Below are 57671 nucleotides of genomic sequence, written 5' to 3' on the forward strand. Positions count from 1 at the left end.
CCGGTGCGACCAATGCGGAGATCGCGGAAAACCTGTTTATCGCGGAGACCACTGTGAAAACGCACGTGAAGAGCTTGCTGGCCAAGCTCGGGGCGCGCGACCGTGTCGCACTGGTGCTCCTTGCGCAACGCGCCGGGCTGGGTAGCTGAAAGATCCTCCCGCGGGAGGATCTCACGGCCGCTGTGGCGCAGAAGAATAAGGTGCATGAACGAATCCCACCTTGCCTGCTCCGACGTGTCCGTGACTTTCGGCGACCACCATGCGTTGAAAGGGGTGTCGCTGACCACCGTTCCCGGGCGCGTGCACGCGCTTCTGGGGCCCAACGGTGCCGGGAAATCGACTCTGATGTCCGTGCTCTTGGGGCTCATTGAGCCCGATGCCGGGACTGTCACGCTGATGGGCCAGCCGTTCGAGCGGTCCCAGCTGCGGTTCGTCGGCGCCTCGATCAACGACCCAGCGTTCTACGGCCACCTCAGCGCTCGCGATAACCTTCGAGTGCACACCACATTGCTGGGCTTGCCGGACTCTGAAGCCGACCGCGTGATCGAGCTCGTCGGTCTGGGTGCCGCGGGGAAGAAGAAAGCGTCGAATTTCTCCACGGGAATGAAAGGGCGCTTGGCGCTCGCGCAGGCGCTGCTGGGCGAGCCGCCAGTGCTGGTGCTCGACGAACCGCAGAACGGTCTCGACCCGGAAGGCATTGCGCACTTGCGCGAGTACTTGAAGGACTACGCCCGCGCCGGTCGCACGGTTCTGGTCAGCTCGCACCAGCTCGGCGAGGTTCTGCACCTGGCCGACGATGCCACGGTGATCGCCGGCGGCACCGTCCGATTCGCAGGCGAGCTGCGCGAGCTCGGCCCGAACCTGGAGGAGTCCTTCTTCCAGCTCACCCGCGGCACCGCTGCGACGGGGGAGGTGCGCTAGAAGCAATGCGGGAACTACGTGCTGAATGGATCCGCGCGAAGGGGTCTGTGTTGTGGTGTCTCGCTGGCGCGGGTGCACTGCTGGGGTTGGTGCTCTCCGTCATGTCCCTTTCCGGCGCGGTGGAGGATGCCACCGGCATGCTCAGCTGGCAGGCATTGCTGGTCACCGGCATGCTCGCTCCGATTGCTGCGCTCTACGCGGGGCTTGCGGAGCAGCGTGAGCAGCAGTCGCGCGCCGGCGGGACGCTGTGGCGGCCGGTATCGAGGAAAGCGACTCACGCTGCCCGGCTGCTTGTTGTCTGGGCGGCGCTCGGACTGTTCTTCCTGCTGGATTTCGGCGCGACGTGGGCACTTGCCTTGCTCTTCGGGCTAGATAATGCACCGCGTGTGCTTCTCATCGGTGTTTTCACCTGGATCGGCTCGCTCGGAGTGGCTGGTCTCGCCGCCGCGGTAAGCCGCCGTTACGGTCTGCTCGCGGCACTCGCCGGTGCGTTCGTGTGGCAGTTTCTCCTCGGCTTCTTCGTGGAACGCGACTGGTGGTGGCTCAATCCAGGTGCCTGGCCGTTGCGCTTGATCTTGCCGGCGATGGGCCTGCACGACAACGCCACTCCGCTTGAACCGGATTCGCCGCTGTTGAGCGAGTCGCCGTGGCCGGCATTCGCCCTGTGCGTGCTGCTGGCCGCCGCGGGGATGGCTGCCGCAGTTCTCGTGCCGCCCCGGACCACTCCCGTTCGGCGACGTCGCAGGACTGTCCACGCGGTCACAGCTCCTGTGGCGGGCGCTGCCGCACGTCCCGCGGTGAACCGCCCGGACGCGGCGCCGAGGCTTAGCGCTTTGCGCGGCATTCACCGGGCTGCGATGAATCCGGCGGTGATCGCCTGCGTCATTCTCTCCGCGCTGGTCATGCTTTTTGCCATGCGATACGACCCGTCCGTGCGCACTGCGTTGTTCACCTACCTCATCCTTTCGGTCGGCGCGGGGCTTCTCCCAGTCTTGGTCTGGCCGCAACTGCGCCCGGCATGGTCGCTCATGCAGATTGAGCACCCCCGCGTCCGCACTGCACTGCTCGGATGGCTCCTCATCGTGGTCGCCCTCGTTGCGCTCATTGCCGCAGCCACCAGCGGGGCCTCGCTTATCGACGCCGCCCGCCGCCTCATCCTCACCCTCCTCACCGGCGGAGCAATGGTGTTCTTCTCACTCGCCATCACTGCCCGCTGGGGTGTGGGCTGGGCTCTAGCTCTGACGCTGTTCACGGCCATCTTCTCCGTCACCATCGGCGGTGATGTCCTCGCCGAAGGGCCGCTGTGGGCCATTGCGCCGACCGCCTGGCCGGAGACCGCCGCGACCCCGGCCCGGTTCGCTATCGCCGCAATCGCAGGTGCGATTCTGTTCGCCGGGAGCGCTGTCTTGGCCGACCGGCAGATGCGGGGGCCGCAGGCACGTCGTTGACGGCCTTAGTAATAGAACGGGAACTCGTCCCAGTTCGGCGGGCGCTTCTCCAGGAAGGAGTCGCGGCCTTCCACGGCTTCGTCGGTCATGTAGGCCAAGCGGGTGGCTTCGCCGGCGAAGACTTGTTGGCCCATGAGGCCGTCGTCAAGCAAATTGAATGCGAACTTGAGCATGCGCTGGGCGGTGGGGGACTTGCCGTTGATCTCGCGGGCGACCTGGATTGCCTCGTTTTCGAGCTCGGCGTGGTCGGCGACGATGTTCACGGCGCCCATGCGGTGCATGTCTTCGGCGGAGTAGGTGCGGCCGAGGAAGAAAATCTCGCGCGCGAACTTTTGGCCGACTTGTTTGGCCAGGTAGGCGGAGCCGTAGCCGCCGTCGAAGGAGCCGACGTCGGCGTCGGTCTGCTTGAAGCGGGCCTCTTCGCGGGAGGCGATGGTCATGTCGCAGACGACGTGGAGGGAATGCCCGCCGCCCGCCGCCCAGCCGTTGACCACGGCGATGACCACTTTGGGCATGGTGCGGATGAGGCGCTGAACCTCGAGGATGTGCAGGCGCCCGCCCTCGGCTTTCACGCGGGCCTCGTCGACGTGATCGGCGGTGGCGGCTTCGACATTACCGTCGTGGCTCGTCGCGTACTGGTAGCCGGAACGGCCGCGGATGCGCTGGTCGCCACCCGAGCAGAATGCCCAGCCGCCGTCCTTCGGTGAGGGCCCGTTGCCGGTGATCAGCACGACGCCGACGGACGGGTCGCGGCGCGCGTGGTCGAGCGCGCGGTACAGCTCGTCGACCGTGTGCGGGCGGAACGCGTTGCGCACTTCCGGGCGGTCGAAGGCGATGCGCACGATCCCGTTCGCGCGGCCCTCGCCCGCATGGCGGTGGTAGGTGATGTCGGTGAAGTCGAAGCCCTCGACGGCCTTCCACTGGGACGCGTCGAATGGCTGGGCGGTGGAATAAGACATGGCTGCGATATTACGTTTTAGCACGGCAATGAGGGTGGTTCGCTGGGGGTGATATGCTTAGTCCACCTAGTCGGACTAACTTGAGGTAGGTGTTTGAGGTGGAAAACATCAACGTCCATGATGCTAAGACGAACTTCTCCCGACTCCTTCGGAGAGTGGAGGCAGGGGAGGAATTAGTGATTGCCCGCGGAGGGAAGCCAGTGGCCAGAATGGTTCCCTTGGAGGTCGACATTGCTCGACCGTTAGGGTTCGTCGACTACACGCTTCCGGATAGCTTCTTCGATGAACTACCTGATGAAGAGCTGGGGGCGTGGAATAGTGGGGAATAAAAGCTTTCTCCTGGATACTCACGCATTCATCTGGGGGCTTACTGACCCCTCCCGATTGGGGGAGAAGGCCCTCTCAATAATGGAAACGCGGGCTAATGATTTATGGGTGTCTGCGGCCTCGGCATGGGAGATTGCCACGAAAGTCAGAATCGGAAAACTGCCTGGTGCTGAGTTCATTGTGCACAATTTTGAGACCTATGCGTCCGAATTGGGTGCTCGAACGTTAAGCATCGAAGCTTCTCATGCACTGCTCGGAGGGAGCATGGCTTGGGAGCACCGAGACCCGTTTGACCGTGTGCTCGCTGCGCAAGCTTTGATTGAAGGTCATCATCTTGTTTCGATGGACGCTGCGTTCAGTGAGGTGGAGGGCTTGAGGGTTCGATGGAACTGATCCACCGATTAACCGCAGACGATATTCTCGACCGCGCCCATGTTGTCGCCCTCCCGATGGCGGTTCCGTTCCGCGGGATCACCACGAGAGAGGCGCTGCTGATCGACGGCCCTGCGGGCTGGGGTGAGTTCGCGCCGTTCGTGGAGTACGGCGACGAGGAAGCGGCGACGTGGCTCGCGGCCGCGCTTGAGGCGGCGTACGGCGGGTACGACGACCTGGATGTCGGGGACGGCTGGGTCGAGGTCAACGGCACCGTGCCCGCGGTGCCCGCCGGGGACGTCGCGGGCGTGCTCGAACGCTACCCGTCGGTGAGGACGTTCAAGATCAAGGTCGCAGAAAAGGGGCAGACGCTTATCGACGACGCTGCGCGCGTCGCCGCCGTCCGCTCCCTCCGCCCCGACGCGGTGCTGCGCGTGGACGCCAACGGCGGCTGGACTGTCGAAGAGGCCGTCCGCGCTGCGGAGACGCTGGGGAAGTTGGAATACATCGAGCAGCCCTGCGCCACGGTGGAGGAACTCGCGGAGGTGCGTCGGCGCGTGTTCACTCCGATCGCGGCGGACGAGTCCATCCGGAAGGTGGCTGANTCGCGGGCGTGCTCGAACGCTACCCGTCGGTGAGGACGTTCAAGATCAAGGTCGCAGAAAAGGGGCAGACGCTTATCGACGACGCTGCGCGCGTCGCCGCCGTCCGCTCCCTCCGCCCCGACGCGGTGCTGCGCGTGGACGCCAACGGCGGCTGGACTGTCGAAGAGGCCGTCCGCGCTGCGGAGACGCTGGGGAAGTTGGAATACATCGAGCAGCCCTGCGCCACGGTGGAGGAACTCGCGGAGGTGCGTCGGCGCGTGTTCACTCCGATCGCGGCGGACGAGTCCATCCGGAAGGTGGCTGACCCGTACCGCGTGGCTGAGCTCGGCGCCGCCGATGTCGCTGTGGCTAAGGTGGCTCCGCTAGGCGGGGTACGGCGGCTCATGAAGATCAGCTCGGACCTCGGCCTGAAGCTGACTGTGGCATCGGCGCTGGACACCGCGGTGGGGATACGCGCCGGACTGATCGCCGCGAAAGCGACCCGATCGCAGGCGGCGGGACTGGCCACCCAGCGGTTGTTCATCGAGGACGTGGCCGATTCCTTCGACTTCGTTGACGGCCGGATGCGCATCGCCGACATCACCCCCGACCCGGACCGTCTTTCCGGTCTCGCCGCACCAGGCGAGAGGAAAGACTGGTGGTTTGAGCGTCTCACGCGCTGCCTGCCGTATCTGGGGGGCTGAAGCGGACACCCGAGGGTCGCCGCTTGGGGTGTTTCGGGGGTGATTTTTTCGTCCGCTGTGTGCGTGTGTCTTAAGTTGTGCGTAGGAAACGTCTAGCTCCTACACAGGAAGAGGCTCCCCATGAGTTCAGGCTATTCAACATCTGTGACACAGCACGCGACGGAACTTTCCGACGGCGACCTCGCCACCGCCCCTGAAAAAGGCGAATGGCGCCGGCAACTGATCGGCCTTGTCCTGGGTGTCGTCGCTGCCGCCATCGTCTACTTCATCTTCCCGTCGGGGGCCGAGGACGTTGTCCGCGACTCCGCCGGAGCGAAGGCTGATGTGGAGTACACCTCGCAGAACATGCGCGTCGTCGCTGCCGTCGCTGTGTGGATGGCCGTCTGGTGGATGACCGAGGCGATCCCGCTCGCCGCCACGGCGCTCATCCCGCTGGCAGTATTCCCTCTGGCCAACGTCGCCGAGTTCAAAGAGGTCAGCGCCCCTTACGCGTCCTCCACCATTTTCTTGTTCATGGGTGGGTTCCTCCTTGCCTTAGGCATTCAGCGCTGGAACCTGCACCGGCGACTGGCGCTGTGGGTGGTCATGATCATCGGCACCAGCCCGCGCCGCATCATTCTCGGCTTCATGGTGGCCACTGGCTTCCTGTCCATGTGGGTCTCCAATACCGCGACCGCTGTGGTGATGCTGCCCATCGGTGTCTCGGTGCTCACTTTGACTGCGGAGCACGTCGGCGGCATGGACAAGCAGAAGAAGTTCGCCACCGCTCTCATGCTGGCCATCGCTTACGCTGCATCCATCGGTTCGCTGGGCACCCTCATCGGTACCCCACCGAATGCACTGTTGGCCGGGTACATGAAGGAATCCCACGGCATTGAGATCGGCTTCGGCCAGTGGATGCTCGTCGGTGTCCCGATCGCTGTGGTGTTCACCCTCATTTCCTGGCTGGTGCTCATCAACGTGTTCAAGCCCGAGGTGGACCAGATTCCGGGCGGTAAAGAGCTCATCCGCGAGGAGCTGGACAAGCTCGGTGGTTGGACCACCGGCCAGATTCTGTCCGCGATCATCTTCGTTGCCGCGGCACTGTGCTGGGTCTTCGTCCCGCTGGGCATCGACTACTTCGGCTGGGAGATCGGTTACGACGATGCTGCTGTGGGCATCATCGCCGGTCTGCTCATGTTCACCATCCCGGGTAAAGCCAACGGCACCCGCCTTCTCGACTGGGAGACCGCCAAGGACATTCCGTGGGATGTCCTGCTGCTCTTCGGCGGCGGCCTGTCTTTGTCCGCGATGTTCTCCCAATCGGGCCTGTCGCTGTGGATCGGTGAGGCATCCAAGAACCTTGCAGGTCTGCCGGTGATCCTGCTCATCGCCGCTGTCGGCGGCCTCATCCTCCTGCTGACCGAGCTGACCTCCAATACCGCGACGGCAGCGACCTTCCTCCCGATCATGGGTGGTGTCGCAGTTGGTATCGGTCTCACCGCTGCCGGGGACATCAACGTGCTGCTGCTCACCATTCCGGTCGCGCTGTCCGCGACATGCGCGTTCATGCTGCCGGTGGCGACGCCGCCGAACGCGATCGCGTACAGCTCCGGACACGTCACCATGGGCGAAATGATCAAGGGCGGCATCTGGCTCAACGTCGTCGGTCTGGTGCTGGTCACAGCTGCCACGTATCTCATCGCTGTCCCGGTCTTCGGCCTGACGCTTCCTTAACACTGTCAACAGTGCCAAAGCTTCAGTAACAGGGCGTGGTCGCGCACGGGGTCTAGAATGACCCCCATGGATAATGAGACCCGACAGTTTGGGCGCCACGGTGACGATGTCTCTGATGCGAGCACCCGTTACCTGTCCCCGTCCCAGTCCCCCTCCCAGGGTTCGCGCCAGCCTGGCCCGCGGCAGTACATGCCGGGGGAGGGGGATTCGCGTTACGCGTCCCAGGCCAGTTACCCGGAAACCCAGTACGGCGGTGGAAGCGGCTACACCTCTGGAGGGTACGAACCGTATGAGGAGCCGTACCGCCCTGAGCAGCCTGCCCCCAGCAGCAACGGGAATAGCTCGGGTTCCATCGTGTTGGCCGTCGTGGCTTTGCTGCTCGGTCTCGCCGCTATCGCCCTGTTCTTCTTATGGCGTGGCGCGGAGTCTCGGGCGAATAAGCCTGAGCCTGCACCGGTAACCATTACCCAGACGGAGACTGTGACCACCACGCCGTCGGGCATCCTGGACGATTTGTTCAAGCGTGAACGCCAGCGGGGTAACCAGCAGCCGGGGCAGGAGGAATCCGCGCCCGCCCTGCCGGAGAACTTGCCGACCGAATTGCCGGAAGACATTCCGGAGGAGTACCGCCGGGGCGCCGAGGATCTTTTGAACCAGCTCGATGGGTTCCTCAATGCCGGCTAACAGTTCCCTCGCACCTCAGCTCGCCGAGTACGTGGTGGACCAACTGGCGCAGCATGTCACGGATGTCGTGTTGTCCCCGGGCTCACGCAACTCACCGCTTGCATATGCGTTGCTCGCCCGCCGCGACATCAAGGTGCACGTGCGTATCGACGAACGCGTGGCCGCCTTCACCGCGTTGGGCCTCGCTCGTGTGCAGCGCCGCCACGTGGGTGTTGTCATGACCTCAGGCACTGCCGTGGCTAACACCTACCCGGCGGTCATTGAAGCCCATATGTCCCACACGCCGCTGGCCATTGTCAGTGCCGACCGTCCGGAGCGGCTCGTGGGCACCGGTGCCTCCCAGACGATCTGGCAGCAAGGCATCTTCGGACGCTACGCCGAGACCCAACAGGTGACCCAGATCGGGGATGCGGTCAGCTTCGACACCGACCAGGTGCACATCAATGTCGCCTTCGACACACCGCTTGTCCCGTCCGCGCTGCCGGAACCAGTGGGTGCCCCGCGCCGGGTGGGGCCGGGGCGCCTGCGTCCGTCGGAAAGCCGGGGTGCCGCAGACACCGGCCCGGCGGGATCCGTCGACCACGGTGTCGTCGACGTTGACCTGACCAAGAACACGCTCGTGATCGCCGGCGATGAGGCATGGGAGGTCCCTGGGCTAGAACACGTCCCCACTATCGCGGAGCCCACGGCACCGACCCCGTTCCAGCAGGTCCATCCACTGGCGGCGAGGTTCTTCACCCAGGACGAAGTAGCCATCAGCCATGACGGCGGTGACTTCGCGGCGTCCACCAAACCGGAACAGGTCATTGTCGTCGGCCATCCGACTCTCCACCGCGACGTGATGGCGCTCCTAGCGGACAGCACGATCGAGGTCATCGGTATCACTCGAACCGGAACCGTGACCGGTCACCCAGACCGCGTAGGCAGCCGGGTCAATGTCACCGGCCAACCGACGGACTCCTGGCTGAAGATCTGCGATGCCGCAGGCGACGTCGGCGCTCAGACAGTACGCGATGCTCTGGAGGACTCCGAATTCGGCTTCACTGGTTTGCACGCCGCAGCCGCCGTGTGCGACACGCTGGCGGTGGGGGACACGCTCGTCCTCGGGTCGTCTAATCCGGTGCGGGACGCCAGCTTGGTGGGCATGCCGTTCGACGGCGTGAGCACCTACTCGGCCCGCGGTGCTGCCGGGATCGACGGGACTCTCTCCCAGGCGATCGGAGTGGCGCTGGCGACGCAAGCCCTGCACCCGGACGAGATCCGTGCACCACGCACCGTCGCGCTCGTCGGCGACCTGACGTTCTTGCACGACGTCGGCGCTCTCCTGATCGGCCCTGACCAGCCCGCTCCAGGCAACCTCACCATCGTGGTGGCCAATGACAACGGCGGCGGGATTTTCGAGTCCCTCGAAGTTGGTGCGCCCGAGGTCCGCGGCAATTTCGAGCAGGCCTTCGGCACGCCTCATGACGCAGATATTGAGTCTATTGCTGCGGGATACGGCGTCGCCTACCGCAGAGCGGAGACTCTCGGGGAGTTGACGGAGGCGCTGCTGGATGGCGTCGATAAGCCAGCCCCCGTGACTGTGATTGAGGCCGTGACCACACGCGCCACACGCAGGGCACTGTCGGAACGGCTGAAGAAATAGCCGTGTTCGGTGTAGCTACGGCGCGCAGGCGCCTACACCAGCTCATCATCGTGCTGTATTTGTGCGCGATGTTGGGCAGCGTGGCCATGGTCGCGGGGCCGGCGTACAACGATTACACGATCTCCCGGGACCCCGGCCGTGGAATCGCCACCGTGACGGGGGTGGGGATGACACACACGTCCGTCGATTACCAGGACGAGGAAGGCAGGTTCCACTCTCCTCAGCGCGGCCTGCTGTACCCGTCGGGGCTTGGCGACGGGCAGCAGGTGTGGGTGACATATGCGAAGAGCAACCCCGACATCGTGAAGGTCGAGGGCCGCGGCTGGAGGCTGGCAATCATCCCCGCATTGTCCGTCGGGGTTGTCTCCACCGTCATTGCGGCGGCCGCATGGTTGGGGGTGAACGCCTTAGGTAAGCGTCGACGGACACAGGTACGAAAATTCACCTCGCGTTCCCGTGAAAGCAAACCCTAATTAGCACGTGGGGTGAATAATGCCCGCATGCGTGTTGCCATCGTCGCCGAGTCATTCCTGCCCAACGTCAACGGAGTAACCAACTCTGTGCTGCGCGTCTTGGAGCACCTTGAACGAACGGGGCACGAAGCAATCGTGATCGCACCCGGCGCCCGCGCGAACCAGGAGGAAATCTCCGAATACGCGGGTTTTCCCATCGTCCGCGTGCCCACTGTCATGGTTCCGCTGGTGGATTCTCTGCCCATTGGCGTGCCGGACGCAACGATCACTCGCACCCTGCGCGAATTCAAACCGGATGTGGTGCATTTGGCTAGCCCTTTCGTTCTCGGTGGAGCGGGAGCTGTGGCGGCGAAGCGGCTGCACTTGCCCACGATTGCGTTGTTCCAGACTGATGTCGCCGGGTACACCGCGCGCTACCACGTCGGCTTTCTCGAGTCCGCTGCGTGGGTGTGGGCGCGCAAGCTGCACAACATGACGCAGATGACACTCGCGCCGTCGTCGGTGACCATCAGCGAGTTGGAGTCCCACGGAATCAAGAACATCCGCCGCTGGGGCCGGGGCGTGGATTCGGAATTATTCCGCCCGGACCGCTACTCCAAGAAATTGCGGAAGAAGTGGGATCCGACGGGAACCAAGAAGATCGTCGGCTTCGTCGGCCGCCTCGCGTCTGAAAAGGGCGTGGAGCGCCTCGTGGCGCTGCACGGGGATCCAAATATCCAGCTGGTCATTGTGGGCGACGGTCCGCTGCGCCGTGACTTGGGCAAGCGCATGCCTACCGCCATCTTCACCGGTCAGCTTGGCGGGAAGAAGTTGGCGGCCGCCTACGCCACGTTGGATCTGTTTGTGCACACCGGTGAGTTTGAGACCTTCGGCCAAACTATCCAGGAAGCGCAGGCCTCCGGTACCCCGACGATCGGGCCGCGCGCCGGCGGACCGATTGACCTCATCCAGGTCGGCTACAACGGTGACCTCCTCGACGTGGAGACCTTCGAGCGCGACTTGCCTGCTGCCGCAGCGGCGATTTTGCAACCCGGCACCCTGGAAGAAATGAGCGACAATGCACGCGCCTCTGTCGCGGACAAGACGTGGCCCGCGCTGTGCGACCAGCTGCTTGGGTACTACAGGGAAGTCATCGACGGATACCCCAAGAAGAAGCGTCTTGTGCGGACGCGATAGGCAACCCAAGCGCCACCTAGCTGAATGGCTGGCCCAGTGGGGTCGACGGGCCCCGTTGGCATAGACTCAGTTGCTATGGCCAAGGCGAACCTGGAGAAGAACCCGCTGGATGTCGCGGGGATGTTCGATGAAGTAGGGAAGAACTACGACATCACCAACACCATGATGACAGGTGGCCTGGACCGCTATTGGCGCAAACGCACCCGCGAGCGCCTGGACCTCAAGCCGGGTGAGAAGGTCCTCGACCTTGCGGCGGGAACGGCGGTATCAACAGTCGAGCTGACAAAGTCGGGCGCATGGTGTGTGGCCTGCGACTTCTCCCAGGGGATGCTTGCGGCCGGCAAGCACCGGGACGTGCCCAAAGTGGTGGGTGACGCAATGCATCTGCCTTTCGCCGACGAGTCCTTCGACGCGGTGACCATCTCCTACGGCCTGCGCAACGTCCACGACTTTGAGGCAGGTCTGCGCGAGATGGCCCGGGTGACCAAGCCCGGCGGCCGCCTGGTGGTCAACGAGTTCTCCACACCTGTCGTGCCGGTGTTCTCCACCGTGTACCGGGAGTACCTGCCGCGGGTGATTCCTTTGTTGGGCAAGGTGTTCTCCTCCAATGCGGAGGCCTACGAGTATCTGGCGGAATCTATCCGCGCGTGGCCGGACCAGGAAGACCTGGCGTCCGCGATCAACGCCAACGGGTGGAAAGACTGCGGCTGGCAGAACTTGGCGCTGGGCATCGTCGCCTTGCACGGAGCAGTCAAGCGCTAACTGGGGCTAGTTCCCGCAGCTACACCGGATCCCACAACGGGGTATCTGCGCGCATGCGGGAGACAGATGAACCGGCGGCGTGCCAAACCCGAGCCACCAGATCTCGGTCTTCCTCGGTGACTAAATTTCCCATGAGCCGGGCTGCAGCTGGCATGAGGTAACGGCCGCCGAGACCGCGCAGTGCCATCGGTCCAGCCAGGGGAAGGAACTGCGGGTAGGTGAGCACGCGCGCCAGAGTGCGGGCGAGGACAAAAGCTTCCCCGTAGCGACGCCGCAGTTCATGCGGCCAGACCAAGGTGAGATCGGGGTGCCTGCCCGACGCGTCCGCGATGAGGTCGACGGCCATGATGGCGGTTTCCAGCCCGTAGTCGATGCCCTCGCCATTGAGGGGGTTGACGCAGGCGGCAGCATCGCCGACGAGCATCCAGTTGGGGCCGGCGACATTCGACACAGCACCTCCCATCGGCAGCAAAGCGGAGGTGACGTGCTCCGGCTGCCCCAGCTGCCATTCGTCGCGCACCTGGTCGGCGTAGTGGCCCAGAAGCTTCTTCGTGTTCACCTTCGCTGGGCGGGCATCAGTGGACAGGGCGCCGCAGCCAAGATTCACGGTGCCGTCACCGAGGGGGAAGATCCAGCCGTAACCGGGTTGGATCACGCCTTCATCGTCGCGGAGCTCCACGTGGGAGTGCATCCACGGCTCGTCGGAAAACGGGGTGGCGCAGTAGGAGCGCGCGGCAATGCCGTACACCTCGCCTCGGTGCCACGTGCGGCCGAGCTGTTTGCCGAAGGGGGAGCGCACCCCGTCGGCGACGATGACCCATCTAGCCCCCAGGACGCCCCGCGGAGTGATCACACCAGTGATCCGGCCGTCCGCACCGAATTCGGCTCCCGTCGCCGGGCACTCGTAGAAGACCTCGGCGCCGGAGGAGGAGGCGAGGGAGGCAAGGGTGCCGTCGAAAAGCGAGCGGGGGGACGCGGAACCCTCCGTGCCGTAATGCCCGCTGGGCCACGCGGCGATGACGGAACCGCCGTAACCGTGCAGCTTCAAACCCTTGTTGCGGTAGGCGGGCAGAGCGGCATCGAGCTGCAATTCTTTCAACGCGTGCACCGCGCGCGGAGTCAGGCCATCGCCGCATGTCTTGTCGCGGCCGGCAGGGGCGGTGTCCACGACAGCGACCTCGAGTCCTGCCCGGCGAGCGGCGATTGCGGCAGCGGAACCCGCGGGTCCCGCGCCGACGACGACGCAATCAAACGATTTCACCGCACATATTGTGCCAGACGTCTCATGGGTGGACTACGGTTAAGGGGACGCACGCCCACACGACCCCGCAAGGACGATAGATGACCAACGGCACCCCCACGTCGCCCGCCGTCGACAACCAGCTTGAGCTCGGTGATGAGGCACTGGCTCAGCGCGTCACCGAAGGGTTGAATCGGGTGGAAGAGCTCATGTTCGAGCGCCTCTCCGGTGGTGAAGATTTTCTAAGTGAGCAGGTGACGCACCTGGCCAAGGCTGGCGGAAAGCGCTTCCGCCCGCTCATGGCCGTGTTGGCCAGCGAATTCGGCCCGCAACCGCAGGCTGACAATGTGATTCGCGGCGCGACGATCGTGGAGCTGGTTCACCTGGCCACCCTCTATCACGACGACGTGATGGATGAAGCCGCAAAGCGGCGCGGTGTGGAATCCGCGAATTCGCGTTGGACGAACACGGTGGCCATTCTCTCGGGCGATTACTTGCTGGCGGAGGCGTCCCGCCTCATGAGTGAGATCGACACCGCTACCGTCCGCCACTTCGCTGAGACGTTCAGTGATTTGGTCACAGGCCAGATGCGTGAAACCGTCGGTGCGCGCGGCGGGGACGCAGTGGAGCATTACTTGGAAGTCATCCGCGAGAAGACCGGTGTCCTGATCGCGTCGGCCGCGTACCTCGGCGCCACGCACTCGGGTGCGGATGAAGCGACGGTGCGCACCGTCAAGGAGCTCGGCGAGGCTATCGGCATGGTGTTCCAGATTGTCGACGACATCATCGACATCTTCTCCGATTCCGCCCAGTCCGGGAAGACTCCGGGTACAGACCTGCGCGAGGGCGTGTTCACCCTCCCCGTCCTCTACGCCCTCCAGGACGAAGGAGAAGCGGGCGACGAGCTCCGCGGGCTCCTCACGGGCCCGCTCACCGAGGACGTGGACGTGGAGCGTGCCCTTACGCTCATCGGGCAAACGGACGGCAGGAAGCGCGCGCTTGACGACGTCCACCGGTACCTCTCCATCGTCGACTCCCACCTCGACACCCTTCCTGACATTCCTGCGAATGCGGCGATGCGCCAAATCGCGCGTTACACCGTCGACCGCGTCGGTTAAGCCCTTCTAAAATCTGCTCTAAACTGCTGGTTTGCTATTTTTGCGACCGGCTGCTGTAGAGTAGTCCAAGCACGCCAGGTTGCCCGAGCGGCCAAAGGGAGCGGACTGTAAATCCGCCGGCATTGCCTTCAGAAGTTCGAATCTTCTACCTGGCACCACACACGCGCTCCGCGTTTTTCGCGGGGCGCGTTTTTCTATGCCCTGCAGCCGCAACCAAGCTCGCTCCAGCGGCCGGTCTTGAAAGCTGTCTCCAATGCGGCGTTGGATGGCGGTATAGCTGCGTTATAAACACCGCAATAATACTGTGTGGCCAGGCGATTTGTATGTGAAGCATGTGTCGGGTTAATCTTTCAAAGGCTTCAAACGAGCGGGTAAACGCTTAAGAGGCTTAAGCCCCCTTAGCTCAGTCGGCAGAGCGTCTCCATGGTAAGGAGAAGGTCAACAGTTCGATTCTGTTAGGGGGCTCTGTTGTTTGCTGGCAACGGCAAGCACATGGCGGTGTAGCTCAGTGGTAGAGCAAGCGACTCATAATCGCTGTGTCGAGAGTTCAATTCTCTCCATCGCTACTCATCACTCCGGTCTCGGTCGGGGAGATGTGCTCACCCTCTCCGGGATCGTTCCGGTGCCGTGGTAGGGTTGGCGTACTGTCGCCGAACCGCTCGAGTGATCGGGCTCCGGCGAAAATGACAGTGCACCTAGGGGCGTGGCGCAATTGGTAGCGCAACGGTCTCCAAAACCGTAGGTTGCAGGTTCGAGTCCTGTCGCCCCTGCCAAATAGACCAAGTCGAGGAGAGCTGTGACTGATAACCAGCCTGGACGGAACACCGCTAAGCCGACCGGCAAGCGCCAGCGCAGTGGTGCTAGCTCCGTCACCTCCGACTCTTACCAGGAGAAGCGCGTCGAAAAGGCTGCTCCCGAAGATCAGGACAACACCGGCAACGGTGTCGCCGCATTCCCCGGTGAAGTTGTCAGCGAGATGCGCAAGGTCGTCTGGCCCACCGGCCGCCAGATGGTCAACTACACGCTGATCGTCTTCGGCTTCCTCATCGTTCTCACGGCCCTTGTCTGGGGCGTGGACCAGGGCGCTGCCTGGGTAGTTGAAAAGGTCCTGGTCCCTTAAGCTATACTTCCGCAGTAGAGAAAAACATCCCGCCTCCCAGCCACTGGGTAAGGCGGGATCAGTTTTTCGCCCGGCGGGTAAGCTGGGCACCACTCACAGGACTGAAACACTTACCCATCGTGACCGCAGCTGCGGCGCGAACCTTAACTCAAGGAGCGGACATGGCAGACGATAACCAGTACAGCAAGGAAGCCAACGAAGCCGAGATGGTTGCCGAGGGCGGCGCAGTGCAGGAGTCCACTGACCCCGAACCCACTGATGACGACAACGCTGAAAGCGAGTCCGATTCGGACTCTGACTCTGCCTCAGCCTCCGACGAATCCAGCGCCTCCGAGGATGACACGGAGCTCCAGAGCGAGGAAATGGTTGCCGAGGGTGATGTTCCGGAGCAGCCGATCCAGGAAGCTGACGCGGAAGGCGTGACCGATGCAGAAGCAGCTCTCGGCGCAGAACCGGAGGAGAACGCCGACGCCGAGTACAAGCGCCGCCTGCGCGAGTACACCCGCGAGCTGAAGAAGCTGCCGGGCCAGTGGTACATCATCCAGTCCTACTCGGGCTACGAGAACAAGGTGAAGACCAACCTGGACATGCGTATCCAGACGCTCGAGGTGGAGGACTCCATCTACGACGTGGTCGTGCCCATCGAGCAGGCAGTGGAGCTCAAGGACGGCAAGAAGAAGATCGTCAAACGCAAGCTTCTTCCGGGCTATGTTCTCGTCCGCATGGACATCAATGACGCCGCGTGGTCCGTGGTCCGCGAGACCCCGGGTGTGACCTCCTTCGTGGGCAACGAGGGCAACGCCACCCCGGTCAAGCACCGCGACGTGGCTAAGTTCCTCATGCCTAAGGAGCCGAAGGTCGACGACGACCTGTCCAAGACCGACGCGAACGCAGAGGGCGAGACCGTCATCGCCATGCCGGAGGAAGAAGCCAAGCCGAAGGTCGCCCACGACTTCCAGGTTGGCGAGGCTGTCACCATTCTGTCCGGTGCGCTCGCCAGCGTCTCGGCCACGATCAACGAGATCGACCCGGAGACCGGCAAGATCCAGGCGCTCGTGTCCATCTTCGGCCGCGAGACCCCGGTCGAGCTCACCGCCGACCAGATCGAACGCATCATGTAGCTCAGAGCATCGCTTTGCGACGGACCCGGCTAGAAAGCCGGGTCTTTTGCGATTTGGGCTGGTGGCGCGCGGCGGATACACTGACTCCTTGTGCTTTGGCAGCGCTGACCTGATCAGAGGCTCCGAAGTGCGAAAGAAACGTGAACGTCCCCGGTGGCTGCGTCGATAAGCGAAATGCGTTGGTGCGGCATCCGGAAGGCCCAGTTATTCATCGTGGCTGCGGCCTGTACCTAGGAAAGAGGTAATCCGATGGCAAAGAAGAAGGTCACCGGCCTGATCAAACTGCAGATCGAGGCTGGTATGGCAAACCCGGCTCCGCCGGTCGGCCCGGCTCTCGGTGCTCACGGTGTCAACATCGTCGAGTTCACCAAGGCCTACAACGCTGCGACCGAGTCCATGCGCGGCAACATCGTCCCGGTGGAGATCACGGTCTACGAAGACCGCTCCTTCGACTTCATTCTGAAGTCCCCGCCGGCCGCGAAGCTGCTGCTCAAGGCTGCCGGCCTGCAGAAGGGCTCCGGCGTTCCCCACACTGACAAGGTCGGTTCCGTGACCTGGGAGCAGTGCAAGGAGATCGCTGAGACCAAGAAGAACGACCTCAACGCCCGCGACATCGAGGCAGGTGCCGCCATCATCGCCGGCACCGCCCGCTCCATGGGCATCACGGTGGAGAAGTAAACCGCTCCACTTCGTTTCGGCTACGTCCCTCGCTGGGGCCTAGCCGGTGGGAGGGTCTGGTCTGACCCGCACCACACTTCCAACTACTGACATGTCACTATCTGACAAGTAAGGAACTCAACATGGCCAAGAAGCACTCCAAGGCTTACGCCGAGCAGCTGGCAAAGGTTGACCGCGAGAACCTGTACTCCCCGCTCGAGGCAGTCAAGCTCGCCAAGGAAACCTCTTCCGAGAAGTACGACGCGACCATCGACGTTGCAATGCGTCTGTCCGTCGACCCGCGCAAGGCTGATCAGCTGGTCCGCGGCACCGTCAACCTGCCGAACGGCACCGGTAAGACCGTCCGCGTCGCAGTCTTCGCCGAGGGCGAGAACGCCACTAAGGCACAGGAAGCTGGCGCAGACATCGTCGGCTCCGACGAGCTGATCGAGCAGATCAACGCCGGCAACATCGACTTCGACGTCGCTATTGCCACCCCGGACCAGATGGCGAAGGTCGGCCGCGTTGCCCGCGTCCTCGGCCCGCGTGGTCTCATGCCGAACCCGAAGACCGGCACCGTCACCCCGGACGTGGCTAAGGCTGTTTCCGAGTCCAAGGGCGGCAAGATCGCCTTCCGCGTGGACAAGGCTTCCAACCTCCACGCCCTGATCGGCAAGGCATCCTTCACCCCGGAGCAGCTCGCCGAGAACTACGGCGCGCTCCTGGACGAGGTCATCCGCCTGAAGCCGGCCTCCGCTAAGGGCATCTACCTGAAGAAGATCACCGTCTCTGCCACCCAGGGTCCCGGCGTTCCGGTCGACCCGTCTGTGCAGAAGAACTACACCGAGGCGTAAATGGTGTGAGGCGCTAGCGCCTCCTCATCGTCTCGTGCATCTGACCCCGCTTCGGCGGGGTCTTTTGCTTTGGTGACCGGTGCCCTAAGTTCTTGGGATCCTTGCAATGCTGGCTGGAAGGCTGGAGCCTGCGGGGCCGAAATCGGAACGGAACCGATTACGTCTCCGCGCCGTCTAACTATGCAGACGGGAGGGGGCGTTTTGGCCGCGAGTTATATTCCTCGACCGAAGAAGAGCTTTGTCAACAGTTTGGAAAGAGTACGCGGGCGCGGGGCGCCTCGTTGGAGGGATCGGAAAGCCAGACGTATTTTTGAGTATGACCCCTTGCATGGGCACATTGAGGGCTATAACCTGCGGGGAAAGCATGTTGGAGTGTTCGACGTGATCTCAGGCGAGCTAATTGGCCCGGCAGTGAAAGGGAGGAGGATCGATGTTTAAGACGTATGTGGACGCGTGCCTCGACGGGGATGCGCGCCCGGAAGATGTCGACGACTGGGTCGATGCATGGCACGACGATGCACCGGGAAGCGAGAACCTTTCACTCGATGCCTTCCTTGGTTTCACGTCAGAGGAATACGGCCGATGGGCGAGGGACGGGTCTGCCCTGCAGGAGATCCTCGACCACCGCCGGTCCCAGCGGCAGACCGTGTGATGTCTAGAAAGTCTGCGTGACTGTGTCAATGCCTCGGGCAATTGCTCGGGGCATTCTGGCGTTAAGCAGCGCGAGTATGTCAGCTTGGCGTAGTGCTTTTTTGGGGGGAGTTGCCACGGATGAACCACTGCTCATGAGCCGAACCTCATCAATCGGGGCGGCAGCTAGTTGCCTTCAGGCGCAATCACCGCGTGATCCTGCCCTGCGGCATGTTGTACTTCCACTCGACTCATCCAAGGAAGTTCATGGCGCGATGCCGAAGAACCCCCTAGGCGCCCATGTTCAGCAACCTCCCCGGAGCTTATTGAAAACAGTTACCACCAAATGTGGGTAGCCTGCCTAAGTAAGATGAAAACCGTTATCAATTGCCGTAATCTAGCGCGCGATCATTTCGCACAAAAATGAAAAGAGGTGCCACGGAGTGTCGCGCGTTGGAACAGCGGCGGGGCGGATTCCCCGCGGAAGCGGAAGCGAAGGTGTGCTGGAGCGTGCAGGCATGGCCGTGTTCAAGACTGTTGTCGTGCTGGTCAGCGGGATTCTCGCCCTGGCCACTGGTGCGGGATACGCGCACGCAGCGGACCTGACGTTGGATCGCGGTCACGCGGATGTCTTCCACGTCTCTGCCGACGGCGGAGAACTCACGCTCGACCTGCGGGAGGACGTGACCGGCCAGCACACGACTCACGATCCTGCGGACGTTCTGCTCGAGGTAGGGGAGAACACCAAGACCGATGTGACTGCCGATGTCGCTGAGATCGGCGAGAGCGGTTACCTCCTGCCGCAGACGCAGGAGCCCGACAAGCTGTGGCCCGGCTGGGACACGAACGACGTGAAGTCGGGTGGATTCGATGCCGTTGACATCACATTCGAGGAGGTTGACGGCCCGGGCGAGGTGTACCTGTTCCAGCAGAAGGGTTTCGGTGACGTCGCCTCCGTGCTCGCCGACGGCGAGCTGGTGCTGTCCCCGGGCAGCGTCATCGAGCAGAAAGAGCCGTCGCACGTCCACACCAACTGGCTGTTCACCAAGCCGGGCACGTACACGATGACGGTGAAGGCCAGCGCGAACGGCGAGGAATCGAATGAGGCGACCTACACCTGGCAGGTCGGCGGTGAAGGATCCGGCGACGACGCCGACACCGACTCTGGCACGGACACTGGGAAGGGCAAGGACCGTTCGGCGACAGCGCTGAGCGGCGGCACCTCCGGCAAATCGACGCAGAAGTCCGCACCTAAGAGCGGCGGCAAGACTGAATCGTCCACCAACAAATCGACCACAAACACCAGCGCCACCGCCGGCGGAAACAGCAACGGCACCGCAGCTGCCGGGCAGCAGGCGCAGACCGGTTCCAGTGGAGGAGACGGCGATGCGGGAGAAAACGGCGAGAAATGCACCGCTGCCCTGGTCCCGCGTGTGAAGGACGACCGTACCTCGCCGGCGGCGTGGAAGGACCCGGCGGGGCTGACCTTCGGCCTGGGCAACGAGGCGAAAGCGCAGCTGCCGCAGGCTGTCGGACCGGTTCCGGCGGGAAATGTGTGGATGATCGGTTCCGTGCAGCAGGCAGGCGTGCCGTGGCTGGGAGCGAACACCCAGCACGAGTCGCTGATCCAGAACACCACCGGCGAGGTGACGTGGGAGCTCACTGGCGTCGACGGTCCAGGCCCGATGGCGGTGTTCACCCAGGGCGGCCTCGGCCAGGTCGTGGGCGAGGAATGGTTCACCGCTAGCAACGGCAAGGCGCAAGGCAGCCACACTATTCCGGGCAACACGCACGTGCACCCGTCGTGGGTCTTCGGCAAAGAGGGCACCTACAAGGTGACGGTGAAGCAGTCGGCGAAGACGAAGAGCGGCGAGACCGTGAGCGGAACTGCGACGCTGACCTTCGTCGTCGGTGGGAAGGGCAACGCGGACAGCGGGCACTTCGATTTCGGATCGATCTATGACGCGGAGGGCAGCTGCTCGTCCGGCGGCGGCGCTGCAGGCGGAGCCGGTGGAAGCGGGGGCAGCACCGACGCAGCGTCTGGAACCGCGGGCGGCAGTCTCGCGGACACTGGCATGTCCATCATGACCCTGCCATTCGCCATTCTGGGCCTCGGCGTGCTGGTCTTCGGCGCTGGCATGAGCCGGATTTCCCGGAAGCTGGCCGAATGAGGCGACACAGCAGAGCGCGCGTAGCAGCGGCGCTCGGGCTGGTGGCGGCTCTGTCGGCGTGCAGCGGACCGTCGACGGCGGCGGAGGATGCCGACGGCAAAGCGAAGGTCGTGGCCACGACCTCGATCCTGGCGGACATCGTCTCCCACGTCGCTGGCGATGCCGCGGACGTGACGGAGCTGATCCCGGCGGGAGCGGACGCGCACAGCTACGAGCTCGGGCTGCGGGCCGTGCGCGACATCGCCTACGCCGATGCGGTGTTCACCAACGGGTTGCTGCTGGAGCCCCGGCAGCTGCAGCGCACCGTCGAGACCACGGCGCCGGAGGATGCGCCCGTCGTTCCTGTCGCCGAACAGGCGCAGCGACACGGTTTCCAGCCGCGGCTCCTCGTGGAGGATGCCGGTTTGGACGCGCCCTGGTTGGGGCTTCGCGTGGCTGTCCCGGAAGAAGACAACGCAGCTGTGCCAAAAACAGCGGTTGCTGATCTGACGCTGACCGACGTCCAGGGGCCGGGGGACGCGGCCGCGTACATTGTGGGCACCTTCGGCACCCCGGAGCTGCTGTTCAACTCCGCAGATGGCCTGAACGGGGATGATTCGACGACGCTTCCGGTGGATGCGCACACGCATGTCAGTTGGGCGTTCAGTAAGCCGGGGGTGTACACGCTCACTGTCGGTGCGCACGCACGCGCGGACGTGGGCGCGGCGCCGACGCCGCTGAAAGAGCAGACGTTCACCGTCGCGGTCGGGGTCGACCCGCACACGGCAGTGCCGGGCGCCGACGTGCTCGACCACGGCCACGTGGACATCGCGGCGGAATTCGGGCGCGACTACACCGGCAGGATTTCGCTGCTCGGAGACGCGCCGAAAGACGACCAACGAGGGGTCACGCAGTCCACGCGCCACGAACACGATCCGGCGACAACGGTCATCGCCGTGCCCAGCGCGACGCTCCAGGAGGTGCCGGCAGGGCGCGAGTACCGCTTCCTCGGCAACCCGGGCGATGAGACGTACCTGCTCCCGCAGGCAGTGCTGGGCAAGCATGTGCACGGCGAGTACGACCCGCACTTCTGGCACGACGCCCAAGCCGTGAAAGCGGTGGTCAAGGTCGTGCGCGACGAGCTGAGCGCGACGGATCCGCAGCACAGCGCGGACTACAGCACCAACGCCGAGAACTACCTCGCCGAGCTGGACGCGCTCGATGAGGAGATGAAGCAGACCCTGGGGGACATCCCGCAGGGCAACCGCAACCTGGTCACCACGCACGACGGATACGGGTACCTCGCCGACGCGTACGGGCTCACTCTCGCCGGGTACGTCAGCCCGAACCCGTCGGTGGAGCCCAGCCCGCGCGATGTCATCGCGTTGACGCGCACATTGGAGAACCTCCACGTCCCGGCGGTCTTCCTTGAGCCCGCGGCGCAGAGCCGCCCGGCGGAGCTCACGCAAGTGGCGGGACGGCTCGGCATCCGCGTGTGCACGATCTGGGGCGACGCGCTCGACCCGCCCGGAAAAGGGCCTGCACGCAGCTATATCGACCTCATGCGCGCCAACGCCAACTCACTCGCCACTTGTTTGGCACCCACGAATCCCGCCCCAGAAAGGAACGACACATGAACATCCGCACCAGCATCGCAGCATCCGTCCTCACGGCAGGACTTCTCGGAGCAACGCTTATCGACGCCCCGTTAGCCCTCTCCCAAGCCCCCGGCGGCGATCCGGCCAGCGACCCAGCTCTGCAGCAGACGGTGCAGGACGACGAGAAAATCGCGCCGCTGGGGGAGAAAGTGGTGCTCTCCGCCGGGCACGCAGACCTCGGTCCGCTGTACGTGGACGGGGAATTGACCTTCATGGTGCGCGATGATTCGCGGGTGCCGCCGGTGTGGCGCCATTTGGAGGACGTGGTCTTCGATGTCTCCGACGCGGCCAAGCAGACTCTGCCGGAGGGGGAGGATTTCGACTTCACCGGTGCGAAGGGCGGGGACGAGGTGTGGGTGGTCCCGCAGAACGAGGTCCCCGGCGTTCCGTGGCTGGGGTGGAACACCCAGTCGCCGAAGGTGGTGGACACCACCGACCGCGGTGTCAGCCTCGAATTCGGCGGCCACGAGGGCGAGGGCGATTTCTCCCTGTTCCTCCAGGCAGGCGGCTTCAGCGAACCTCAGCAGCTGTGGAATTCGCGTCTGAAGGGCTACCAGCCGATGTGGGTGGAGTTGAACACGCACACCCACGCCAACTGGGTGTTCACGAAGCCGGGCGTCCACCTTGTCGGCGTTCGTGCGGTGGTCAAAGACACAGACGGCACGGAGCACACCTCCGAGCAGGCCGTGCGCTTCGCAGTCGGCGACGGCACCGATGCGCAGCAGGCGGCCGCGGCGGAATTCGCGGGTCCCTGGCGCACAGCAGACGGCGACGGCAGCAGTGCCGCTCAGGGAAACGGGGAAAAGGGGGAACAGGGTGACGTCGATAAGCAAGATGGCGCGATGTCTCCCGTCCTGTGGGTGCTCGGCGGACTCGCTGTCGCAGCTCTCGCCGTGGGCGCGTTGAGCGTCGTCTTCATGCGGCGTGCGCGCGCGACGCGCGATGAGGCGGCGGCGTCGATCGGCAGGGAGGGCTAATGGGGCGTTGCCTGCAGGAACCCGTCGTCACGGCGGAAGGCGTCGGTGTCGATTACGGCGCGGCGCGGATTTTCGAGGACGTCGATTTCTCGGTTAACGCCGGTGAATTCGTCGGCCTGCTCGGGCCGAATGGCGCGGGAAAGACGACGCTGATGCGTGCGCTGCTCGGCCTCGTGCCGGTGCGCGCCGGGTCGGTGGCTGTCGCGGGGCGCACGGGGAAGGCAGCGCGCCGTGCGGTGGGGTACGTCCCGCAGCGGCACTCTGTGGCCTGGGATTTTCCCATCGATGTCTACTCGATGGTGCTCGGCGGGCGGCTGAGTCTGCGCCCGTGGTGGCGCCCGGCGGGACGAGCGGACCACATCGCGGCGGCGAAAGCTGTCGAGCAAGTCGGGCTGTGGGAGCTGCGCGCCCGTCCCGTGGGCAAGCTCTCGGGTGGCCAGCGGCAACGCGTTCTCGTGGCGCGTGCGTTGGCGCGCAACCCGGAGCTTTTGCTTCTCGACGAACCGTTCACCGGCCTCGACATTCCCACCACTGAGCAGCTCCTGGCGCTCTTCCGGGAGCTGGTGGACGCCGGTGTCGCTGTGGTGATGTCCACCCACAACATCGCGGAGGCCGTGTATTCCTGCGACCGGCTGGTGCTGTTCAACCGCGGCATCATCGCCGACGGCGCCCCGGACGCGCTCGCCGACCCGGAACCGTGGTCGACGACCTTCGGGGTGGATCCGCACTCGCGGTGGCTCGCCGGGATTGGGCTGGATTTCGCGCATTCTGCCGGCGACCGAGGAGGTGCCCGTGCCTGAGATCAGTTTCTGGCAATTCTTGGTCGACCTGACCAACCCGCAACTGGGCTTCTTGCCGCGCGCACTGATCGTCGCGGTGATCGCGTCGGTGGTGTGCGCGGTGGTGGGCTGCTACGTGGTGCTGCGCGGTATGGCGTTCATTGGCGACGCCGTCGCGCACGCCGTGTTCCCGGGGCTCGCGGTGGCGTTCGCCCTGCAGGTCTCGGTGCTGCTCGGCGGCGCTGTCGCGGGCATGGTCGTGGCAGTGCTCATCGCGGTGTTCTCGCAGCGTGAGAGAGTGAAAGAAGACACCGTGATCGGCATCTTCTTCGCCGCCGCCTTCGCACTCGGCCTGGTGGTCATCTCCCGGGTGGAGGGCTACACCGCCTCACTGACGTCGTTCTTGTTCGGCTCGCTGACCGGCGTGTCCACCAGCGACATGTGGGTCTCCCTGGGCGCCGGAACAGTCGTGGTGGCGCTGATCCTCGGGCTGCAGCCGTGGCTGACGGCGGTGAGCCTCGACCGGGAGACCGCCCGCTCCATGAACCTTCCCGTGCTGGCGCTCGACTTGCTGCTGTACCTGGCGGTGACGACGGCGGTGGTGATCTCGGTGCGCACGATCGGCAACATTCTCGTCGTCGCGCTGCTGGTCACCCCGGCTGCGATCGCCCGGATGTACACGGACAAGCTCGGCGTCATGATGGCGCTCGCCGCCGGTGCCGGTGTCACCGGTTCAGTGCTCGGCGTGTGGCTGTCCTGGGCGTACGACACCCCCACCGGCGCCACCGTCGTGCTGTGCCTGACCGCGATCTTTGTTCTCAGCTGGCTGTTTTCTCCCCAGCAAGGCCTTGTCACCGAGCGCATCCGTAACCGCGCATCGAAAGAAAGGATGACCGTTGATGCAGGTTCCCGTTGATACCTCGACTCTGACTCTCCGCCGCACGGTCGCGGTGGCGGCCGCCGGATTCTTCGCCGTGAGCAGCGGGGCGTTTGCAGGCCCCGCGGCGCACGCGGCCGACAACGCCGATAAGCCGGCCGCCACGAGCGGCAGCCACGTTCCCGGCGACGCCGGCTACGGCGTGGACCTTCCCGCGGACACGACGATGACCGCGCAGGACGGCAAAGAGGTCGAGCACCCCTGCGCAGGCAGGAAGCTCGCGTACCACTCCCACGTCGACGGGCTGTACGGCACGCGCGACGCGGACAAGAAGCTCGCTGTCATGGCTGTCGACGGCCAGTCCGTCGTGCCGATGGACGACCTCTGCTTCCGTCTCGCCCCCGATGCGGATCCCGACGGCAAGGAGCTGAGCCGCATCGTCGTTCCGGACTCGAAGGACTTGTCTTTCCTCGGCGAGCCCGGGTCACTTGTCTGGTCGGCTCCGCAGTCGGTGAGCTTCGTCGATAACTGGCGCCCGATCTGGGCGGGCCTGGGCGCATTCGACCCGAACCACGAGATCGGCGGGAAGGTTCCCGACAACTTCACAGACGACACGATGCACTTCGACCTGAAGGACTTCTCCGGCCCGGGGGAGATGAACGTCTTCTTCGGCGGCGAGGGCGACCTCGAGCACGTGTTCAACAGCGCCGACGACAGCAAGCACACGATCGATTACGAGGTGGGCGCGCACGGCCACTTCAACTGGACATTCTCCAAGCCGGGCATTTACGCCATCACGTGGCAGGGTCGCGCGGACCTCAAGGACGGCTCACAGGAGCTGACTGAGCCCGTCACCCAGTACTGGCTCGTCGGCTTCGACGAGGAAGTCGGCCTGCCGGAGGGCACCACGAAGGAACTCCGCCCCATCACCACGCCCGCCGGTGAGGACGCTGCGCCTCCGGCGGACGAAGGAACACCCGCACCCGAGGAACCGAAGCCCGGCACCCCGAAGCCGGATACGCCGGGCACGCCCGCCCCGCCGCGCGGCGACGCGAAATGCCATGCGGCACGGGCGTTCGCGGGCAAACCGGACACCTTCATCTCCCAGGGCCACCTCGACATCGCGCTCGCCGGCGGCGGGGAGGAGCCACTGTCGTTCACGCTTCGCGACGGATCGACCCCCGGAAAGACCGTTTCCCGTGAAAGCGGCTCCTTCGCCCTCGAAGTCCCCGACACCGCGAAGGCGAACCCGAAGGGCGCCATCCGCGACGCACTGCCCGGTAAACCCGAGACCCTGTGGACGCTGCCCCAGTCTCAGAAGAAAGGTCTTCCGTGGCCCGGCTTTTCCACTGAGCACCTCGCGCCGGGCACCCTCGATGCGGGCAGCACGGTGGAGGTGTCCATCAACGACTTCACCGGTCCGGGACGCATGCTGGCCTGGCATGAGTCCCTGTCGGACATCAAGGTCGAGCTGGACTCCGGCGACCGCAGTAAGAAACTGACCTACCCGGTGAACTCCCACGACCACCTGGCCTACGGATTCGACGCGCCTGGCTACTACACGGTGCAGTACCGCGTGACTGGCACGACTGCCGACGGCGCCGACATCGACGAGACCATCGATGTGCCCTTCCTCGTGGGCGACGACACTATCGCCGCCGCACACTCAGCCAAGGATGCCGGTTACGCCGACCTCGGCGGTGCCGACGAACTCTGCGCCGCAGCGGAGCCCGGCGGCTCCGGTGCCGACGATTCCACCGACACCGGCGACGGCACCGGCACCGGCACCGGCAACAGCAACAGCAATCCGTGGACCACCAAGGACATCGGGGCGGTCGAAGCCAGCGTGAAGAAATTCGGCAAGCAGCTCGACGCGAGCCTGCGCGCCATCGCCGAAGCCAACGAGCAGGCCAAGGCCGACGAGAAGACCGCCACCGGCGGCGCAAAGAAAGCGCCACGAACAGCCGACGAGAAAAAACAGGCCAAAAACCAGTCCAAGAAATCGGCTAAAGAATCGACTACCGGAAGCAACGCAGACAAGAGCGCCAGCACCGTCAGCGGCTCGAACACCTCAACCGGCAACAGCGCGGACACATCGGCGGCGCTGAACACAGTGACCACGTCTGCCGCGACCGACGCCGTCGGCGTGCCCGCATCGACGAACCTCGCCGCGTCCTCGAGCACCGGCAGCACCACCTCGCACAACGACGTCGCGCAGCCCGCGGCAGCCACCGGCAGTGACGCCAGCGCAGACACCCAGGACTCCGCAGAAACTGAGGGCACAGACAACGGAACAACGGACAGCACCGAACCAGAAGGGGAGGAGTCGTCGCCGATCCGCTCGTCGATCGACGGGGACAACCTCGAGTACATGGACGAGGAAGGTGAAGGTGGACCGGAAGAGAAACCGGCGAGCCTCGACGGGGCAGGGGCGCTCGCCTCACTCACGGCCGGCGGTTTCTGGTCCGGATTGGCGCTGGGCATCGGCGTGATGGCGCTCGTGGGCGGCATCGTGCTCTTCGACGCCGCACGGCGCATGATCAAGGATTTGGAGAAATCCAGAAGGCCACGTTAAAGTAACCAACCGAAGTTTGAACGGGAGAAATCCCGAGCTCAAGTTTCACCGAAGACCGTCGGTCACTCGACCGGAGCCACTCCGGAAGAGTCGAAGGAATCCCCCTAGGGATCGGCCCACGCAGGAGAAACGTGGCATTCCTCCGCGCTTTGACGCGCTTGTGCCTCGTGCTTCTGCACGGGGCAATTTTCATTGCTCCGGGCGGACAAGACATGAAGTAATGGGAAGGAGGCGTGTGTCATGGCAAACCCGAAGAACACGGCTGAGCTCGCTGCCTTGAAGGAGAAGTTCAAGGACGCTAGCTCTGTCTTCCTCACCGAGTACCGCGGCCTGACTGTGAGTCAGCTGCAGGAGCTGCGCGGTGAGCTCGGATTTGACGTTGAACTGCACGTCGCCAAGAACACCCTCGTGAAGATCGCTGCCAATGAGCACGGTATCGAGGGTCTCGATGATCTCCTGACCGGCCCGACCGCTGTTGCCTTTGTCAAGGGTGACGCAACGGTTGACGCCGCCAAGACGATGAAGAAGTTCGCCAAGGATAACGACCTGTTCGTTATCAAGGGCGGCTACATGGACGGTAACGCTCTCGACGCAGCTCAGGTGGCTGCTGTCGCAGAGATGGACAACCGCGAGACCACTCTGTCCAAGCTCGCCGGCGCATTCCAGGGTTCTCTGGCGAAGGCTGCTGGCCTGTTCCAGGCTCCGGCATCCAAGACGGCACGACTCGTTGCCGCACTGCAGGACAAGCAGGAAGCCGCGTAAGGCGACTTCCATCACAAGTACGCACACCAAACATCTGGCCGCATAAGGCCACAACAGAAAGGAAGCCACCATGGCTAAGCTCTCCAAGGATGAGCTCATTGAGCAGTTCAAGGAAATGACCCTTATTGAACTTTCCGAGTTCCTGAAGGAATTCGAGGAGGTCTTCGACGTGACCGCTGCCGCTCCGGTCGCTGCTGTTGCAGCTGCTCCGGGCGCTGCTGGCGATGCCCCGGCTGAGGAGGAGAAGGACGAGTTCGACGTCGTTCTCGAGGCTGCTGGCGACAAGAAGATCGGTGTCATTAAGGCTGTCCGCGAGATCGTCTCCGGCCTGGGCCTGAAGGACGCTAAGGAGATGGTTGAGGGCGCACCGAAGGCCATCCTCGAGGGCGCTAACAAGGACGACGCTGAGGCTGCTAAGGCCAAGCTGGAAGAGGCTGGCGCAACCGTCACCCTCAAGTAAGCTCCTCGAAGCTTCAACGAGCATCATGCCCTCGTCGCTTAGCGACGGGGGCTTTTGCCGTATCTGCCCACCTGCCCCGCACCGTCACGAGCGTTGAACCTTTGGTTTTCGTCCGCGTTCGGGTGCCCTTGTAGACTCGCTCGCATGCTTCCTAAGTCCCGTATCACCTCAGCCCTGTTCGTCGGACTGGGTTTGGCGCTCATTGTCGCGGGACTCGCGGCCCCGAAATTCCTCAACGGGGATGCCCGCTTTCCGTTGGATCTTGAAAATACGACGTGGACGCTCCAGGACCCGGACGGGACAGTGGGGGAGGAGAAGGAAGACGGGAAAGTGACCGATGCAAAGGTGCCGCTGACCCGCCAGCTGCACATGACGGTGCAGAATCCGGCGAATGACGAAGTAGCTGCACTCCGTATCGGCGATTCCCTGAGGCGTGGGGATAAAGGATCCGATTTTGAGAATCTGCTCACTGCTTCAACGTGGTCGTTGCAGATGGACCGCAAGAGCGGCGAGTTCGTCGCTCCGGCGAAGTTGAGCACTGTGATGGCGTTGCCGGAGGCGGAGGTTCCTGTCGACGGGGTGTGGCTGAAATTCCCGTCGAGCGTGGAGCAGCAGGATTACCAGGTGTTCGATACGACTCTGCGCACCTCGGCGCCCGCCCGCTTCACCGGAGAGACGGAGCAGTACGGCCGCACGCTGTACACCTTCGAACAGGAGGTCCCGGCGACCAATGTGGCGTCGTTGTACGCCGATGCGCAGAACACTTTGACCGTGCCGGCTCCCGGGCCTGACGGGGGACAGCAGCAGGTGTTCCGGCACCACACCGCCAAGCGCGAGTTCACCGTCGACCAGATCACCGGCCTTGTGGTGGGGATGAACGAGCGGGTCGACGACTATTACGCGGACCGCTCGGGGAAGAGGGTACGGACGATCGTCTCCTACGATGCCGAGATGGATGAGGGTCAGACCCGCGCGCTCGCCGAACAGCTTCCCGCTGTGACCCAGCGTGTGTCGCGTGGTGTCACGTACACCGTCATGGGCCTCGGTGCACTCACGGCGCTCGCTGGTCTGGCAGGGGCGTTCCGGCCACCGGCGCCGCGGCACCGGCAGCGCGGACAATTGCAACGGTCCATGACGGAAAGCGCCTAAGCTGCGTCGGTTGCAGCAGGAACGCCGGTAGGTGGTAGAGTTCCCCGCGAATCCAACGGTGCACGAACCAGTCGGCGGCAGCGGCGGCCCCGGGATTCGGCGGCGAACGTCCACCAGTTTTTTCGCTGCGCGGGCGCTTTACAAAGAGATAGCGGGGGTATAAGCTGTCTCCTTGCGCTGGAAGCCGTCGCCAGTGTGTATGAAGAAACCTTGGGTCAATGCGAAAACATTGATTTGACAAGGTGATTTTGTGCATTCTGGACTATCGGGGGTTTCCACAGCTGTCGCAGCTAACAATAAACGCTAATTATCCAGCGGGTGACCAGTGCATATGCGCCGTGTACGGGCCCCGCGTGAGGTGCTGGAAGGACCCATCTTGGCAGTCTCCCGCCAGACCAAGTCAGTGGCCACAATTCCCGGAGCTCCGGAACGGTACTCGTTTGCGAAGATCGCCGAGCCGATTTCCCTGCCCGGGCTTCTCGATGTTCAGTTAGAATCCTTCGCTTGGCTCGTCGGCACGCCCGAATGGCGTGAGCGCCAGGCTGAAGAGCGCGGCGCCGATGCCCGCATCACGTCCGGTCTCGAGGACATTCTGGAGGAGATCTCCCCGATCCAGGATTATTCGGGCAACATGAGCCTGTCTCTTTCTGAGCCGCGCTTCGAAGATGTCAAGTACACCATCGACGAGTGCAAAGACAAGGACATCAACTACTCCGCGCCGCTGTACGTGACGGCCGAGTTCATCAACAACGACACCCAGGAGATCAAGTCTCAGACTGTCTTCATCGGCGACTTCCCGCTGATGACGGATAAGGGCACGTTCATTGTCAACGGCACCGAGCGTGTCATCGTGTCCCAGCTGGTGCGTTCCCCGGGTGTCTACTTCGACGAGACGATTGACAAGTCCACCGAGCGTCCGCTCCACTCCGTCAAGGTCATCCCGTCCCGCGGTGCATGGCTGGAGTTCGACGTGGACAAGCGCGACACCGTCGGTGTCCGCATCGACCGTAAGCGCCGCCAGCCGGTGACCGTTCTGCTGAAGGCCCTGGGCTGGACCGAGCAGCAGATCAAGGATCGCTTCGGTTTCTCCGAGATCATGATGTCCACGCTGGAAAACGACGGTGTGGCAAATACCGACGAGGCTCTGCTGGAGATCTACCGCAAGCAGCGTCCGGGCGAGCAGCCGACGCGCGACCTCGCGCAGTCTCTGCTTGAGAACGCTTTCTTCCGTGCAAAGCGCTACGACCTCGCTCGCGTCGGCCGCTACAAGGTCAACCGCAAGCTGGGCCTCGGCGGCGACCACGACGGTGAGATGACTCTGACCGAAGAGGACATTGCCACCACGCTCGAGTACCTCGTGCGCCTGCACGCAGGCGAGCGCGAGATGACCTCCCCGGAGGGCGTTGTCATCCCGATCAACACCGACGACATCGACCACTTCGGTAACCGTCGCCTCCGCACCGTCGGCGAGCTGGTGCAGAACCAGGTCCGCGTCGGCCTGTCCCGCATGGAGCGCGTCGTCCGCGAGCGCATGACCACCCAGGACGCGGAGTCCATCACTCCGACGTCCCTGATCAACGTGCGCCCGGTTTCCGCAGCGATCCGCGAGTTCTTCGGCACCTCCCAGCTGTCGCAGTTCATGGACCAGAACAACTCCCTGTCCGGCCTGACGCACAAGCGCCGCCTGTCTGCGCTGGGCCCGGGCGGTCTGTCCCGCGAGCGCGCCGGCATCGAGGTCCGCGACGTGCACCCGTCGCACTACGGCCGCATGTGCCCGATCGAGACCCCTGAGGGTCCGAACATCGGCCTGATCGGCGCACTCGCTTCTTACGCGCGCGTCAACCCGTTCGGCTTCATTGAGACGCCGTACCAGAAGGTCGTCGACGGCAAGATCACGGACGAGATCGATTACCTGACCGCCGACGAGGAGGACCGCTTCGCTATCGCCGAGGCGGCCACCCCACACGACAAGGACATGAACATCACAGCGGACCGCATCGAGGTCCGCCTCAAGGACGGCGACATCGGTGTCGTGGGTGCCAAGGATGTTGACTATGTGGACATCTCCCCGCGCCAGATGGTCTCCGTGGCTACCGCGATGATTCCGTTCCTCGAGCACGACGACGCTAACCGCGCGCTCATGGGTGCGAACATGCAGAAGCAGGCTGTGCCGCTGCTGCGTTCGGAGGCCGCGTACGTGGCCACCGGAACCGAGCTGCGCGCCGCCTATGACGCCGGCGACATCGTCATTGCCAAGAACGCGGGTGTTGTCGAGGACGTCACCGGCGACGTCATCACCATCATGGACGACGAGGGCCAGCGCGAGTCCTACCTGCTGCGCACCTTCGAGCGCACCAACCAGGGCACCTGCTACAACCAGACCCCGATCGTCTCCGCCGGCGAGCGTGTGGAGGCGGGCCAGGTCATCGCTGACGGCCCGGGCACCAAGAACGGCGAGATGGCGCTGGGCACCAACCTGCTCGTCGCGTTCATGCCGTGGGAAGGTCACAACTACGAGGACGCCATCATCCTCAACCAGCGCGTGGTAGAGCAGGACATCCTGACCTCCGTGCACATTGAGGAGCACGAGATTGATGCCCGCGACACTAAGCTGGGTGCAGAGGAAATCACCCGCGAGATCCCGAACGTGTCCGAGGACGTGCTGAAGGACCTCGACGAGCGCGGCATCATCCGCATCGGTGCGGACGTGCGCGACGGCGACATCCTCGTGGGTAAGGTCACCCCGAAGGGTGAGACCGAGCTGACCCCGGAGGAGCGCCTGCTGCGCGCCATCTTCGGCGAGAAGGCACGCGAGGTCCGCGACACCTCCCTGAAGGTGCCGCACGGTGAGACCGGCAAGGTCATCGCTGTCCGCCGCTTCTCCCGCGAGGACGACGACGATCTGTCGCCGGGTGTGAATGAGATGATCCGCGTCTACGTGGCTCAGAAGCGCAAGATCCAGGACGGCGACAAGATGGCCGGCCGCCACGGCAACAAGGGCGTTGTGGGCAAGATCCTCCCCGAGGAGGACATGCCGTTCATGGCTGACGGCACCCCGGTGGACATCATCCTGAACACCCACGGTGTGCCCCGTCGTATGAACATCGGCCAGGTCCTCGAGGTTCACCTCGGCTGGCTGGCTAAGGCCGGCTGGACCGTCAACCCGGACGATCCGGCGAACGCCAAGCTGCTGGAGACCCTGCCGGAGCACCTGTACGACGTTCCGCCCGAGTCGCTCACCGCGACCCCGGTGTTCGACGGCGCGACCAACGACGAGATTGCGGGCCTGCTGGCAAATACCAAGCCGAACCGCGACGGCGATGTCATGGTCGACGGCGACGGCAAGACCGTGCTTTTCGACGGTCGCTCCGGCGAGCCGTTCAAGTACCCGATTTCTGTCGGCTACATGTACATGCTCAAGCTGCACCACCTGGTGGACGAGAAGATTCACGCCCGTTCCACCGGTCCGTACTCCATGATTACCCAGCAGCCGCTGGGTGGTAAGGCACAGTTCGGTGGCCAGCGCTTCGGTGAGATGGAGGTGTGGGCGATGCAGGCGTACGGCGCCGCCTACACCCTGCAGGAGCTCCTGACCATCAAATCCGATGACGTGGTGGGCCGCGTGAAGGTGTACGAGGCGATTGTCAAGGGCGACAACATTCCGGATCCGGGCATCCCGGAGTCCTTCAAGGTGTTGCTCAAGGAGCTGCAGTCGCTCTGCCTGAACGTCGAGGTGCTCTCCACCGACGGCACCCCGATGGAGCTGTCCGGCGACGACGACGAATACGACCAGGCTGGATCCTCGCTGGGCATCAACCTGTCCCGCGACGAGGGTTCCGCAGCCGACACGGCATAGGCGCGTCCAGCGCGCTTATGCCGTGCGTCGGCAAGCAAAAGACTTTAGAGACGAAGAATTAATTCAACTTCAATCCTCCCGCTTTCTGGGAGGTGAAAGGGCATTTACGTGTTTGACGTAAACCTCTTCGACGAGCTCCGCATCGGCCTGGCCACCGCCGATGACATCCGCCGCTGGTCGCACGGCGAGGTGAAGAAGCCGGAGACGATTAACTACCGCACCCTCAAGCCGGAGAAGGACGGTCTGTTCTGCGAGCGCATTTTCGGTCCGACCCGCGACTGGGAGTGCTCCTGTGGTAAGTACAAGCGCGTCCGCTACAAGGGCATCATCTGTGAGCGCTGCGGCGTCGAGGTGACCAAGTCCAAGGTCCGCCGTGAGCGCATGGGCCACATTGAGCTCGCCGCTCCGGTCACGCACATCTGGTACTTCAAGGGTGTTCCGTCCCGTCTGGGCTACCTGCTGGACCTGGCGCCGAAGGACCTTGAGCGCATCATTTACTTCGCCGCCAATATCATCACGTCCGTCGACGAGGAGGCACGTCACAACGACATGTCCACCCTCGAGGCGGAGATGATCCTGGAGAAGAAGGAAGTCGAGCAGGACACCGAGGCTGAGATCGCCGACCGTGCCCAGAAGCTCGAGGAGGACCTCGCAGAACTCGAGTCCGAGGGCGCTACCGCTGCTGCCCGCAAGAAGGTGCAGAACGCTGCCGACAAGGAAATGCAGCACATGCGCGAGGCCGGCGAGCGCGAGATCGAGCACCTCGACGAGATCTGGAACACCTTCATCAAGCTCGCTCCGAAGCAGATGATCATCGACGAGAACCTCTACGAAGAGCTCGTCGACCGCTACGAGGACTACTTCACCGGCGGCATGGGCGCTGAGGCGATCCAGACCCTGATCCGCAACTTCGACTTGGATGCCGAGTCCGAGGAGCTGCGCACCATCATCGCCGAGGGCAAGGGCCAGAAGAAGGTTCGTGCTCTGAAGCGCCTGAAGGTCGTCGCCGCGTTCCAGCGCTCCGGCAACGACCCGGCCGGCATGATTCTCGACGCGATCCCGGTGATCCCGCCGGAGCTGCGCCCGATGGTTCAGCTCGACGGTGGCCGCTTTGCCACCTCCGACCTGAATGACCTGTACCGCCGCGTGATCAACCGCAACAACCGCCTCAAGCGCATGATCGATCTCGGCGCACCCGAGATCATCGTGAACAACGAGAAGCGCATGCTGCAGGAGTCCGTGGACGCTCTGTTCGACAACGGCCGCCGCGGCCGTCCGGTCACCGGCCCGGGCAACCGACCGCTGAAGTCCCTGTCCGACCTGCTCAAGGGTAAGCAGGGCCGCTTCCGCCAGAACCTGCTGGGTAAGCGTGTGGACTACTCCGGTCGTTCCGTGATTATCGTTGGTCCGCAGCTGAAGATGCACGAGTGCGGTCTGCCGAAGCTGATGGCTCTCGAGCTGTTCAAGCCGTTCGTGATGAAGCGCCTGGTGGACAACGACTACGCGCAGAACATCAAGTCCGCCAAGCGCATGGTGGAGCGCCAGCGCCCCGAGGTGTGGGACGTTCTGGAGGAGGCCATTGCGGAGCACCCGGTGCTGCTCAACCGCGCACCGACGCTGCACCGTCTGGGTATCCAGGCCTTCGAGCCGGTGCTGGTCGAGGGTAAGGCCATCCAGCTGCACCCGCTGGCATGTGAGGCGTTCAACGCCGACTTCGACGGCGACCAGATGGCTGTCCACCTGCCGCTTAGCGCTGAGGCGCAGGCAGAGGCCCGCATCCTCATGCTGTCCTCCAACAACATCCTGTCCCCGGCATCCGGTAAGCCGTTGGCTATGCCGCGTCTGGACATGGTGACCGGCCTGTACTTCCTGACCATGCTGAAGAGCGAAGGCGAGATCGGCGGCGAGGGCGCGTACGCTCCGGCCGACGAGAACGGCCCTGCACGCGGCTACTACTCCGATCACCGCGAGGCCATCATGGCGTATGACCGCGGTGTCCTCGGCCTGCAGGCTCCTATCAAGGTGCGCATCAGCCACTTGCGTCCGACGCGTGAGATCGAGGCGGAGCAGTTCCCTGACGGCTGGGAGAAGGGTCAGCCGTGGACGGCTGACACCACCCTCGGCCGCATCATGTTCAACGAGATGCTTCCGTTCAACTTCCCGTACCAGGAAGGCGCAATGGTGCGTAAGGGCGGCGGTGCCGGCAAGGTGCTGCTCGGCGACATCATCGCCTCCATGGTGGAGAAGTACCCGATGATCACCGTCGCCCAGACGATGGACAAGCTCAAGGACGCCGGTTTCTACTGGGCGACCCGCTCGGGCATCACCATCACCATGTCCGACGTGCTCGTGCTCCCGAACAAGACCGAGATCTTGGACGAGTACGAGAAGGAAGCGGAGGCCATCGAGCGCAAGTTCTGGGAGAAGGGTGCTCTTACCGAGGAGAACCGCTACGACCGCCTGGTCGAGCTGTGGCAGGACGCCACCAACAAGGTGGGTCAGGCCGTGGAGGACCTGTACCCGGACGACAACCCGATTCCGATGATTGTGAAGTCCGGTGCTGCCGGTAACATGCGCCAGATCTGGACGCTGGCCGGCATGAAGGGCATGGTCGTGAACTCCCGCGGTGAGTACATCACCCGTCCGATCAAGACGTCCTTCCGCGAGGGTCTGTCCGTGATGGAGTACTTCAACAACTCCCACGGTTCCCGTAAGGGCCTGGCGGATACCGCTCTGCGTACCGCTGACTCCGGTTACCTCACCCGCCGTCTGGTGGACGTGGCGCAGGACGTCATCGTCCGCGAGGACGACTGCGGCACCCACCAGGGCGTCAAGGTTCCGGTGGCAGAGGCTGCCGGCACGGGCCGCTTCAACCGCCACGACCTGGTCGAGACCTCCGTTTCCGGCCGCGTGCTGGCATCCGACGCAACCGACGCCGACGGCAACGTCATCCTCGAGGCAGGCAGCGACCTGTCCGAGGAGCGTATCGACGCCCTCGTTGAGGCCGGTGTCGCCGAGGTCAAGGTCCGCTCCGTGCTGACCTGCCAGACCCCGACTGGTGTCTGCGCGAAGTGCTACGGCAAGTCCATGGCCACCGGCAAGCTCGTCGACATCGGCGAGGCTGTCGGCATCGTGGCTGCCCAGTCCATTGGTGAGCCGGGTACTCAGCTGACCATGCGTACCTTCCACCAGGGTGGTGTCGGCGGCGACATTACCGGTGGTCTGCCACGTGTCCAGGAGCTGTTCGAGGCCCGTGTGCCGAAGAACCGCGCCCCGATCGCGTCCGTCGCCGGCGAGATTTCGCTGGAGGACGAGGGCAACTTCTGGACTTTGACCATTCACCCGGAGGACGGCTCCGACGACGTGGTCTACGAGAAGCTGTCCAAGCGCCAGGGCCTGGCTCAGGTGCGTCGCCCGATGGAGTCCAACCCGGATGCCATGATCGAGCGCTCCCTGCGTGACGGCGACAAGGTCAAGGTCGGTGACCGCCTGCTGCGCGGTGCCGCTGACCCGCACGACGTGCTGGAGGTCCTTGGCCGCCGCGGTGTGGAGAAGCACCTCATCGACGAGGTTCAGGCCGTCTACCGCACCCAGGGTGTGTCGATTCACGATAAGCACATCGAGATCATCATCCGCCAGATGCTCCGTCGCGGCACCGTCATCGACGCGGGCTCCACGGAGTTCCTGCCGGGTACGCTCGTGGACCTGTCGGAGGCACGCCAGATCAACGGTCAGGCTGTCGCCGAGGGCGGCGAGCCGGCAGAGCTGCGCAGCGAGATCATGGGTATCACCAAGGCATCGCTGGCCACCGAGTCCTGGCTGTCCGCCGCCTCCTTCCAGGAGACGACGCGTGTGCTTACGGATGCCGCTATTAACAAGCGCTCCGACAAGCTCATCGGCCTCAAGGAGAACGTGATCATCGGTAAGCTGATCCCGGCCGGTACGGGTATTTCCCGTTACCGCAACATCTCCGTCAAGCCGACCGAGGCCGCTCGTTCCGCCGCCTACTCGATCCCGTCCTTCGGTGATTCGATCTACGGCGACGAAGGCTACGGCGAGTTCACCGGCGCGTCCGTGCCGCTCGACGAGTACGGGTTCGACCAGTTCTAAGCGCTTAAGCGCCGCTTATCGACGACACCCCGGCCCCTCTCCTTCGCCCACAGCGGGGAGAGGGGCCGGGGTTTTTGTTCTCTACATGCGTCGTCGTTGCTGCCGTGCTCTGCTCCAGCCAGTTCTTCGTGTAGCTTTGCTCGGGGCTGCTGGACGCACCATGAGGGTGAGTCCATCGAAATCTGTCGGTTCCCAGTCGTGTCGGTGAGTGCGAAACTCCATGCCTTGCTCGTTATTGGATGAGTACACCAGCAGCGCACGTCCATCACGCACTAAATCAGTTGTTCGCTCCCAGAGCAGATCACGAACGCGAGCTGATGGCGCGCCGACGAACGTGCCAGGCGTGAGCTCCGTGAGCCATTTGGTGAGGTCACCCCGCAGGCCGGCGGGACATGCTGTGACCACGAGAACCATCATGTGAGTGCCTCGTGTTCAGCCCAATTCACACCGGATGAAATGACTTCGAGCTCACTCCAAAGCAAAAGTTCAGCATCTTTGAAGAGTTCGTCGTCCGGGACTTCCATGACGAACTTGAGGTCGCGGACCATCCGCTGCATAAGCCGCTTTTCGACGACGGCGTCCCGCACCATCCTCCGCACGGTTACCGATGGCATCCCTTGCCCGCTAGCTACTGCGTCGAATGCGGCGGGTATAGCTATCTCGGCCTTGTATAGATCGGCAATGTCGTACACGAAAGAGCGATCGGTCCCGGTGTGAATGACACCGAGTGCTGGGATAAAACCCATGCCAGCTACCACGGCATGCGCAATGCCATATAGAGCTGCGCTTGCCGCGGTGAGCGCTTGATTGATCGGGGTGGAGGAATCAAAGTCATTGGGGTCATAGCTCCTGCGGTCCCAATACACTCCGGTGCGCTCAGCCTCTGCTGCGTAAATCTTTTTCATCCTCGCACCTTCGCGGCCGCGGAGCTTGGCCATAGACAAACCGGTAAGGTCTTCTCCAGGGAAGCGGAGGTTGTACATTCGCTTTGCACAGTCCAGTCGCTTCCGTTGATGAGACACAACTTCAGCCTGAAGCTCTGCCATCCGTGAAGATTTCGCTGGGGGACGTCCGCTGGCGTAATAACGGACACCACGTTCACCGACCCATACTGTCGACGTGCCAGCGTCTCCCAATAGGGCCATAGCGGCATAGGTGATGCGGGTTCCAGGTCCGAGGAGAAGAACCGCTAATTGTGTGGCAGGGACGTGCGCAACTCCCCGTTGGTCAGTGATGGTGAGCGCGTTTCCATCACGGTTGACAGTGGCGCGCTCGACGTAGAGGAAGGAGATGCGGTCACCCATCTGCGCCAAAGCATGGCGTGTGACCGGCAACTCCTGTGGCGTCGTCACTTTATTTCACCGGTGCAAGGGTTATGAGCCCGCAACCATAAGCACGTGCGCGGCCAATGCCGTGAGTTAGTGCATGTCGCAGCGCTTCTGCATCAGTGACCTCAAGAGTTCCAGAGAAGCGGGCCTTCGCAATGCGAACCTTGTTCCGGGTGCTGCGTGAATCATTTCCCTTGCCGAATACGTCAGTCCATCGTTCCATCACCATTGGTGTGTCACTGTTAGACCAACGGGCACGTTCCTCATCGGTGCATTCGTCGTCGATACGCGGAGCCAGCTTAAACCCTGCTCGGTCGGCTTGCTTGTACAGCCAGTCGAGCTGGTGGCGGACCGAGACATGTGCTTTGATCTTGCCACGTTTCCCATTGGGCACCGAGTAGGTGGGATTACCTACGACCTCGAAATGCCAACGCTGTCCCTTCATAAGCGAGTTAATGAAACGATCATAATCAGCGCTTTGCGCTGGCCGGTTATCCCATCCCGCTTGCTCAACGATGAGAGCACCAGTGGGTTTTTCCGGGCCAACGATGTACAGAACCGATTCGTGATCTTGAGGGTCGACGCGCCACAGGACTCGTCCATCGCCTTCAGTGATATCTGGTGGGAACGAAGCCCGGACAGCTGCGTGCATTGCCTGGGGATTTGTCAGTAGTTTTCGCCCTTGACGCCGTGCCGGATTGATAGATATTCGTGTCAGCGTGCTCATGCCTGCACCACCGTTTCAAAATAAATATCTCGAGGCGACGTACGTTCCTTGCCGTCGGGATTATGAATCTCAACATCGTCACAGCGAATGACATCACGCCATCCATAGCGGCGGTGCTGTGGATCAAAAGACAGAGGAACGTCCTGCCTGGGCACGCCACCTGCCTCAGTTGGGAGCGCATCCCGATATATAGCTAGCGTGACATCCTTCGGGGACTGCTTTTTGTGCTGAGCAGTCGCGTACCAGGTTTGGTGATCCCGAAGTGCCTGTTCACCAGCCGTATCGGTTAATCCGACGACGAGTCCCGGGTGTACGGGGCAGGAGCGCCGTCCCATGAAGAGGGGAAACACAGGTGATTTCAGTGCTTCGGCGATGTTTTCAAGGAGTGCTCGGTCATCTGATTCCACAGCAACCAGGAATGCCGCGTCAGAAAGGAAATACCGTGTGACTAGCTGCGCAGAAGCATCTGGCTTTGTCTGCCATGGCTGAGCCGTCTGATAATCGCGCAGAAGGCTTCCGGATTGGTCGACGCGAACCGCCAGCTTTAGAGCTGCCAGATCCTCGATTTCGTCGGTGCGACGCCGACCTTGCGCTGCGGCGATGAGACCTACGATTCCAGATTTTGTCGGAGTGGTTGCCGTAGCGCGAGTCTTATAGCGAGATTCATCTCCCCATGACTGCATTGGCCCCTTTAAAAGGAGCAAAAGTGAGTGAGGCACTAGCTCTCACCAGCCAGGGTCTTCAGCTCATCAGCCACACGATCCGTCAGACCTGCAAGCGTGGTTTTCTCAGCAATGCCTTCAAACGGTGCGGAGAGATCCCCAATGCCAAGCACAAAGGCAGCCTGAGGGGTGAAACCGTAGACTTCCTCAACATCTCGTGCTTCTTGGGCGAGTCGCTCAGCGGCGACGGTGCGACGGTGCTTCGGTTCCGCATCCGATCCGGAGGTGAACTGGTAGCTGCTGTTTGCTTCCTCGAGTACCGGAGTCTCAAAGGCATTGACCAGTGAAACCGGACGTGTGTCGCGAATGGTTACGTACACCAACTCAGGCAAGGTCTGGTTAGCGAATGTATTGATCTTTCCGGTGGGCATCGACGCAATGAATGCCTCAATGAAGTGTTGCGCGGCCTGGCGCGCGACCTCAGCAGAGCCCAGGTTGTCCTCCAGCCCCTTCATGTTTACGGTTGCGTACCGGTAAAGGGTGGAAGACATCATCTGGACAGTACCGATCATTCCTGCGCCGGTCTCTTCGCCTTCTTCAGCAAGGTCATCTACTGCGGTGAAGTAGTCAAAGTCTGGCGTGGAGTTGTGGATACCGATGGCGTGGGCAACCTGCACCGCGGCATCGACGTTGAAAGCTGCATCATCGGCGATCATGCGGCCGAACATGGCCATATCCACGGAGTGATTCGTATCCAGAATCTCCTTGGCTTCGTTCTTAGTCAGCTTTTCATCGCCGCGGGCAAGAAGCTCCTCAACTGCGCGATCGATCTGCTGCTGGCTGAGGAAGATCAGATACGTGGTACGGGGGTATGGGTTGTGCTCCGGAGTATCAGCGTCGGCTTTCTTCGGCTTCTTGTCTACTTCGGTTTTGATTCCCGCAGCCTTGAACAACTTCTCAGTTCGAGCGATGGCGTCAGACTGCTCCAACCCTTCAGCTTTAAGACGACGGGCAATCTTTTCCGGCAGCCGCTTGGAGCGATCACCGATCTGCTCACTATCAAATTGGGTTTCAAAGTACCGGCGAATGGCACGCTTCCACGATTGGGAGGAAACACGCTGACGCGGGACACCACCGAAGACAGCAGTTTTCGGGGCACCGGTGTCATCGCGGTTAATCAGGGACGGCGGAATTGTCTGCAGGGCGTGGATATCGATGACGAGGGACATGGGTCTTACCTTTCTAGTTAGTGGTGGAGAGGTCAGAGGATTCGGAGTCGGACAGCGGGGAGTCTTGCTGGGATGGGCGTAGCATTCCGACCGCATAATCGCGGCCCCAGCGAAGGAGAACTCCATCGCGACGTGCTGGGTTCTGCAGACTGCGCAGGTCTACGGCAAATGCGCCGTAATCAAAGGCGAGTTTTTCGCTCTTCAACAACGAGACCAGCGTTCTTAGGTGAATGAGACGTGAGGACTCTTCGCGGGCAGTCTGCATAGCGTCAAATCGTGCTTTGAGCGATCCTGATTCGCTAATGGTTTGCAGTCGACCACAGGCCATTGCAAATGAGCGATCTTCAGAGTGTGCTGGCGTTGCAGCGCTTTGCATGTGCGATGCGAAGAGCGTGAGCGCGTAATAAGCCGCAGCCTCAGAAGGCGAGGGCGCATCTCCTTGGCCGAGCTCGCCCTCGCTTAGTGCAGGGCTAAGAATGCTCAGCACATGCTGGAGAGCAAGTGGATCGGTGCCGAATTCGCGAGCCGCACTTTTACGCAGTTCCGCAAAAATTCGTCGTGCTTCAGTACCGCCTATTGATTCGGGTCGTTCAAGGTAGTTTGTCTGCAATCGGTTTACAGTGTTCGCCACACTGAAACGGAGGTTTGGTGAACTCATTCGGTGTCGCCTTTCTGTCGCAGTGCTCTTGCTTCTTGTTCATGTTCCCGTAGGAGAGGGAGATCCTGGCTGAGTCGATATTGCAGATGGCGGTACAAGGATCCGGCACTGACTACGCGGCCGTTTCCATCTTCTCCAGAATCCACAACACGGCCGATCAGAGCTTTCTGGCCGGCTCCGCGCACAGCTTCATCGGCAATCAGAAACAGCTGTTTACGGATCTGCGCCTGCCAAGAGATTGCTTCCTCCTCAATGTTTTCGAGGTCTAGGCCGCGTAGCCAGGTGATAAATAACGGCTCCAAGACCGTGTACAGACGGTCCGCTGCATCTACATCGAATTCGTATTCTCCACCAGCAGCAACAGCAAGTTGGCCGGCGAACCAGCCGAGCGAAGTTGCTGCGTTACGGGTGACATCGGCAGCGTCGCGCACGTATTGCCGTTGAACTCGTGAAACTCCGTCATCCTGCAGCAGTGAGAGAGGAAGACCAATATTTCCAGTGATTACGGTGCCGACTGAGGAGCTTTGTGCTCCGTACTCCATCGATACGATGCTGACATCGGCAATCTCGTTGGAGCGCTGAAGTTTCGCGATCCTGGAGAAATTGACTAGGTTGTCTGGCCGTTTAGGAGCATGATCTGCACCGGTGAAACCGGCATCGGACTCGGAAACAAGTAAAGCATCGAGTGAACGCCACATGGTGCGCTGTGCGTCGTATGGCTTGGGGTAGAAGGCCAACTGGCCTTTCTTAGTCTGATTCTTGCTGAAGCGATAAGGCGTCATCGGGTCGCCGAAGACGTTCTTGCCTGCGTCCGGGATTTGATCACCGTTGCTAACCAGCACCGCGACCACTCGGTTACCTTCAGTGAATAGACGAATTCTTCTTGACTGCCACGTAGCTAAGTCTGCGGCACCTTGTGGCTGCGGTGCTTCGGGCTTTGCAAGTTTTCCGGCGGGATCGTTGCGTTGGGCAGACGAATCCGCTTCGCGTTCCCATACAGGCAAGTCATCTGCGGAGCTAGGGGAGAGAACTTCTTCAGGAGTATTCAACAGAAGGGTTTCGAGAAGTGAGCGACCATGGATGGTTGTTCCACCAGTCATCCCGGACCACCCGGTACCGATGGGGTAGCCCTTCCCGCCTTTCACCCGAGGATCACCGATAGCACCAGATTTGATTCCGGAGTAGTCGTACGCCTGGGTGTGGATGAGCCAGCGTGCTGCCTCATCGAACGCGAGACTTTCGCGTCCCTCGTGTGTGCGCATGGTGAAATAGTCCTGCTCAGAGTCAGGCAGGATCCGCGAGACTGTCTGTCGTGTCGCTTTCGTGGTGTCGAGGTCAGCGACCTGCATGAAAGGCTCTTCGGGATCAAGTAAGTCAAAGCGGTGACGGTATTTATCCAAATATTCCAAGGCCACATCGTCACGCCCGGATTCGACTAGTTCCTTTCGTTTTGAAATGAACCATTGCTCCCAGTCACCGGAATTTGCGGCGGCACCTTGGTGTGCCCGCCAGAAGATGGCCAACAAGACGCGGCGGACTGCGTAGTCCTGAGTGGGGGAGTCTCCGCGAATTTGAAGTGGTGTTGTACTGCCATCGAAAATTTTCCGAATGCCCAATTTCTCGGTGCCAGTGGAGGTCTCGCAGATAATCCACGGCTGTTCGAGCAAGTTGAACGACGGGTGATTGTCAAGGTGACTCACTTGGTTTTTCTCCTTTCTACTTTTGGTGGGTAATGGATTTTTCTTCGATATTAGGGATCGTGTGTGACATCATTACTGGGTTTATCGCTCAGGATTTCGATTCCAAGTTCTGAGGTATATCGAATTCTGAACCGCCCAAGGGCGGCTTCACCTGCCTCGTCTAAGGGCAGTGCGAGCTGTCCTTTGAGTAAGTAGTGCTTGTTCCATGCCGTGGGCGTGAGTTGTTCGAGTGTGCCAACCACATCCTCAAAATCTGCGTCGTACCGAGTAATGCGCGTTGGGAGGCGGACGGCACTTGAAGCCAGGTGGAATGCTTGGCGATAGCTCAGGTCTGGGTCGCCGGTGATCACCCAATCGGTGCCTAAGGGGACATACTCCTGCTCGTCACCGGTAATCGGAATGACTTCGACCGTTGGTTCTGTGTCGCGTACCTGTGCAGCACCCATTTCGTCATCCCCAAGGGTGACAGTGGCTTGTTCGAGATCGCCGAAGAGGTCACCTAACCGGTTGCACTCATCGGGGGGTTTGATGCGGAAGCTCTTCGATCTTGCATGTGCCGTCTTTACCCGTGCACTGTCCGCGATTAATGCCTTTTCCCATTCCTCCGCCCATTCGCTTGGCAGGTCCTGTTCGGGTGCATAAACATTGCGTACAAGTGCTGCTACGTCATCCGGCCTCTTAAAGGTAGTGGGCAGGTGATGAATGGTTGAAAGTAAGACCTTTAAGCCGTAGATGGCTTCCGCGCCTGAATCGAGCACCGGATGAGGGGTAAGTGACTCGATGCCGCGAACCAGTACTTTTGGTTCACGTACGTGTGATGGGCGGTCAGCTTCCGGACGGTCGTGGCGGTGTAGACGTCCAATACGTTGAATTATGAGATCCATGGGTGCGATGTCTGTGACCAGGACGTCAGCGTCGATGTCCAGACTTTGTTCGGCAACTTGGGTAGCTACCACGATTTTGCGGTATGGCCTGCCTTCATCGCGGTGAGCATCTGGTCCGAGTTCTTCGCGCAGGCGGTCTTCTTTTGCGGAGCGCTCCCAGGCCATAAATCCAGCGTGGTGTAGTTCAACCTCGTCGGGGTGGGAGAGCTTGAAGGCACGATATGTGTCTTGTGCTCGGGCGATGGTGTTGCAGATGATAAGGGCTACTCCACCATCATCCAGCAACGTATCAATGTGTTTCTGGAGCTCACTGAGTGAGTCGTCGATCACCTCGATCAAGGCTTCGAGGTTCGTGGGGCTGGGCTCGGGAGTGATGCTCTGCTGATCAGTTTGAGACGCCACGGTGATGAGCGGATATGCATCAGACGGGTTGACGATGTCCCGACCAGTGAATGCTTTGACCAGTGAATTGCGTCGATCCGGTGGGAGAGTGGCTGACATCATGATGACTGTCGCGCCGTACTTGGCAAGCCACTCAAGCGTCGTCTCAAGATAGTCAGAGGTATACGTGTCGTACGCGTGGACCTCATCGAAGATGATGATTTTTCCAGCTAGGGCGACGTGCCGCAGCATGGAATAACGCTGTCGCAATGCCATCATGAGTACCTGGTCTACGGTTCCCACAACCACATTTGAGAGCAGCCCGCGGCGGCGTCCGCTCATCCAAGAACTTGCGATGACATTCCCGCCGGCAGCACTGTCCTCGCCGATCCCTTTGAAGCGCAGTTGCTGATATGGCTGGGACAGTTGATTCTTCGAGTGGGCGAGATATAGCGATGACACAGTTTCTGGATCTGTGACGTTCTTGGCCCAAGTGATTGTCCGTTCGAGCAAGCCATTCGCGGTGGCCATCGTTGGTGCCGCAAAGTAGATTCCCTGCGATTGAGTGGCGTTTGCGATGATGTGCGCAGTGGCAAGGGCGGCTTCTGTTTTGCCCACTCCGGTTTCTGCTTCAAGGACGATCAGTGAGGGGCCAGTCACTGATTTCCCTGCCTCAGCCATGGCTGCCTGGACACTTCTCGCACGGAAGTTCTCCGGCCAGTTGAAGGAGTTTCGATAATGCTTATCGACGTCATCTTCTACCGACGCCCCGTTCCATGGACGTGTTAAATCAGTGGATTGCATTCCGGAGCGAACTCGTTCATCTTGGTCTGCGGAGACCATCATGGGAAAGGCATCAGGATTCGATGCGATCCAATCTGCAATGACAACGAGACCAGTGAGTAGCTGTATCACCGCGGGGTCCGGGTATGAGCCATCTTTCAATGCTTCAAGAGTGGGCTCGATATCAGTGACATCGGCCATGACGTCCAGTAGTTCGTATTGCACATCCTGCCATTCCTGCGAATAGATGCTCAGAATGGTTTCGATGTGTTCCTTTTCGCCGTCTGCGGATGAAACGCCGTGGTGGGCGTCTGCCACGGCAGCAAGTCGTTCTGCGGTGGGGTAGTCAAACCCTTTATCCATGAGCCAATTTGCAATCAGGATCCCTGAGCAGATGCCGTGAGGCATTTTCTTGCGGCCTTTTTCTAAGCCACTGGTCCGAAGCGGCAGACCAGCATCAGTCAGGTTTGAGATGAGATGCTCGAATCCACCTCTCTTTTCCAGTTGGGTCTGGAATTTTAAGCAGGCCTTGCCTGCGTCGTGCGTGCCCGCTAGCCAGATGTACAGGTTCCGGACCTGGTTCTTGGTGATCCCTAAACCGTCGGCCAGTTGTTGCTTGAGTGGTTCTGCAACCCAAGTGTCATAGACGGCCCCCGCCACTCCGGCTGTATCCATGAGGTGCTGCGGAAGATTGAGGTAGCCGTTCTCATCCCCTGACTTTGCCCACAGTGCCCGAGCTTGCTCGCTGAAGCTTGGAGCAAGCGCGTCCTCTCGAACGGATTGTTCGAGAAACGGTCTGCTGTGTCGCTCCCTCATGATCTACTCCTTATTGAAAAGGTTCTGTCGCTTGGATCGCTTACGTCTGACTTTAATGTACCTCAAGAAACTTAATCTTAGGTATCTCACAAGAACAACTTAAGATAATTCCTGGGCCGGGTTATTTAGTTATAACAACCTCTATTCACCTACGGTTAGCTCATCCCCATCTAATGGGGATGAGCCTTTGTTTTTGTGCGATTGGCTCACTTCCCCGCGTAAGCGGGGTACCATCAATTCGGGTTCGAAAGTTGTCCCTTCAATGAGTGGACAGCCATCCTTTCCGCAGGCTGGGAAGGGTGCTCCCCGCGTGAGCGGGGATGAGCCCGAGTTCGGATTCCGCCTTCGACACGGACTCGGTGTGCTCCCCGCGTGAGCGGGGATGAGCCCAACGACTGCCCAAGCTCTTCAACAGGACGGTTGTGCTCCCCGCGTGAGCGGGGATGAGCCCCGCGCCTGGCATTTCGCCGATGAGGCCCGGCCGTGCTCCCCGCGTGAGCGGGGATGAGCCGGAATTGCAGGTCACCCATTGCGATACTGTGATGTGCTCCCCGCGTGAGCGGGGATGAGCCCTCAACCGTGACCACATCCCCCACACGAAAATCGTGCTCCCCGCGTGAGCGGGGATGAGCCTTCAGCAGCCCAGGAGCAGGCTGCGTCTTGCCAGTGCTCCCCGCGTGAGCGGGGATGAGCCCCCGTTGTTATCGAACAGGTAGTTCAAGATTCGGTGCTCCCCGCGTGAGCGGGGATGAGCCCGCCCCGGGCACCCCTGCGGAGAACGTGGCCACGTGCTCCCCGCGTGAGCGGGGATGAGCCCAACCTCCCGACCATCTGGAACGCTGTGAAATCGTGCTCCCCGCGTGAGCGGGGATGAGCCCACCGTGACCGTGTTGCCCGAAACACGAGACCGGTGCTCCCCGCGTGAGCGGGGATGAGCCCCAGGGGCAGGCCATTGTGATGGAGGAGATCGCGTGCTCCCCGCGTGAGCGGGGATGAGCCCGCCGACAACCCAGCAGCAACCAGGGTGGACAGGTGCTCCCCGCGTGAGCGGGGATGAGCCCGCCGTGATGCCCGCATTCAACGCGATCCGCGAGTGCTCCCCGCGTGAGCGGGGATGAGCCCATTTCGAGGACCGGGATGCCACGGGACTGCAGGTGCTCCCCGCGTGAGCGGGGATGAGCCCCACGAGACCAAGGAGGAGCCCATGAGCTGCCAGTGCTCCCCGCGTGAGCGGGGATGAGCCCAAGATCAATGGCTGGGGCTACGGCGTTGTGGCGTGCTCCCCGCGTGAGCGGGGATGAGCCTTGGGTGGATTCGTCGGTTTGGCGGTCTACCAAGTGCTCCCCGCGTGAGCGGGGATGAGCCCCACCGGGTGGTGCGCGCCGGGTCAGTGTTAGCGTGCTCCCCGCGTGAGCGGGGATGAGCCCCCCTGGAGCGCAACAATCAGAGTCGACTTACGGTGCTCCCCGCGTGAGCGGGGATGAGCCCGCGGATCAGTACCCCGGCTGGTCCATCGGCCAGTGCTCCCCGCGTGAGCGGGGATGAGCCCGCGGTCACCAGGAAATCCCACCCGGTCTTGATGTGCTCCCCGCGTGAGCGGGGATGAGCCCCACCACCGACAAGGTGTCGAAAGCGCCTGCGAGTGCTCCCCGCGTGAGCGGGGATGAGCCCTGCGCGAGGAAAACGCCAAACACCGCAACAAAGTGCTCCCCGCGTGAGCGGGGATGAGCCCTCCCGCCCGATGAAAGCACCGGAGAAGTCCGCGTGCTCCCCGCGTGAGCGGGGATGAGCCCGCACTGAACAGTAAATTCCGTAGGGAGACTGAGTGCTCCCCGCGTGAGCGGGGATGAGCCCACCCGGTGCTGCCACACCGGCCAACACAGAAAGTGCTCCCCGCGTGAGCGGGGATGAGCCGTCACCCCCGGCCAAAAGGTGCGCGAGGGGCAAGTGCTCCCCGCGTGAGCGGGGATGAGCCCCGCGCCGGAACCGGTCATACTCCAAGGACATGGTGCTCCCCGCGTGAGCGGGGATGAGCCCACGAGCAGCCACCACCCCCTCCGACTCCGACGGTGCTCCCCGCGTGAGCGGGGATGAGCCCGTGGATCATCCGGCCGGAACCACGTTTGAGCTGTGCTCCCCGCGTGAGCGGGGATGAGCCGGCGGGTGGACATACGAGGACAAGCTCGAACTGGTGCTCCCCGCGTGAGCGGGGATGAGCCCGCAACGCGGACCAGGAGCAGGAGAGGGCGGCCGTGCTCCCCGCGTGAGCGGGGATGAGCCTGCGTCGCGGCGTTGCTTCTCGTCGGTCACCACGTGCTCCCCGCGTGAGCGGGGATGAGCCGTCGAGGTGCAAGCCGAACTAGAACCTGTGTTTGTGCTCCCCGCGTGAGCGGGGATGAGCCGTCGAGGTGCAAGCCGAACTAGAACCTGTGTTTGTGCTCCCCGCGTGAGCGGGGATGAGCCGCGCACGCCGACGAAAAGGACGCCAAGAAACGCGTGCTCCCCGCGTGAGCGGGGATGAGCCCCAAGCGGAACGGAGACGAACCAACCGGAACCGGTGCTCCCCGCGTGAGCGGGGATGAGCCCGCAACGCACCAGAAACACGAACCATAACTAGCGTGCTCCCCGCGTGAGCGGGGATGAGCCGGCCGAAGATACTGGCAGTCTCAGCGAGGATCTGTGCTCCCCGCGTGAGCGGGGATGAGCCCCACCGCCCTGTGGACTAGTCGAGTCGTACCCAGTGCTCCCCGCGTGAGCGGGGATGAGCCGGTCGCTGACGCCGAGAAAAAGCTCGCGCGTGTGTGCTCCCCGCGTGAGCGGGGATGAGCCCCCCCGCGACGCAACTTGGTATTCAAGCCGTCAGTGCTCCCCGCGTGAGCGGGGATGAGCCCTCCCGGCCTGCGGTACGCTGCGCCGCCTCGTCGTGCTCCCCGCGTGAGCGGGGATGAGCCCAAAGCGGGGGTAACTCGTCTTTTAGCTGTCGAGTGCTCCCCGCGTGAGCGGGGATGAGCCCCTGTCCGGCGCGGACGAATACGTGTTCACGAAGTGCTCCCCGCGTGAGCGGGGATGAGCCCATGTAACAGACCCCGCAGAGTGAATCCCAGTTGTGCTCCCCGCGTGAGCGGGGATGAGCCCTAGCCCGCCTGGGACTGCCCGCCGAACTATTCGTGCTCCCCGCGTGAGCGGGGATGAGCCCAGTGGCGGACCCGGCGAAGACTGGCCGATCACGTGCTCCCCGCGTGAGCGGGGATGAGCCCCGCAACCAGGAAATCGTTGACATTAACGGCACGTGCTCCCCGCGTGAGCGGGGATGAGCCCTCGCATACGTGCAGCGCTACTGGTAGCCGCCCGTGCTCCCCGCGTGAGCGGGGATGAGCCCCATTGGCCTGCTTGGGCGAGTTTTTCTCGTAGGTGCTCCCCGCGTGAGCGGGGATGAGCCCTCCCCCAGACCAACCCGCCACGCGAATACCGAGTGCTCCCCGCGTGAGCGGGGATGAGCCCCCAAAGGTGCTTCTGGATACCACCCAGCTTGAGTGCTCCCCGCGTGAGCGGGGATGAGCCCTCCCCCAGACCAACCCGCCACGCGAATACCGAGTGCTCCCCGCGTGAGCGGGGATGAGCCCCATTCATAAAGGCTGATGGCACCCCACTCAACGTGCTCCCCGCGTGAGCGGGGATGAGCCCCTTCCGGGGGCTTGCGCTAAGTTGCCGAGGGCGTGCTCCCCGCGTGAGCGGGGATGAGCCCCCAAAGGTGCTTCTGGATACCACCCAGCTTGAGTGCTCCCCGCGTGAGCGGGGATGAGCCCAATTCCCGAACAGCGAACCGAACCACCCAGTTGTGCTCCCCGCGTGAGCGGGGATGAGCCCAAGATCCGCAAGCACAAGATCAAGTAGCCCGAGTGCTCCCCGCGTGAGCGGGGATGAGCCCTACATATGACAATCCGATAATTTTTGGTGCTTGTGCTCCCCGCGTGAGCGGGGATGAGCCCAGGGGCTGGATCGCGTTGCGGACACCGTCGGCGTGCTCCCCGCGTGAGCGGGGATGAGCCGATCCCCATTGATGAGAGAAGCGACGGGATGGAGTGCTCCCCGCGTGAGCGGGAATGAGCCCGCCAGCACATGCGCCAGCTGCACCTCGTCCGAGTGCTCCCCGCGTGAGCGGGGATGAGCCCATCTGTTGGTAACATTCGACCTGGGGAAACAGGTGCTCCCCGCGTGAGCGGGGATGAGCCCCGTTACGCGTACACCCAGAAATGAGCTACGTCGTGCTCCCCGCGTGAGCGGGGATGAGCCCATGGGCTACATGTTCTACGGTTGTTCGTCGCTGTGCTCCCCGCGTGAGCGGGGATGAGCCTTCGCGGTGGTAGCGGACGTTGTCGCCGGAGACGTGCTCCCCGCTTGAGCGGGGATGAGCCCCGTGACACCGTCATCGCTGGCCTTGATGATGGGCATGTTCTTTGCCAACAAAGCACTGCGTCGTCCAGACTAGACGCGCGTCCAGGGGCTTTCCCTCCCGCACTTTCTGGAGCGGTGCGGGATGCCTCTGAGGTTTCTGGGGGCACGATCCCTATACCCATCTTCTCATCCGTTTGCCCTGCCGATCCCTGAGATCTCGGTAAAGTACGAAACGGACGTGCGCTGCCCGCGTGAATCCACCCCGGTGCCTCTTCGCGGCCCGGGGTCGTTTGCGCGGTTCAGTGCTTTGTAGAGGAGGCATCAATGACCAACCAGCAGCCACCGTTCGGCGGCGGATTCCCGCAACCGGGACCGGGAAGCCCAGGTACGGGAGGATCAAGTGTGTGGGGGTCCGGTGCTCCCACCGCGCCGTCGCAAGGGAATTCGCCGTGGGGCAATCCGGTCCAGGGCGGTCAGGATTTCGGCGGGGGCCAGTCTCCGTTCGGTGGCGCGCAGCAGTCGTCGCCGCAGACCTCGCCGTGGGGTGCGCCGGAGGCAACGACCGAATCTTTCGATCGGCCGTCCGACCCGTTCGCAGCTGCGAATGCCCAGGGGGAGGGTTACACCGGCCGGGTACCGGGGACGTCCAGCCCTGTTGCTCCAAGTGGGGGAGCGGGAGCGGCATCGCGTGAGCCGTCGTCCGCACCGGCAACGAGGCTAATCCCGGGGCTGGTTCTCGGTGTCGCCGCGCTGGTGATCACGATCATCCTGCTCGTGGGCAGCATCTCGCCGGTTTCCGGCACTTATGCGGGCATGGCTTTCGGTGCGTGGGCGCTGTCGGGTCTAATCGGTGTGTCCTCCCTGGCCTTCTACTTCTCCGAGGACACGCGCCGCCGCGCAAACGGCATGTACTCCATCGTTGGATGGAAGCAGGGACTGTACTGGGTCACCTTGGCGGTGTTGTTCATCGCCATCATTTTGTCGTCGCTGTGCATTGCCCTGTGGGCAGGCAGGCTCTAGGCGCCGCGAGGAGAACAGGAAACATGAAGAACACAATCGCGACCATTACCCGCCGCGCAACCGCGGTCAGCGCCGCCGCCATGATCGCTCTGGGAACCAGCGCCATGGGCGCCTTCGGTGCGGATGCCGCCGCACAACAGCCGCCGAAGCCGCCGCAACCCGCCCCGGAGAAGCCGGCCACCCCGCCGAAGGAAGCCCCGGCTGCAGGTGGAGACAACCCGCTGGGCAAGTTGGGTGCCTGCATGGCCCGAGGCAACGAGCTCGACGTGCTGCTGCTCATGGACGAGACGAACAGTCTAAGCAACCGTTGGGTCGAGGGGAAGAAGATTGACGGCAAGCCGGGTGCGGACCCGGACAGTTTCCGTATTCCGGCCGCCGAAGACTTCGCCAAAGTCTTGCTGCAGAAGAGCCAGGACCAGCAGCTGACCACCAACATCAAGATCGCCGGGTTCGGTACCACCTATAAGAACGACATCAATAACCCGGGTGAAGGCTACGAAGGCTGGACTGAGCTGACCGCCGAGAGCCAAGACGACGTGCTGAAACAGATCCGGGCGTTTGAAAACCGCACTGAGGAAACCCAGGGCACCGACCACAACGTCGCTCTTGAAGGCGCGAGCCAGGACCTTCTGGGTGCGCCGGGTGAGGATCCCTGCCGTTTGCTGGTCACATTCACCGACGGCAAGCTGGCCACAGCCGATGATGCGGCCGCGGAGGATAACCTCTGCCGGCCGAACGGTGTCGCTGACCGGTTGCGTGCCGCGGGCATCACCCACGTGGGTATCGGGCTGACCAACCCCGAGATCAACGAGAACTTCGACATGTTCCAGGCGATCACCGAGGGCAAGGGCGGTGCCACCAGCTGCGGTGACCAGCCTCGCAACGGTGCGTTCTACCCGGCGAACAAAGTAGGTGACCTCTTCGCGGCATTCCGTTCCGCACTGGACACCGGCGGATCCATTGGTGACACCGTTACTGCGGACAAGCCGTTCAAGTTCGTGCTGGACAACTCGATCACATCCGTGCGCTTCAGCGCCGTCGGCCGCGACGATCTCGGCCCCGACGCAAAGCTGGAGATGACGGCGCCAAACGGCGACAAAGTGGTCATGACCGGAACCGGGGAAAAGAACGCCGGCGACGGAAAGCTGTCGTGGGAAGCCCGCAATGAGGCGGTGCAGAGCACCGAGGGATCTCTGAACAAGACAGGGGACAAGAACTGGGCGGGCGAGTGGTCCATGCGCTTTATCGACGTCGCCCCCGAAGCGTTGAAGAACGGCCAGGTCGCCGTCCTCGTCGAGATGGTGCCGGAGCTCAATGTCGGCTTCAAGGCCGCAGGGGCGGAGGGACCTCAGAAAGACCTGAAGGTCATGGACGACGGCAAGCTCGTGGCCGAACTCACCAGTTCAGACGGCAAGGTCGTCGATCCGGAAGGCAATGCGACGGGCAAGGTCGAGTTCGTGCCCAGCGGCGGCGGTAAGCCGGTCGTTCTCGAGGAAAAGGCGGACTTCTCGTCCGGACGTGCGGAGATCCCGGCATCGAAGATTCCGGATGCCCCTGCTTCCGGCCGTGTCACTGCGGAAGTGACTATCACTACCGCAGGCAAAGACGGTAAGCCCGGCACCACCTTGTCCCCGCTGCAGGGTGATAGTGCTGTGAGCGTGGCGGTGCAAAACTTGCCGCAGCTTCCCGGCCAGATCGACGTGACCACTGAGGGTGGTGACGTCACTGTGAACGTTCCTGTGTCCGGCCCGGGCCGCGTCTGGGTTGACGGTGGCCAGAAAGTCGAGCACGGGATGGAGGATCTGGGGGCCGTGACGGTCGATTCGGAGCACAACTCGAAGGATTCCGCTCTTTCCGTGGGGCGCGGCGAAACGGCGGAACTTCCGCTGAAGTTCACGTTCGAGGAGCGCGCCCAGTTGATTGCCAACGGCACTTTGCCGGTCCACATCGCCGATGAGAAGGGTGGCGAGGAGCGTGTCGTGGATGTGGCCACCCGCATCGATTCAAAGGTGCCGGTGTCCAAGGGCATCGCCGCAGTGGCGTTCACCCTGGCGCTCCTGTTGGGGCTGCTGCTTCCGTTGCTGTTGCTCTACCTTGTGCGATACCTGACATCTAAGATCCCGAATGATCCGCCGGTGGGCCCGGTGGTGTTGCGCATGAGCCGCGGCGCGGGCGGGGCATGGACCTTCGACGGCCAGCAGCGTCCACAGATTGATCCGACGGATGCCGCGCAGCGCCAGATGCGTCCGGGCCCGCGTTCGGTCCAGGCTGGCCGTGCACAGGCCAATGTGGAGAGTTTCTCCATCAACCCGCTGTCGGCGGCGAATGTCATCGTAGCCACCCCGTCGATTGCCGGTGACGGTGCGGAAAAGGACGGTCATGCTGTGCTTCCGCTCGCAGTCCAGGACTCCTGGTTCGTTCACGCACCGACTCAGTCCGTGGACGACCTCGAAGTCGTGGCCTTCCCGCGCATCCCGCTCGCACCCGCCGCGCAAGAGCAGCTGCAGGACCAAATTGCCGCAGAAGCACCCGCGCTTGCGGATGCCCTGGTGGACCGCCTTCCCTCCGCTGAGCCCGCCCCCGGTCACCCCGGTTATACCGATCAGGGTGGGGGCTTTGCCCCGCCGAGCGAGGCGGCCTCCTCAGCTGGTGCAGGCTGGGTTCCGCCGCAGACCGGCGGCCCGAACCCGGGCTTCCAGCCAGGCGGAACTACCGGCCCCGTAGGAAACCCGGGTCAAGCCGGTCCAGCCGGAGGCGCCCCTAACACCGGCGGTACCGGCTGGAATCCGCCCGCTGGTCCCTCCGGCCCGGCCGGTGGTGGAGAGTCCGGGGGCGCGGGACCGTCCTCCCCGTGGGGACCTCCGAGCCCGGGCCCGCAGTCGAGCCCGTGGGGCCCGCCGCCGCAATAATCTCGACTGAATCGTCTGGCCGGGATGCGGGTGCACCGCGCTGCGGCCATGATTGAGCCAAAACCACATAGCAATAGATCTGTCCAACGGCTTCACCGGAAGATTGAAGCTGAATTTCTAAGGAGCACCCCTCATGGAAAGAGTCCTCGTCGTCGGTTGTGGCGGTTCGGGCGCTAAGACCCTGGCGTTCATGATGGACCAGCTGAAGACGATGTTGGCGGAGCGCCTCCCCAACGAGTACGTCTCGCCGAAGGACGTGAAGCTGCCCGACGCGTGGCAGTTCGTTTCCCTGGACGTGCCCACCAAACCGGAGTCTGCGGGCAAGAACCTGCAGAATGTCCAGGAGGCAGGCGGGCGCTACATTTCCGTCGGTTCCTCCGGCCGTTACGCCAACGTGGATGCCGCAGTGTCGGCCCGTCTGGCAAGCGGGAAGAAGCTGGGCACCATCTCCTCGTGGGCGCTGCGCAACCCAGAGGCGGAAACCACCCCGATTTCCGCGGGTGCTGGCCAATACCGCGCAATCGGCCGCATGCTCACACTGAGCAAGCTCCGCGAAGTTCAGGAAGAGCTGGAGAAGGCGTGGGCAGCGCTGAACCAGCCAGGCACGGCTAGTGAGCTGAGCCGTGTCCAGACCGCATTGACCGGCCGCGCCACCTCCGCCGTCAACGCGGGCAAGGACGTGCCGCTGATCATCGTGGTCACCTCCATGTCAGGCGGTGCAGGCGCGTCGATGGCGATCGACGTGTGCCGTCTGCTCACCTCCCTGGACAAGGCCAGCGTCGGCCGCAACTGCATGTTCGCGTTCACGCCGGACATCTTCAGCGGTATCCCGCAGGACCAGGTGATGGGTGCGAACCCCAACGCGATGGCGATGTTCGGTGAGATGGCGGCGGCACAGATGGGTGCCGCAACCGAAAGCGACCGCCGTCTGTTCGAGCAGCTCGGCGTGAACCTCGGCGACGAGAGTGTTCCGATCTCTCGCGTATTCCCGGTGGGCGCGCATTCCGGTGCCGAGGGTGCTCAGCTCGGCGACGGCAAGCCCGGCACTGTGTACCGCGCGCTCGGACGCGGTCTTGCGTCGCTGCTCATGGACGAGGCGGCGATGGGCCGATTCACCCAGTTCAACCTTGGTAACCAGGGTGGTCTCCAGGCGCGCGACAACACCTATGGCTGGGGCGTGCAGAACAAGAACAACCTCCCGTGGGGCTCCTTCGGCTACGCGCAGCTGTCCATGGGGCGCGACCGCTACGCGGAATATTCGGCGCAAAGGTTGGCGCGCTCGGCCGTCGATAAGCTTGTGCACGGTCACATTGATCCCACCAACCCGGCGTCGGGCGACGAGCAGATCAAGCAGCGCGTGGACACTAACTGGCGCCAGATCCAGGCGCGCACCACGGTGATTCCGTTCGGCGAGGACGTCGGTGGTTGGCTCTGGCGCACGTTCGGCGCGGAGATGGACCGCTGGGCCGGCAATTACGCCGAGAGTCTGCGCCACCAGATCCCGCAGCCGAATAACCGTCGCGGGCGCGATTGGGCACCTGATGTCATTGGTGCGCTTAACGTGCTCGACCAGCAGGTCAGCGCCGATAACGGAGCAATGTTCTACGGTGCCGCTTTCAACTGGGCGAGCGCGCGCAACCTGCAGGAGGGCTTCCTGAACATCATCCGCCGCGAGGTGGGCAACTTCGGTCTACCGTATGGTTCCGCGGTGCTTGACGCGCTGAAGAACATGCTCGTGCGCGATGTGATGCCGCAGCTCGAGCAGGTCGCCCGTTCCCAGCAGCGTCTTGCCCTCCACCCGGAGACGGAGCGCGCCATGATGAACGCGCGCGGCAAGATCGTCAGCGCCGACCAGTACATGGAGGACATCGTCCGCGACGTGCGCGAGCAGCTGCGCCGACGCGCGCAGAGCCGCATGTCCGAATTCGTGCTGGGCACTCTCGCGGACTTCATCGACCGCTTCATCGGCCCACTGCAAAAGGCAATGACGGCCGAGCACACGGACCTCGAGCACGAGCTATCGCTCAACAATGACAAGGACCTCGGTGTCGCGCAGCTGAAGACGAACGTCCCGCAGCTGTGGCCGGAGGACACAGACATGGTGCCGCCGCGTTTCGCCCAGGCGGCGAACGAGATCTTCTTGACTGAGATCGGGGACTTCCCGCGCCAGTACGTCCACGACATCCAGAACGCCACTAGCGCAGACTCCTACGACCACGCGATTTCCAACGCGGCCTCCTCGGTGGTCAGCGGCGCATGGTCAGCGCTCGAAGGCGCGGAGCAGGCGCCCGAGGACCTCATCGTTCTCACCGGCC

General features: G+C 62.9%; 42 protein-coding genes, 4 tRNA genes, 2 pseudogenes and 1 CRISPR repeat array (2 of these 49 cut by a window edge). Of the genes and pseudogenes, 38 read left to right on the forward strand and 10 right to left on the reverse strand.

The window, feature by feature from the left end; genetic code table 11:
* The 3 genes in view from CZ338_RS04510 to CZ338_RS04520 are tightly spaced (at most 55 nt apart) and all read left to right on the forward strand, a layout consistent with a single transcriptional unit that may run on beyond the window.
* Positions 1-149: the final stretch of a response regulator transcription factor gene (locus CZ338_RS04510; RefSeq protein WP_087117094.1), read on the forward strand. It extends 502 nt beyond the left edge of the window; only the last 149 of its 651 coding nucleotides appear in the window; the start codon falls outside the window, past its left edge; the stop codon is at positions 147-149.
* 55 nt (positions 150-204) lie between these two features.
* Positions 205-921 (forward strand): ATP-binding cassette domain-containing protein, encoded by a 717-nt coding sequence (locus CZ338_RS04515; protein ID WP_087117095.1) that lies wholly within the window; start codon positions 205-207, stop codon positions 919-921.
* A 5-nt stretch (positions 922-926) separates the two neighbouring features.
* Positions 927-2369, forward strand: coding sequence for an ABC-2 family transporter permease (locus CZ338_RS04520; RefSeq protein WP_087117096.1), 1443 nt, complete (start codon positions 927-929; stop codon positions 2367-2369).
* Positions 2370-2374: 5 nt separating this feature from the next.
* On the opposite strand, the gene CZ338_RS04525 is transcribed toward CZ338_RS04520, so the two are convergent.
* On the reverse strand, positions 2375-3328 hold the full coding sequence (locus CZ338_RS04525; protein ID WP_087117097.1) for a 1,4-dihydroxy-2-naphthoyl-CoA synthase: 954 nt from the start codon (positions 3326-3328) through the stop codon (positions 2375-2377).
* Positions 3329-3426: 98 nt separating this feature from the next.
* Here CZ338_RS04525 and CZ338_RS04530 point away from each other — a divergent pair, with 98 nt between their 5' ends.
* From CZ338_RS04530 to CZ338_RS04575, 10 genes and pseudogenes are all read left to right on the forward strand, one after another.
* Positions 3427-3657, forward strand: coding sequence for a type II toxin-antitoxin system Phd/YefM family antitoxin (locus CZ338_RS04530; protein ID WP_087117294.1), 231 nt, complete (start codon positions 3427-3429; stop codon positions 3655-3657).
* Positions 3623-4048 (forward strand): type II toxin-antitoxin system VapC family toxin, encoded by a 426-nt coding sequence (locus CZ338_RS04535; RefSeq protein WP_087117098.1) that lies wholly within the window; start codon positions 3623-3625, stop codon positions 4046-4048. The genes CZ338_RS04530 and CZ338_RS04535 overlap by 35 nt, the downstream gene beginning before the upstream one ends.
* A pseudogene (locus CZ338_RS04540) lies at positions 4039-4623 on the forward strand (enolase C-terminal domain-like protein); the annotation flags it as partial. The gene CZ338_RS04535 and the pseudogene CZ338_RS04540, both read left to right, overlap by 10 nt.
* Before the next feature lie 11 nt (positions 4624-4634).
* Positions 4635-5315: pseudogene (locus tag CZ338_RS04545) on the forward strand (o-succinylbenzoate synthase); the annotation flags it as partial.
* A gap of 120 nt (positions 5316-5435) precedes the next feature.
* Positions 5436-7031, forward strand: a complete 1596-nt coding sequence (locus tag CZ338_RS04550) for an SLC13 family permease (protein ID WP_087117101.1) — start codon at positions 5436-5438, stop codon at positions 7029-7031.
* A 66-nt stretch (positions 7032-7097) separates the two neighbouring features.
* The gene (locus tag CZ338_RS04555) at positions 7098-7715 is read left to right on the forward strand and encodes a hypothetical protein (protein ID WP_087117102.1); all 618 of its coding nucleotides are present in this window, start codon (positions 7098-7100) and stop codon (positions 7713-7715) included.
* The gene (gene menD / locus CZ338_RS04560; RefSeq protein ID WP_087117103.1) at positions 7705-9360 is read left to right on the forward strand and encodes a 2-succinyl-5-enolpyruvyl-6-hydroxy-3-cyclohexene-1-carboxylic-acid synthase; all 1656 of its coding nucleotides are present in this window, start codon (positions 7705-7707) and stop codon (positions 9358-9360) included. Before CZ338_RS04555 ends, menD begins: the two co-directional genes overlap by 11 nt.
* A gap of 68 nt (positions 9361-9428) precedes the next feature.
* Positions 9429-9833: a DUF3592 domain-containing protein gene (locus tag CZ338_RS04565; protein ID WP_235839464.1), complete on the forward strand. Its 405-nt coding sequence runs from the start codon at positions 9429-9431 to the stop codon at positions 9831-9833.
* Between the two features lie 27 nt (positions 9834-9860).
* Positions 9861-11009, forward strand: coding sequence for a glycosyltransferase family 4 protein (locus CZ338_RS04570; protein ID WP_143341253.1), 1149 nt, complete (start codon positions 9861-9863; stop codon positions 11007-11009).
* A gap of 75 nt (positions 11010-11084) precedes the next feature.
* Positions 11085-11771: a demethylmenaquinone methyltransferase gene (locus tag CZ338_RS04575; RefSeq protein WP_087117105.1), complete on the forward strand. Its 687-nt coding sequence runs from the start codon at positions 11085-11087 to the stop codon at positions 11769-11771.
* A 19-nt stretch (positions 11772-11790) separates the two neighbouring features.
* Here the strand turns inward: CZ338_RS04575 and CZ338_RS04580 are convergent, their stop codons facing one another.
* Entirely contained in the window at positions 11791-13032 is a 1242-nt protein-coding gene (locus tag CZ338_RS04580) for a geranylgeranyl reductase family protein (RefSeq protein WP_087117106.1), read from the reverse strand.
* Between the two features lie 80 nt (positions 13033-13112).
* Between CZ338_RS04580 and CZ338_RS04585 the strand changes: the two genes are divergently transcribed.
* The 22 genes from CZ338_RS04585 to CZ338_RS04690 all read left to right on the forward strand — a co-directional run bounded on the left by CZ338_RS04585 (position 13113) and on the right by CZ338_RS04690 (position 37864).
* On the forward strand, positions 13113-14129 hold the full coding sequence (locus CZ338_RS04585) for a polyprenyl synthetase family protein (RefSeq protein WP_087117107.1): 1017 nt from the start codon (positions 13113-13115) through the stop codon (positions 14127-14129).
* A gap of 73 nt (positions 14130-14202) precedes the next feature.
* Positions 14203-14287: transfer RNA gene (locus CZ338_RS04590), tRNA-Tyr, on the forward strand.
* A gap of 234 nt (positions 14288-14521) precedes the next feature.
* A tRNA-Thr gene (locus tag CZ338_RS04595) sits at positions 14522-14594 on the forward strand.
* A gap of 29 nt (positions 14595-14623) precedes the next feature.
* Positions 14624-14695 (forward strand) — tRNA-Met (locus CZ338_RS04600).
* Positions 14696-14826: 131 nt separating this feature from the next.
* Positions 14827-14902 (forward strand) — tRNA-Trp (locus tag CZ338_RS04605).
* Between the two features lie 23 nt (positions 14903-14925).
* Complete coding sequence (gene secE, locus CZ338_RS04610; protein ID WP_087117108.1) at positions 14926-15249, forward strand: preprotein translocase subunit SecE; 324 nt, start codon at positions 14926-14928, stop codon at positions 15247-15249.
* 161 nt (positions 15250-15410) lie between these two features.
* Entirely contained in the window at positions 15411-16370 is a 960-nt protein-coding gene (gene nusG / locus CZ338_RS04615; RefSeq protein ID WP_204211848.1) for a transcription termination/antitermination protein NusG, read from the forward strand.
* Positions 16371-16619: 249 nt separating this feature from the next.
* On the forward strand, positions 16620-17048 hold the full coding sequence (gene rplK, locus CZ338_RS04620; RefSeq protein WP_087117109.1) for a 50S ribosomal protein L11: 429 nt from the start codon (positions 16620-16622) through the stop codon (positions 17046-17048).
* Positions 17049-17170: 122 nt separating this feature from the next.
* Positions 17171-17881, forward strand: coding sequence for a 50S ribosomal protein L1 (rplA, locus tag CZ338_RS04625; protein WP_087117110.1), 711 nt, complete (start codon positions 17171-17173; stop codon positions 17879-17881).
* 180 nt (positions 17882-18061) lie between these two features.
* Positions 18062-18319 (forward strand): colicin E3/pyocin S6 family cytotoxin, encoded by a 258-nt coding sequence (locus tag CZ338_RS11365; protein ID WP_087117111.1) that lies wholly within the window; start codon positions 18062-18064, stop codon positions 18317-18319.
* The gene (locus CZ338_RS04635; RefSeq protein WP_087117112.1) at positions 18312-18533 is read left to right on the forward strand and encodes a hypothetical protein; all 222 of its coding nucleotides are present in this window, start codon (positions 18312-18314) and stop codon (positions 18531-18533) included. Before CZ338_RS11365 ends, CZ338_RS04635 begins: the two co-directional genes overlap by 8 nt.
* A 478-nt stretch (positions 18534-19011) precedes the next feature.
* The gene (locus tag CZ338_RS04640) at positions 19012-20682 is read left to right on the forward strand and encodes a TIGR03773 family transporter-associated surface protein (protein WP_087117113.1); all 1671 of its coding nucleotides are present in this window, start codon (positions 19012-19014) and stop codon (positions 20680-20682) included.
* Entirely contained in the window at positions 20679-22298 is a 1620-nt protein-coding gene (locus CZ338_RS04645) for an anchored repeat ABC transporter, substrate-binding protein (RefSeq protein WP_087117114.1), read from the forward strand. Before CZ338_RS04640 ends, CZ338_RS04645 begins: the two co-directional genes overlap by 4 nt.
* The gene (locus tag CZ338_RS04650) at positions 22295-23296 is read left to right on the forward strand and encodes a choice-of-anchor M domain-containing protein (protein ID WP_087117115.1); all 1002 of its coding nucleotides are present in this window, start codon (positions 22295-22297) and stop codon (positions 23294-23296) included. The genes CZ338_RS04645 and CZ338_RS04650 overlap by 4 nt, the downstream gene beginning before the upstream one ends.
* The gene (locus CZ338_RS04655; RefSeq protein WP_087117116.1) at positions 23296-24096 is read left to right on the forward strand and encodes an anchored repeat-type ABC transporter ATP-binding subunit; all 801 of its coding nucleotides are present in this window, start codon (positions 23296-23298) and stop codon (positions 24094-24096) included. Before CZ338_RS04650 ends, CZ338_RS04655 begins: the two co-directional genes overlap by 1 nt.
* On the forward strand, positions 24089-24991 hold the full coding sequence (locus CZ338_RS04660; RefSeq protein WP_204211849.1) for an anchored repeat-type ABC transporter permease subunit: 903 nt from the start codon (positions 24089-24091) through the stop codon (positions 24989-24991). Before CZ338_RS04655 ends, CZ338_RS04660 begins: the two co-directional genes overlap by 8 nt.
* On the forward strand, positions 24975-27527 hold the full coding sequence (locus CZ338_RS04665) for a choice-of-anchor M domain-containing protein (RefSeq protein ID WP_087117117.1): 2553 nt from the start codon (positions 24975-24977) through the stop codon (positions 27525-27527). Before CZ338_RS04660 ends, CZ338_RS04665 begins: the two co-directional genes overlap by 17 nt.
* A gap of 240 nt (positions 27528-27767) precedes the next feature.
* Positions 27768-28289 (forward strand): 50S ribosomal protein L10, encoded by a 522-nt coding sequence (gene rplJ / locus CZ338_RS04670; protein ID WP_087117118.1) that lies wholly within the window; start codon positions 27768-27770, stop codon positions 28287-28289.
* Between the two features lie 70 nt (positions 28290-28359).
* The gene (rplL, locus tag CZ338_RS04675; protein WP_076598042.1) at positions 28360-28749 is read left to right on the forward strand and encodes a 50S ribosomal protein L7/L12; all 390 of its coding nucleotides are present in this window, start codon (positions 28360-28362) and stop codon (positions 28747-28749) included.
* A 144-nt stretch (positions 28750-28893) separates the two neighbouring features.
* Positions 28894-29898: a DUF3068 domain-containing protein gene (locus tag CZ338_RS04680; RefSeq protein ID WP_087117119.1), complete on the forward strand. Its 1005-nt coding sequence runs from the start codon at positions 28894-28896 to the stop codon at positions 29896-29898.
* 358 nt (positions 29899-30256) lie between these two features.
* A complete protein-coding gene (gene rpoB / locus CZ338_RS04685) occupies positions 30257-33754 on the forward strand; it encodes a DNA-directed RNA polymerase subunit beta (RefSeq protein WP_087117297.1) in 3498 nt (1165 codons plus the stop codon).
* Positions 33755-33862: 108 nt separating this feature from the next.
* Complete coding sequence (locus CZ338_RS04690) at positions 33863-37864, forward strand: DNA-directed RNA polymerase subunit beta' (protein ID WP_087117120.1); 4002 nt, start codon at positions 33863-33865, stop codon at positions 37862-37864.
* 81 nt (positions 37865-37945) lie between these two features.
* Here the strand turns inward: CZ338_RS04690 and cas2e are convergent, their stop codons facing one another.
* From cas2e to CZ338_RS04730, 8 genes are read right to left on the reverse strand one after another with little or no spacing between them, the layout of a single operon-like run.
* Positions 37946-38281: a type I-E CRISPR-associated endoribonuclease Cas2e gene (gene cas2e / locus CZ338_RS04695; RefSeq protein ID WP_087117121.1), complete on the reverse strand. Its 336-nt coding sequence runs from the start codon at positions 38279-38281 to the stop codon at positions 37946-37948.
* On the reverse strand, positions 38278-39216 hold the full coding sequence (cas1e, locus tag CZ338_RS04700; RefSeq protein ID WP_087117122.1) for a type I-E CRISPR-associated endonuclease Cas1e: 939 nt from the start codon (positions 39214-39216) through the stop codon (positions 38278-38280). Before cas1e ends, cas2e begins: the two co-directional genes overlap by 4 nt.
* Position 39217: 1 nt before the next feature.
* Positions 39218-39919 carry a type I-E CRISPR-associated protein Cas6/Cse3/CasE gene (gene cas6e / locus CZ338_RS04705; protein WP_087117123.1) on the reverse strand — a complete coding sequence of 234 codons (702 nt, stop codon included), beginning with the start codon at positions 39917-39919 and terminating at the stop codon, positions 39218-39220.
* On the reverse strand, positions 39916-40638 hold the full coding sequence (cas5e, locus tag CZ338_RS04710) for a type I-E CRISPR-associated protein Cas5/CasD (protein ID WP_087117124.1): 723 nt from the start codon (positions 40636-40638) through the stop codon (positions 39916-39918). Before cas5e ends, cas6e begins: the two co-directional genes overlap by 4 nt.
* Positions 40638-41810: a type I-E CRISPR-associated protein Cas7/Cse4/CasC gene (gene cas7e, locus CZ338_RS04715; protein WP_087117125.1), complete on the reverse strand. Its 1173-nt coding sequence runs from the start codon at positions 41808-41810 to the stop codon at positions 40638-40640. Before cas7e ends, cas5e begins: the two co-directional genes overlap by 1 nt.
* Before the next feature lie 13 nt (positions 41811-41823).
* Positions 41824-42468 (reverse strand): type I-E CRISPR-associated protein Cse2/CasB, encoded by a 645-nt coding sequence (gene casB, locus CZ338_RS04720; protein WP_087117126.1) that lies wholly within the window; start codon positions 42466-42468, stop codon positions 41824-41826.
* On the reverse strand, positions 42465-44168 hold the full coding sequence (casA, locus tag CZ338_RS04725; protein ID WP_087117127.1) for a type I-E CRISPR-associated protein Cse1/CasA: 1704 nt from the start codon (positions 44166-44168) through the stop codon (positions 42465-42467). Before casA ends, casB begins: the two co-directional genes overlap by 4 nt.
* Positions 44169-44218: 50 nt before the next feature.
* Positions 44219-47032, reverse strand: a complete 2814-nt coding sequence (locus tag CZ338_RS04730; RefSeq protein ID WP_087117128.1) for a CRISPR-associated helicase/endonuclease Cas3 — start codon at positions 47030-47032, stop codon at positions 44219-44221.
* Between the two features lie 299 nt (positions 47033-47331).
* Positions 47332-51448: a CRISPR direct-repeat array (repeat unit 29 nt; unit sequence GTGCTCCCCGCGTGAGCGGGGATGAGCCC).
* A gap of 303 nt (positions 51449-51751) precedes the next feature.
* Here CZ338_RS04730 and CZ338_RS04735 point away from each other — a divergent pair.
* The 3 genes from CZ338_RS04735 to CZ338_RS04745 all read left to right on the forward strand — a co-directional run.
* Positions 51752-52447: a hypothetical protein gene (locus tag CZ338_RS04735; protein ID WP_143341255.1), complete on the forward strand. Its 696-nt coding sequence runs from the start codon at positions 51752-51754 to the stop codon at positions 52445-52447.
* Positions 52448-52470: 23 nt separating this feature from the next.
* Positions 52471-55356 (forward strand): vWA domain-containing protein, encoded by a 2886-nt coding sequence (locus CZ338_RS04740; RefSeq protein WP_087117130.1) that lies wholly within the window; start codon positions 52471-52473, stop codon positions 55354-55356.
* A 133-nt stretch (positions 55357-55489) separates the two neighbouring features.
* A protein-coding gene (locus CZ338_RS04745) for a tubulin-like doman-containing protein (protein ID WP_087117131.1) crosses the window boundary here: on the forward strand, positions 55490-57671 show its 5' portion. It continues 1403 nt past the right edge of the window; 2182 of the gene's 3585 nt are visible here — the first part of the coding sequence; it begins with the start codon at positions 55490-55492; its stop codon lies beyond the right edge, outside the window.

This window comes from Corynebacterium urinipleomorphum (assembly GCF_900155535.1).
GTDB classification, from domain to species: Bacteria; Actinomycetota; Actinomycetes; order Mycobacteriales; family Mycobacteriaceae; genus Corynebacterium; species Corynebacterium urinipleomorphum.

What these genes read in the sequence shown, in the direction of transcription:
- CZ338_RS04535 (WP_087117098.1), top strand. Translation starts at nt 3,623, where the DNA reads ATGAAGAGCTGGGGGCGTGGAATAGTGGGGAATAAAAGCTTTCTCCTG.
- CZ338_RS04635 (WP_087117112.1), top strand. Translation starts at nt 18,312, where the DNA reads ATGTTTAAGACGTATGTGGACGCGTGCCTCGACGGGGATGCGCGCCCG.
- CZ338_RS04665 (WP_087117117.1), top strand. Translation starts at nt 24,975, where the DNA reads ATGCAGGTTCCCGTTGATACCTCGACTCTGACTCTCCGCCGCACGGTC.
- CZ338_RS04655 (WP_087117116.1), top strand. Translation starts at nt 23,296, where the DNA reads ATGGGGCGTTGCCTGCAGGAACCCGTCGTCACGGCGGAAGGCGTCGGT.
- rplA (WP_087117110.1), top strand. Translation starts at nt 17,171, where the DNA reads ATGGCCAAGAAGCACTCCAAGGCTTACGCCGAGCAGCTGGCAAAGGTT.
- cas6e (WP_087117123.1), bottom strand. Translation starts at nt 39,919, where the DNA reads ATGAGCACGCTGACACGAATATCTATCAATCCGGCACGGCGTCAAGGG.
- CZ338_RS04570 (WP_143341253.1), top strand. Translation starts at nt 9,861, where the DNA reads ATGCGTGTTGCCATCGTCGCCGAGTCATTCCTGCCCAACGTCAACGGA.
- casB (WP_087117126.1), bottom strand. Translation starts at nt 42,468, where the DNA reads ATGAGTTCACCAAACCTCCGTTTCAGTGTGGCGAACACTGTAAACCGA.
- rplK (WP_087117109.1), top strand. Translation starts at nt 16,620, where the DNA reads ATGGCAAAGAAGAAGGTCACCGGCCTGATCAAACTGCAGATCGAGGCT.
- CZ338_RS04740 (WP_087117130.1), top strand. Translation starts at nt 52,471, where the DNA reads ATGAAGAACACAATCGCGACCATTACCCGCCGCGCAACCGCGGTCAGC.
- menD (WP_087117103.1), top strand. Translation starts at nt 7,705, where the DNA reads ATGCCGGCTAACAGTTCCCTCGCACCTCAGCTCGCCGAGTACGTGGTG.
- CZ338_RS04645 (WP_087117114.1), top strand. Translation starts at nt 20,679, where the DNA reads ATGAGGCGACACAGCAGAGCGCGCGTAGCAGCGGCGCTCGGGCTGGTG.
- CZ338_RS04730 (WP_087117128.1), bottom strand. Translation starts at nt 47,032, where the DNA reads ATGAGGGAGCGACACAGCAGACCGTTTCTCGAACAATCCGTTCGAGAG.
- CZ338_RS04735 (WP_143341255.1), top strand. Translation starts at nt 51,752, where the DNA reads ATGACCAACCAGCAGCCACCGTTCGGCGGCGGATTCCCGCAACCGGGA.
- CZ338_RS04565 (WP_235839464.1), top strand. Translation starts at nt 9,429, where the DNA reads ATGTTGGGCAGCGTGGCCATGGTCGCGGGGCCGGCGTACAACGATTAC.
- CZ338_RS04515 (WP_087117095.1), top strand. Translation starts at nt 205, where the DNA reads ATGAACGAATCCCACCTTGCCTGCTCCGACGTGTCCGTGACTTTCGGC.
- CZ338_RS04520 (WP_087117096.1), top strand. Translation starts at nt 927, where the DNA reads ATGCGGGAACTACGTGCTGAATGGATCCGCGCGAAGGGGTCTGTGTTG.
- CZ338_RS04650 (WP_087117115.1), top strand. Translation starts at nt 22,295, where the DNA reads ATGAACATCCGCACCAGCATCGCAGCATCCGTCCTCACGGCAGGACTT.
- CZ338_RS04680 (WP_087117119.1), top strand. Translation starts at nt 28,894, where the DNA reads ATGCTTCCTAAGTCCCGTATCACCTCAGCCCTGTTCGTCGGACTGGGT.
- cas7e (WP_087117125.1), bottom strand. Translation starts at nt 41,810, where the DNA reads ATGTCCCTCGTCATCGATATCCACGCCCTGCAGACAATTCCGCCGTCC.
- CZ338_RS04555 (WP_087117102.1), top strand. Translation starts at nt 7,098, where the DNA reads ATGGATAATGAGACCCGACAGTTTGGGCGCCACGGTGACGATGTCTCT.
- cas2e (WP_087117121.1), bottom strand. Translation starts at nt 38,281, where the DNA reads ATGATGGTTCTCGTGGTCACAGCATGTCCCGCCGGCCTGCGGGGTGAC.
- rplL (WP_076598042.1), top strand. Translation starts at nt 28,360, where the DNA reads ATGGCTAAGCTCTCCAAGGATGAGCTCATTGAGCAGTTCAAGGAAATG.
- CZ338_RS04550 (WP_087117101.1), top strand. Translation starts at nt 5,436, where the DNA reads ATGAGTTCAGGCTATTCAACATCTGTGACACAGCACGCGACGGAACTT.
- CZ338_RS11365 (WP_087117111.1), top strand. Translation starts at nt 18,062, where the DNA reads ATGCAGACGGGAGGGGGCGTTTTGGCCGCGAGTTATATTCCTCGACCG.
- rplJ (WP_087117118.1), top strand. Translation starts at nt 27,768, where the DNA reads ATGGCAAACCCGAAGAACACGGCTGAGCTCGCTGCCTTGAAGGAGAAG.
- CZ338_RS04525 (WP_087117097.1), bottom strand. Translation starts at nt 3,328, where the DNA reads ATGTCTTATTCCACCGCCCAGCCATTCGACGCGTCCCAGTGGAAGGCC.
- CZ338_RS04575 (WP_087117105.1), top strand. Translation starts at nt 11,085, where the DNA reads ATGGCCAAGGCGAACCTGGAGAAGAACCCGCTGGATGTCGCGGGGATG.
- CZ338_RS04585 (WP_087117107.1), top strand. Translation starts at nt 13,113, where the DNA reads ATGACCAACGGCACCCCCACGTCGCCCGCCGTCGACAACCAGCTTGAG.
- nusG (WP_204211848.1), top strand. Translation starts at nt 15,411, where the DNA reads ATGGCAGACGATAACCAGTACAGCAAGGAAGCCAACGAAGCCGAGATG.